Genomic DNA, 56,218 nt, shown 5'->3' on the forward strand with positions numbered 1-56,218 from the left:
TCTAAGCTATCCAGAAGGACCGCCTGGCCCTCCCGGCGTCGGCGCGCCGGAGCCGCCCCGCACGCATTAGTACTTACTCGCTCCGGCGCTAAAGATGCTTCGGCTGCGCGGACGCCAGATGGGCATGACGTTCCTCTCCTCTATGTCAAGCTAACCCTACCGCTTGGCGAAGCCCTGCGTCGTGAGCTTCAATTGGCTCAAATCGAGGCCGAAGCCAGTGCGGAAGTTTTGGGCAACAGTGTTGCGGTAAGCCGGGTAAGCCTTCTGCTTCACGGCCGACTGCCAACCGCCTTGTAAAATGACGGTTTGCAACTTTAGCTCTTCGCCAAATTTGGCCGCGGCGAGCGGGTCGTCGGGCTTAAAGTTGGGGTTTTGGGCCAGAATATTGGCCACCTGCGCGCGGACGCCCCGCGCCAGGGGCGGGCCGATGGCCTTGTCGTCCTGCAGGTTGTGCACAATGGCGTAGCCCATCAGCAGGTAGCATGCCATGGCGTCGGCGGCATCGGTGGCGCGCAGGCCGGTGCCTTTGATGATTTCGGCGTAGGTCTGGTCGTAATCGTACTTGCCAGGGCCGAATACTGACGCCAGCGCACTGGCGCCGGTCGGGTTGGTCGGCTTCAACTGCTCCACGGCCCGCTCCACGGTTTGCTCGCGCATGGCGGGCGAAGGGCGGTAGGAATAGCTGGGCGCCGCCTTGGCCGAAACCGCGTTGCCGCCTTTGGCCGCGGCAGCACGTTTTTCCAGGTCGTATTGCACGGCTGCGCCGCCGGTCCAGCCGGTCATCAGCGTCATGTCGAGGGCCGGGCCAACCTGGCCGTGGCTTCGGAAAAGGGGACCGAGCAGCAGGGCGCCGCTGAGCACAAGCGGGAGGATTTTCATACAGCAAGCAGGCTGATAGCCAGATTGGTGAACACACTGCCTACGATTGATGCGGGGGAGAAGTTGGCAAATGCCCCACGCCAAAGCCTCCGGCCAGCGGCACACTGGCCGCTGACCGGAGGCTTGCTCACGCTGCCAAAGTAGCCGGATTATTTGCCGTAAACCGACTTCAGGTAGGTTTTTAAATCCGTGGGCTTGCGGCCGAGCAACTGCTCGAATGTGGGGCTGGGAGCGTTGAACTCGTTGTCTTTCATGGCCTGGGTCATGCCCACCATCAGGTCGATGAAGGGCTGGGGCACCTGGTGCTGGCGCAGGGTGGCGGCCAGCTCTTCGCCCGTGATGGGCACGTACTCCACGGGTTGGCCGGCGGCTTCGCTCAGGCCGGCGGCAATGTCCTGGATGGAATAGGCCGGGCCGGGCGCAATGTCGTAGGTTTGGTTGTCGTGGCCTTTGGAAGCCAGTACATTGGCTAAAGCCTCGCCGATTTCTTCGCGCAGAGCGTAGCTCACCTTACCGTCGCCCAATGTGGAGTAGAGCTTACCGCTGGGCAGCGTGCCTTCGCCCACCAGCATCGGGATGATGTCGAGGTAGAGCGTGTTGCGGAAAATGGTGTACGTCAGGCCCGAGTCCTTCAGGTATTGTTCGGTGGAAAAGTGACCGGGCGACGCGCCGAAGGCCGATTCCGGCGACGGATTGACCACGCTGGTGTACACGATGTGGCGTACGCCGGCCTGCTGGGCGGCATCAATCACGTTCTTATGCTCACGCAGCCGGGCGTTGTATTCCAGCTCGCTGGTCGAGATGAGCAGCACGGTTTCGACGCCCTGGAAGGCCGCTAGCAGGCTGGCGGGGTCGTTGTAGTCGCCTTGGCGCACGACTATGCCCTGCGGGAGGGTGCTGGCGGCCTTTTGTGGGTCGCGCACCACGGCCACGATTTCGGAAGGAGCAATTTTGGCCGCGAGGGCTTTGGTGGTGGCGAGGCCGAGGTGGCCAGTGGCGCCGGTGATGGCAATCATAGAGTTGGGAGTTAAAGGGCCAATGGTTACTTTTGGTAACTCAAAGGTATTCGGCCCTTTTGCTCCGGCGCAAGAAGGCATTAATTTCTGCCCAAGGCACATGGAAGTAACTGTTGTTGACAATCAGGCCGCTGAAGTTCGGGCTGCCGCCAAAAAAATTATCACCGTGCCGGCCTTCGGCTTCGGCCTCTGCCCCGTGCGCGACATCTTGGACCGCTTCGGCGACAAATGGTCCTTGCTGTCCATTCTGCACCTGGGCAGCACCGACAGCCTGCGCTTCAACGAGTTGCGCAAGCGCATCGACGGCATTTCGCAGCGAATGCTCACCGTCACGCTCCGGGCGCTGGAGGCCGACGGGCTGGTGCAGCGCACGGTGTATGCCGAGGTGCCGCCCCGCGTAGAGTACGCCCTCACGGAGCTGGGCCAAAGCCTACTGGGCGCCGTAATTGAGTTTGGCAACTGGGCCTCTGCCCACGCCCCGGCCATTGCCGAAGCCCGGCAGCGGGGAGCATTAGCCGCCGCGTAAGTGCCCTGAATTAGCCCTGGTATGGGCCGCCGGGCTCACCCCAGCCCCAGCGCGGCATGGGGGCGTCGGTCGCTACGCCTACCTCGCCGGTGGTGTTGGAATTGATGACGGCAATGCGGGTGCCCCACTCCAGGTAGGCCACGAAGGCGGAGCGGAATTCCGGGTCGTCGGGCAGGGCCAGCTCATCGGCCGTTTCCAGCAGCAGGTGCACCCAGCGCCGCCGGTGCTGTTCGGTAAGATGCCGCGAAAAGTGCTTTTGAATCATCTGGAAATGGCTGCCTTCGGTGGCGCTGTACTGAGCCGGGCCGCCGAATACCTCGGCCAGAAAATGCGCGACGTGCATCGAATGGTTGGGCGCCATGTGCCGGAAAATGGGCTCCAGCAGCTCATCCTGAAACACTTTCTGGTAAAACGCGGCCGTGAGGTTTTCGAAAGCGGGCATGCCGCCGGCCCATTCGTAGAGCGTAGGCACCGGTTTAGTATCGGAGGAAGGAAGCATGACGGCCGGACGGTTGGGATTGTTCGCTAAATCTAGGCAGGAAGCGGCCTTTTCCGCTCGCTGCCAAGGCCCTGGCGCGTGACAATAAGGCGCGGGTGTACCTCGCGTGGTGAGCTGTGCCGCTGAAACGCGCGCTTGTGGCTGTCGTACAGCCAAAGCCTTTTGCCTCACTCCATGGAAAACCCTTCGCCCCCAACGCCCAGCACCGGCCAGCCACTCAACCGCGTAGATGGCCGCCAGAAAGTGACCGGCCAGGCCCGCTACGCGGCCGAGTACGCCCTGCCGGACTGCGCGCATGGCGTGCTGGTGTGCAGCGCCATTGCCCGGGGCCGCATCCGGCGGCTTGACGTGGCCGCGGCCGAGCAGGCGCCCGGCGTGCTCCGCATCGTATCGCACCTGAACGCGCCCAAAGCGCCCGGCTACCTGAGCGCCGAAACTGCCAAAAACCCGCGTGTGGAAGGCCAGGAAATCAAGGTTTTCTTCGATGACCAGCTGCATTTCAGCAACCAGCCCGTGGCGCTGGCCGTGGCCGAAACCCTGGAGCAGGCCCAGCACGCCGCCTCGCTCATTCGGGTCGAATACGAAACTGCCCCGCACCAGACGGACCTGGCGAAAAGCCTGGCCCAGAACCTCACCCCGAAAAAAGAGGGCGAGTACCTGCGCGGCCAGCCCGACGCCTACAAAACGGCCCCGGTCCACATCGAGCAGGAATACCGCACACCTTTGCAGGTGCACCACCCCATGGAAATGCACGCCGTGGTGGCGCTTTGGGAAGGCGAGAAGCTGACGGTGTACACCAAAACGCAGGGGCCGAAGCTGGCTCAGCAGGACTTGATGCGGATGTTTCAATTGCCGGCCGAGAGCGTGCGGGTGCATTCGGAGTTTGTGGGCGGGGCGTTCGGGGGCTCGTCGCGCATCTGGCCGCCGGAAGTGGCGGCCATTCTGGCGGCCAAGCTGGTGGGGCGCCCGGTGAATCTCATGAACCGGCGCGAGCACGAGTTCAACCAGGTGGGCTACCGGCCGCAGTCCATCCAGCGCATCGGCCTCGGCGCCCAGGCCGATGGCACGCTGGTGGGCCTCACGCACCGGGCCTATGGGAGCACCTCGCGCCACGAGCAGTTTGTGGAGCGCATCGTGCACCCCACCAAAACGGCTTATGCGGTGCCCAACCTCAACACCCACTACCGCCTCGTGCCCCTCGACCTGAGCACGCCCGCCTGGACGCGCGGCCCCGGCGAAACCAGCGGCTCCTTTGCCCTCGAAAGCGCCATGGACGAACTGGCCGTGGCCCTGCAAATGGACCCGCTGGCTTTGCGCCTGAAAAACTACGCCGACCACGACCCCGACTCCGGCAAGCCCTGGAGCAGCAAGCATCTGCGCCAGTGCTACGAGCGCGGCGCCGCGCTCTTCGGCTGGAGCAAGCGGACGCCCGCGCCGCGCTCCATGCAGGCCGACGGCTACCTGGTGGGTTGGGGCATGAGCACCGGCATCTACAAATCGGAGCGCAACGCCGCCACCGCCCGCGCCCGCCTGCTGCCCGACGGCACCCTGCTGGTTCAAAGCGCCACCGCTGACACTGGCCCCGGTACCGCCACCATCATGACGCAGATTGCGGCCGACGCCAGCGGCATGCCCGCCGCTAGTATCCGCTTCGAGCTGGGCGAATCGGCGCTGCCGGAGGCGCCCTTGCAGGCCGGCTCGCACACGGCCACCTCGGTGGGCACGGCGGTGCACGAAGTGTGCGCCGCCCTGAAAAAGCAGCTGCTGGATTTGGCCGTGCGCGTGCCTGGCAAGGCGCTGGGCAAGGTAAAAGCCGAAGAATTATCGGCCGAAAACGGCTTTGTCATTTCTCTCAAAAAGAACGGCCGGCGCCTGAGCTACGGCGAGGTGCTGAAGCAGCACGGGCTGCCCGCGCTGGACGTGACGCAGAAAGCCGAAGAATCGCCGGAGATGAAAAACTACATCGGTAAGTCGTTCTGCGCCAATTTCGTGGAGGTGCGAGTGCATCCGCTCACGCGCGAGGTGCGGGTGAGCCGCGTGGTGAGCGTGGTGGATGCCGGCCGGGTGCTCAACGCCAAAACCGCCCGCAGCCAAGTGCTGGGCGCCGTGGTGTGGGGCATCGGAATCGCCCTGCTCGAAGAAGCCCGCCTCGACCACCGCTACGGCCGCGTGGTGAACCACGACCTGGCCGACTACCACCTGCCCACAAACGCCGACGTACCCGCCATCGAAGTCGAATTCATCAACGAGCCCGACCCGGTGCTTGACCCCATCGGCGCCAAAGGCCTGGGCGAAATCGGCCTCGTGGGCTTCACCGCCGCCGTGGCCAACGCCGTGTACCACGCCACCGGCCGGCGCGTGCGCGAGTTGCCCATCACGCCGGATAAGCTGACGGGGCCGCTGGCGTGAGGATGAGTAGGGCAATAAATGAGTAGGGAAATAATAGAACGGTCATGCTGAGCGTAGCCGAAGCATCTCTACCACGCAAGTATTCATTTACTAAAGCGGTAGAGATGCTTCGGCTACGCTCAGCATGACGTTCTTTTTCCCCTACTCTACCAATAAACCACAAAAAAGCCCCGGCCAATCGGCCGGGGCTTTTGCTTGACTCAGCCAGATTCACCGGCTTAGTTCTCGGTTTTCATCTTCACTCCGTCGGCTTTGGTTTTCACCTTGTCGCCTTTCACTTTGACTTTTTCGCCGTCGTCGGTTTTGGCTTTCATCTTTTCGATGCTCTCGCCATCAACGGGACGGCCGTCCATTCCGGGGCCACCCATGCCGGGGCCGCGGCCGCCGCGGTTCATGCGGTTGGCCTCCATGGTGGTGTATTTGGTGTACTGGTCGGCGGTCAGCACTTCTTTGAATTGGGCGTCGTACTTGGTGCGGCTGGCTTGCATCTGTTCGCGCATTTTGTCGCGGTCGCCGCCGGCCTGGCCGCGCATGGCCTGCATTTCCTGGCCGCGGGCCATCATGATTTGCTGCACTTTGGCCGACTGGTCGGCGCTGAGGCCGAGCTCCTGGGTCATGCGCTCGGTCTGGCGCTTGGCCATTTCCTCGGGGTTGCCTTGCATGCGGCCGCCGCCTTGCATGCCACCTTGCATACCGCCGGCATCGCCGGAGGTGGTTTGGGCAGCAGCGCTGCCAATGGTGATGGCGCAGGCGGCCAACAGGAGCAACAGGGACTTTTTCATCGTTAAGAGTTGAAATGATTGGGGGTGAGAAACAGGTAACGGAAAGACGTTGTACGAGAAAGCCCCGACGAGAGTAATCAAGTGGGACTTTTCGTGTCAGTTCGGACGGATGCGCGGCTTAGCGGCGGCCGTCGTTGCGGTGGGCGGCTTCCCAGCGGGCGCGTTCTTCGTTGGTCACGCGGTGCTTTTTGTCGAAGCCATAGTTAAAATCCTTGTCGTTGCGGTCGTCGCGCTTGTCGTACTTGCGGTCGTTTTTTTCGTCGCGCTTGTCGTCTTTGCGGTCTTCCTTGCGGTCGCGCTTGTCTTCTTTGCGGTCGTTGCGGTGGGCTTCTTCCCAGCGCTTGCGCTCGTCGGGCGTCACGCGGTGCTTCTTGTCGAAACCGTAGTTGAAATCCTTGTCGTTGCGGTCGTTCAGCCGGTCGTAGGGATTCTGTTGAATGGTGGCAGAAGCGCTGGCCGTAGTCGGCGCGGCCATGGCGGTGCTGGCCATCAGGCTGGCCGCTGCGAGGATGGAAAGGAGGGAGGTTTTCATGGCGTTGATTGGGGGGTGAATGTGAATGGTGAAAACGTGGGTGGTAAGGAGGCAACTCCGGCGTGAATGGCCCCGACACATGAGTGTCGGAGGCTACATCAGCTGAAGATTCTACAGAGGTAACGGCAAACGTGCGGCCGAAAGCGGGCGCTGGGAAATAAGCTGGACCAAGAGGCCCGATTCGTCGCCCAATTCCGGCTTTAGCCCGGGCCGGGCCGATTAGCGGTGGCCGTATTGGCGCTGGCCGCGCTGCTGGGCTTCGCGCTGAGCCCGGATTTGGGCTTCGCGCTGAGCGCGCTGCTGGGCTTCCCAGCGGGCACGTTCCTGGGCCGTTACGCGGTGGTTGCGCTCAAAGCCGTAGTTCTGGTTGCGGTCGAAGTGGTCGTCGTCGCGGTCGTTGCGGCGGTCGTCATCGCGGCGGTTATCGTTGCGGTGGGCGGCTTCCCAGCGGGCTTTTTCGGCATTGCTTACGCGGTGGTTACGGTCGTAGCCATAGTTGAAATCTTTGCTGTTGCGGTCGTCGCGGCCATCGTTGCGGTGGTCGAAAGGCCCCTCGGCGGCGAAAGCGGCGGAGGAAGTGAAGAGGGCAGCGGCGGCGATGATGGAAAACAAGGAAGCTTTCATGGTTTCTAGCTGAAGAGAGGTGAGGAGTGGGGTTGAGAAAGGCCGGGCTCGGCGGCTGCAGGCAGCGGGCCCCGGAGGTGAGAATCGCCTCAGCCTGCCAGGGTATTTGCAAACCATCGGCCGAACTGCGGCCAAAAAAGCCGATGTGGACGGGTAGGCGCCGAGCGCCGACCAACCGGCGCTATTGCCAGACCGAGCCACGGAAAGCATCTCGTGCAATGGCGCGGAAAGCCGGTTTTCAAACCGTTCGGGCCTGCTGCGCGCCGTCGTCCGCGCCCCGTTTTGCTTACCTTAGGCCAATTAAAAACGCCCACTCAAGCCCTTTCCAATGAACAAACTGATGCTCCTGACCCTGGCCGGCACGCTGGCGACGGCGGCGCCCGCCCAGGCCCAAACTGCCGAAAAGCTCGACGCGGCGGCCCTCGCCAAAATCCGTGACGAAGGCATGAACCGCTCCCAGGTGATGCAAACCGCCTTTTACCTTACCGACGTCAACGGCCCGCGCCTCGCCAACTCCGACGGCCTGAAGCGCGCCAACGAGTGGACCAAAGCCCAGCTCGCCAAATACGGCCTTGCCAACGCCAACATCGAAGCCTGGGGCGACTTCGGCCGCGGCTGGGACATTGAGAAGTCGTACGTGGCCATGACGGCGCCTTACTACCACGCCCTGGTAGGCATCCCCAAGGCCTGGACGCCCAGCACGCCCGGCCCCGTGCGCAAGCAAGTGGTGGTGATGAAAGCCGCCACCGAGGCCGACCTGGCCCAGTACAAAGGTCAGCTGCGCGATAAAATTGTGGTGATGAGCGTGGCCGCGCCCCTTAAGCCCGCCACCGAAGGCGCCATCCGCCGCTACTCCGACGAGGACTTGAAAAAGATGGCCGAGCCGGCCGCTGCTTCCACTAGGCCCACCCCCGATGCCACCATGCTGGCCTCGCGCAAGGCCATGGTGGCCATGCGTACCGCCTTGGCCGACATGCTGGTGAGCGAAGGCGCGGCCGGCGTGCTCAGCGCCCGCGGCGGCATCTACGGCACCTTCAACACCAGCAACGGCGCGCCCTACGCGGCCGATGCCAAGCCCGCGCTGCCCGAAATCGAAACCGCGCCCGAAGACCAGCTGCGCATCATCCGGCTGGTAGAAGCCGGCGTGCCGGTGGAGGTGGAAATGGAAACTAAAACCCGCTTCCAGACCCAGGACTTGAAAGGCTACAACGTGGTGGCCGAAATCCCCGGCACCGACAAAAAGCTGAAATCTGAAGTCGTCATGCTCGGCGGCCACCTCGACTCCTGGCACGCCGCCACCGGCGCCACTGATAATGCCGCCGGCTGCGCCGTGATGATGGAGGCCGTCCGCATCCTCAAGGCCAGCGGCCTGAAGCCGCGCCGCACCATCCGCATCGCGCTGTGGGGCGAGGAGGAGGAGGGCCTGCACGGCTCGCGCGGCTACGTGAAAAACCACTTCGCCGACCCCGCCACCATGCAGCTCAAGCCCGAGCACGAGAAGCTGGCCGCCTACTTCAATCTCGACAACGGCGCCGGCAAAATCCGGGGCATCTACGCCCAGGGCAACGAGGCCGCGGCGCCCATCTTCCAGCAGTGGCTCGCGCCCTTCGCCGACCTCGGCGCCAGCACCGTGACGCTGCGCAACACCGGCAGCACCGACCACATCGCCTTTGACGCCGTGGGCCTGCCCGGCTTCCAGTTCATTCAGGACGGCCTCGACTACTTCCCCACCACTCACCACACCAACCAGGATACCTACGACCGCCTCATCGCCGACGACCTGAAACAAGCGTCCGTGGTCGTGGCCAGCTTCGTCTACGACGCCGCCATGCGCGACCAGAAGCTGCCCCGCAAACCGCTGCCCGCACCAGCCGAGCCCCAATAGGGAGCTAACGGGCGCCTCTCCCCCGGCCCCTCTCCTCAGGGAGAGGGGAGCCTGACGATTCCGATAGGAGCATAGCCGGTGCCCCCTCTCCTTTGGGAGAGGGGGTCAGGGGGTGAGGCGCCCGTTCGCACCTAATAGAAATTACTCCACCAGCCCCAGCGTGCGAGTCAGTCCGTTCTTCGGAATGCTCACTTTCAGGCTCTGGTCGCCGGATTCCGAGCGTTTACGGCGGCGGTCCACGATGTCCTGTACCTTGCTTTTACCGTCGGAACTGCGCGAAAATAGTGCCGCAGCTACGTCCGTCACCAGCGACACGGCGCGGGGCACGGCCACCGTCACTTCCTGATAATCAGGGTCGATGGCCGGCGGCCCCTTGGGGGCCGATTGGCTTTGGGCCATGCTGCTGGTGGCTTTGAATGCCAGGGCAGCGAAGAGAAGGGGTAGCTTCTTGCGCGACATGAGTACCGGTCGATACCACAAAGATGCCGCTAAAACCGCTGCGGTTGCCCAACTATCCCAGTTTTTCCTTGAATAGTTTCAGGGTGCGGTCCCAGGCCAGCTTGGCGGCTTCGGCGTTGTAGCGGGCCGGCGAGGTGTCGTTGTTGAAGGCGTGGTTGGCGCCCTCGTACACGTACAGCTCATACTTGGTGCCGGCCGCTTTCAGGGCCGCCTCGTAGGCCGGAATGCCGGCGTTGATGCGCGTGTCGAGCCCGCCGTAGTGTAGCAGCATCGCGGCTTTAATTTTGGGCACGTCCTCGGCCTTGGGTTGGGCGCCGTAGTAGGCCACACCGGCATCGAGTTTGGGGTCGTGCACGGCCAGCTGATTCACCAGGCCGCCGCCCCAGCAGAAGCCCACGGCGCCGGTGCGGCCGTTGCAGTCGGGCCGGCCGCGCAGGTAGGTGAGGGCCGCGAGGTAATTGTTCAGGTTTTTCAGCGGGTCGAGCTGGCCGATGAGCTTCCGGCCTTCGTCCTCGTCAGTCGGCGTGCCGCCCACCACGCTCAGCGCGTCCACGCCCAGCGCCAGGTAGCCGGCCTGCGCCACGCGCCGCGTCACGTCCTTGATGTGCGGCGTCAGGCCCCGGTTTTCGTGGATGACCACCACAGCACCGCGCTTTTTCTTGCCTTTCGGATGCACCAGGTAGCCTTTTACAGTGGCGCCGTCGCCGGGCCAGCTCACTTCTTCGGTTTCCAGGTTGTCGTCCTCCGGCGCCACGGTGGCGGCGGCCGCGTAGCCGGGCTCCAGTATCGAGAGCGCCGAAAAGGCCAGGGCGGTGCCGCCGGCCAGTTTCACCAGCCGCTCCATGAAAACCTTACGGGACAGCGGGGCGTGGGTGTATTCGTCGAAGAGGTCGATGATGCGTTGGTCCATAGCTCGAAAGGTACTGGTTTAGCAGGAAATACGAGGGTTATTCGGCTTCGCGGTTCACCGTGTCCGGGCTGAAGGCCGGCACGCAGATGGACCAGTATTCGCACTCTTCCTCAAACGGGTTGGAGTAGCGCACCCGCGCCCCGCCCTTTATCAGCAAAGCCTGCCCGGCCTGCAATTCCACCACGTCGCCGTCGATTTCAAACCGCTTCCGGCCGCGCACCACAATGGTGATTTCGTCGAAACTGGGCGTCTGGTGCGGCTCGCTCCAGTGCGGTGGGGCCACCATGTGCGCCAGGCTGTAGGCCGAGGTACCGGTGCTGGCACCACCCACATGCTCTTCAATGAGCTTGCCATCGGTGGTGGGCACCACGAAAGGGGAGGGGTTGAGAACGTAGCGTTTTTCGGACATGAATTTGAGAGGAGGAGGAACGAGTAAGTGAATGAACCAAAAGGACGTCATGCTCATCTAGCGTCCGCGCAGCCGAAGCATTTCTACCGCAATACTAATCCAGACGCTAAAAGTTAGTCTGGCGGTAGAGATGCTTCGGCTGCACTCAGCATGACCAATTTTAATACATTACAACTGCTACGGCCGAAGCTTCTCCAGCAGCTCAAAAGCACGAGAATTATACTTCCACACAAAGAAATACGGCGTCTGCACCGCCCCAAACTGCACCCGGATGCGCTCTACAGCTGGCAGCATGCTGCCCTCAAAGTCGAAGCAAGCCAGCCCCAGCACCTCGCTGGCATAGCGAATGGCCTCCCAAATCAGCAGGATGCCCGCGCCGCTGTCGCGCAGAGCCGGGTCGTCGCCAGCCAAGTGGTAATAGGCCGCCTGCTGGTCCCAAATCAGGTAGGAAGCCGAATGCACCCGCCCCTGCGCATCCACGGCGAAAAAAAACTGCCGGGCGTCATGGGTCGCCAGCGCCGCATCGTGCCGCTGGAACTGCGCCCAGGAATAAGGCATGGGCAGGCCCTGCCGGTCGAAGCTCATCTTATTGAGCGCATAAAACCGTTCGGCACCGAGGTTATGCACCACCTGCACCTGCTCGCGCGCCTTCTGCAGGTTGCGCCGGATGTTGCGGTTGATGCCGGCCTCAAGCTGGGCCAGGTTGTGCAGGCCGTTGAGGCGGTAGGTGTAGTAGGTGGTTTGGCGGAATTGCTGCCAATAAAAGGGCAGCCAGTTGGTATTGGTGGGATAGAAATTCTGCTTGAAAGCCGCGAAAGTCGGCAACTGCTTTATCAATTCCTCCAGCAGCAGATGCTCCTTTTTGAGCACGCCCCGAAACTCAGGCAGCACGTACGGCCCCAGCCACTTCACGAACGGCGGCATGGTGGCGTAGCGAAACGGCCCCTTCTGCTTGAAGAAATAAGGCAGCGCCGCCACCACGCGGCCGTTTTCATCAGCCAGCGCCACGTCCCAGGCGCCGCCTCCGCTGCACGCATCCAGGTGCCACGGCTGCGCAAACACCGGCACGTCGGGCGCGGTGCGGCAAAAGTCGCGGTAACGGTCGGAAGCGGTTTGCAACGGGAAAGCGGGGCTTATTTAGGCTGCGTCTCGGGGCAGGGGCCTTTGGTGAAGCTGCGCACGCCCGCGTTGCCGGCCACGCAGGGGTTGGAATAGGTTTTGCCGTCGCAGCCGCACACGGGCTCATACTGCATGGTGCAGATGCCGTCGGGCTTCACCTTCGCGGGGTCGATGCAGTCGGCGCTGGCGGCGGTGGCCGGGGCGTTGCGCTGGCAGGCTGCGGCCAGCAGCAGGGCGGCGTAGAGGAACACGGTCGTTTTCATGATGCCGGGCATAGGGAGGGGCGAATCTACGTCTGTTGGTGCAGAATTGGGCGAGGCGAGCCCGGCAGGGCTCTTTTGACGTGGCCCATTTCGGAAAATTTATTCCTAAGCTCAACCCCTGGCCATGGCCTTCGTATAGGCAGCCAGACCAAACGCGGCGCTAAAACAGAATATTCGATTTTGTGTTCGGGCCGCGCTTCCTCGAAACCTCTTTCACTCATTCACCCTTCATTACCCATTACCATGTCTTACCACGAAGAAGAAAACAACGCCGGTAAAATTCTTTTGGCCGCCCTCGCTGGTGCAGGCGCTGGCATCATCGCCGGCATGCTGCTAGCTCCCGACAAAGGTTCGGCCACGCGCGAAAACTGGAAAGGCGTTGCTTCCAAATACAGCGGCCAGCTCGGCGAGCAGGCTACGAAACTGGGCTCCGACCTCGAAGCTAAATTCAAAGAATATGCCGGCAAGCTCGAAGACCTCGGCGTAACGCTGCCCGGCAGCAGCCTGAAAATTAAAGGCAACTGGGACGAAGTAAAAGGCAAGCTGAAGCAGCAGTACGCTCAGCTGACCGACGAAGACCTGACCTATGCCGACGGCAAAGGCGACGAGCTGGTAGGCAAGCTGCAAGACAAGCTTGGCAAAGGCAAAGCCGAAATCACCAAAATGCTGAATGACCTGTAGGTCTTCCTCAGCCATTAGCTAAAAAGCCCCGCGCCGTAAGACGCGGGGCTTTTTGCTGCCCCCAACAACGCGGCCGGTTTTCGCGTTATGCAATCAATTAAGTATTCCTCTTTTCTTGCAAACCCCATGAAAGACGACAAAGGCAAAGTTATTTTATCGCTCATCGCCGGCGCCACCGCTGGCATTGTGGCTGGCCTGCTGCTGGCCCCCGAAACTGGCGACGAAACCCGTTCCGGCCTCAAGCGCACGGCCTCCAAGTGGAGCGACGACCTCAGCAAGCTTTTCAAAGACACCTTGGCCAAAGCCCAGGGCCAGGCCCCCGGCCACACCAACACCGAAGCCATTGTGCCCGAAGACAAGCAAGCCGCCAATCGCCTCCTCGAAGGCCTCGATGCGCCCGGCAACTACCCGGATGCCGATACCGACTACGACGGCAGCGGTGACGACTTCCGCCACCAGCCGCTGCTGTAGCACCCCAGGCCGAAGAAACATAATTATGGCATTTTCGCCGTCGTTGTAACTTCCCCTAGCTCGTCCCGTAAAACTTCTCACAACCGACTTGAAAGAAGGCCGAAAATATTATCAGTAAAATTGCCGGTCGTAGGAGCTTCTGCTGAAATTGGTCAAACAACTCAGTAGTAAAATCAGACGAATCCATCGCAAGCTTCTGTTAAGAAAAGCGGTTTGAAGGGTAAGAAGGTTGTAAAAAGAAAAGCCCCGCACGACATTTCGTGCGGGGCTTTTCGATTTTCATCGCCTGTCATCCTGAGCGGAGCGAAGGACCTTATCACGGTTGAACGATTGGTTCTGACGTGATAAGGTCCTTCGCTCCGCTCAGGATGACAGGCGACTATTTCTCCTCCTGCTTCTCTTTCTGCACGTTTTCCGGCTTCATCTGCGGGAAAAACAGCACGTCCTGAATAGAGTGCGAGTTGGTCATAATCATGCTCAGGCGGTCGATGCCGATGCCCAGGCCGGCCGTGGGCGGCATGCCATACTCCAAGGCGCGCAGGAAGTCTTCGTCGAGCACCATAGCCTCGGTGTCGCCGCGCTTGCCCAGCTCTAGCTGGTCCTCGAAGCGTTGGCGCTGGTCGATGGGGTCGTTGAGCTCGGAGAAGGCGTTGCAGATTTCCTTGCCGTTGCAGATGGCCTCGAACCGTTCCACCATGCCGGGCCGCTCGCGGTGCTTCTTGGCCAGCGGCGACATCTCCACCGGGTAATCGGTGATGAACGTGGGCTGGATGAGCTTGGGCTCGACATGCTCACCGAAGATTTCGTCGATGATTTTGGCCTTGCCCATGCTGGGGTCGAGGTGCACATTCAGCTCCTGCGCGGTTTCGCGCAGGGCCGCCTCGTCCATCTCACCAATGGCCTTGCCGGTGTACTTCTCAATAGCCTCAAACATGGTGTAGCGCTGCCAGGGCCGCTGGAAGTTGATGACGTTTGCGCCCACCTGCACTTCGGTTTGGCCGTGCAAGGCCATGGCCACGCGCTCCACCATTTCTTCCACCAGGTCCATCATCCAGGCGTAGTCCTTGTAGGCCACGTAGAGCTCCATCTGGGTAAACTCCGGGTTGTGGAAGCGCGACATCCCCTCGTTGCGGAAGTCCTTGCTAAACTCGTACACGCCATCAAACCCGCCCACAATCAGGCGCTTAAGGTACAGCTCGTTGGCAATGCGCAGGTAGAGCGTCATGTCCAGCGTGTTGTGATGGGTGGTGAAGGGCCGGGCCGCCGCGCCGCCGTACAGCGGCTGCAGAATCGGGGTTTCCACCTCCAGGTAGCCCTTGTCGTTCAGGAAATTGCGCATCGACTGCACCAGCTGCGTGCGCTTGATGAAGGTGTCGCGCACGCTGGGATTCACCACCAAATCCACGTAACGCTGGCGGTAGCGCTGCTCGGGGTCGGTGAAGGCGTCGTAGGTGGTCACCTCACCGGTGGTTTCGTCCTTATGGGTTTTCACCACGGGCAACGGGCGTAGCGCTTTCGAGAGCAGCTTCAGCTCCGTCACGTGCACCGAGGTTTCGCCCACCTGCGTTTTGAACACGTGGCCTTTCACCCCAATGAAATCGCCCAAATCGAGCAGCTTCTTGAACACCACGTTGTACAGCGTCTTGTCCTCGCCGGGGCAGATTTCGTCGCGGTTGATATAGAGCTGAATGCGGCCCGACGTGTCCATTAGCTCCGCAAACGAGGCCTTGCCCATCACGCGCGACGACATCAGCCGCCCCGCCAAGGTCACTTCCTGGAAGTTATTCAGTTCCGGGTGGTAGTTGTCATGAATTTCCTTGGCGTAAAACGTCACGTCAAATAATTCCGACGGATACGCTTCGATGCCCAGCTTTTCCAGCTCTTCCAGCTTGTTGCGGCGCAATATTTCTTGTTCGCTCAGGTGTTGCATATAACTTGTCTGGACCACGGATTTACTCGGATTTTTCGGATTCCACGGATTTAGTGGACGACTTTTTCGGCAAATCATGCTGCTTGCGGATTCAAGCAGAAGCGTAGTAATTAAAAGTGAACCGCAAAAGTACGGCACGAAAAAGCCGCCCCGAAACCGGAGCGGCTTTATGATAATATTCACGTCCATAAAATCCGTGGAATCCGAAAAATCCGAGCGAATCCGTGGTTTATGCGGCCATGCGGTACTGCGGGGCCTCGGCATTGATAGCCGGGGCACTCGGCGGCGTGGGTGCCAGCACCGGCTCGACGCGGGTGCGCAAACGCTCTTGCACAAAGCCCGACTGCAGGTGCACTGGCAGCTCGGCCACCAGCTGGCGGTAGCGCTCCAGGCCCAGGGCCTTGGCCACGTAGGTCTCGTGCACGCCGTTGAGGTAGCTCACAATGTTGAGCAGCGAGGCGTGGAACAGGCTGAAATCAATGTCGGCTTCCACGTAGCGCTCAATCTCGCGGGTCGATTCCGAGATGCGCAGGCGGCCCAGCAGGTCGAAGATGGTGGTGTAGCCCAGGCGCCAAGTAATCTGCTGCCAGTGCGCCGCCGTCCACTTATCGAGCGGGCGTCCGGTTTTCTGACTGCGGATGGCCGTGTTGGGGTTGGCCTGCACCTGCGCGCGGGTCCACTGCGCCTTCATCTTGCGCGTGGTGCGCAGGAACTGGCCAATCTGGGCCTGGGCGTCAATCTCCTTGCTGGCAATGTGCAGCCCGGCCTTGTAGCCGGCCAGCGGCAAACGGTGAATGCTAAAGTCGCCGTAAGCACCGGCGGCATAGAACGACACCGGACGCGGGTACGCATTCTTCACCACCAGCCGGCCCACCTCGCGGCGCGTGAGCTGGCTGTTGGTCGAGCGCACGCCCGTGGTGTACAGGAAAGCATGAAGGCCCGACTGAATGGCGTGGTAGGCCTGCGGAAACGTCCAGTGCAGCGCGTTGCGAAGGAAATTCTCGTCGCCCAGCTCGGCCGTGGCGCGCAGCGCGTACTCCGTGCTCCAGCTGGTGTGCAGCAGCTTGGTGAGGGCGGCTACGTCGGCGTCGTTCAGCTCCGCCGTGTGGCTGCGGAAGAACGGCAGGTTCTGCAGTCCGCCGAGCACGTCGTCGTTTTCCTGAATGTGGTAATTGATGGCAAAGAAATAGTTGAGGAAAACCTGCGCCGGAATTGACTTGCGCCAGTTTTCATCAGCCAATTTCTGCTGAAGCTCATCGGCAGGAGCGTCTACCTGCGGGTTGAGCGGAATAATGCGGGTTTCCTCTTGAGTCGTCATGCTAAGTAAACAGCAACAGGCCTGTTTTTAGTTGCCCGATTGCTAATTTTTTTGTCAAATTTACTAATGATTAATAGTGTTGTACAACAGATAATTACATAGATAAGCAAAAAATATTTTCCTGTCGAGCAACTATGGCTATTTGCTAGTGAGGTTGTCATTCTAAAAATGTGCCGAAAAAAGCCCCCGCGCCAGATGGTGCGGGGGCTTTTGTTCAACGAGGTTCTCTTAGCTACTAAGGGACCATTTCCAGCCTTTTGTCAGCCGGTTTCCTATTTCTGCTGGATTTCATCCTGGATTACGGCCACGGCCTCGCCGATGGTAATGTCCTTTTTGAGGCCATTGGTGAGGCGGGCGGCGCGGTTGATGCGAATAGTGTCGCCGCCCAGCGCCCGCAAATCGGCCGCAAGGGGCGAGAAAGCCAGAGCCACGGTCGATTTCTGAGCGGCTTCGTAGCGGTCCGAAATGGCTTTCGACTGCTGCTGCTCGGCCCGGTAGGCGCTGAGCTTGAGCGAAACAGTGGTTTCGTCCTTGCGCTTGCGCATGCTTTTCGCCATCTCATCCATCACCCGAAAGCTGGCGTTGTTGGCCACGCGGGCTTTGCTGGCGGCACGCAGCTTCTCGATGTTGGGCGCATCGCCCCAGGGCTTGTAGCGGGCCGGCTGAATCTCATCCCATTTCAATGGGTAGTCCGATTCCTTTTCGCCATCATCAAGGTAGGAGTAGAGGTCCGGCAGCACGATGTCCGACGCCACCCCTTTGAACTGGGTCGAGCCCCCGTTTATGCGGTAGAACTTCTGCATGGTCAGCTTGAGCGAACCAATGGGCTTCACGCTGTTCAACTCGGGCGGCAGAGCTTCGTCGAGGTCGAATACGCGCTGCACAGTGCCTTTGCCATAAGTGCTGGTCGAGCCCATGATGACGCCGCGGTGGTAGTCCTGCATGGCCGCGGCCAGAATTTCCGACGCCGACGCGCTGTGCTTGTCTACCAGCACCACCAGCGGGCCGCTGTACTGCACGCGGGGGTCGTTGTCGTTCATCACCTTTACTTGGGCGTGAGCTTGGCCGTCGCGCACCTGCACTATCGGCCCAGCGTCCACGAACAGGCCGGCCATCGACACGGCATCGCCGAGTGAACCGCCGCCGTTGAAGCGCAGGTCCAGAATCACGCCTTTCACGCCTTCCGCATTCAGCTTGGCGAGTTCGTTGCGCACATCGTCGGCCGAGTTGCGGCCGCCGTTGTCGCTGAAATCGGCATAGAAGCTGGGCAAGCGCAGGTAGCCAATTTTCTGGCCTTTGTCGGTAATTACCGACGACTGCGCATACTTCTCCTCACTCACCACTACGTCGCGGATGATGGAAATAATTTTGGTGCTGCCGTCAGGCTTCTTCACCGTGAGGCGCACTTCCGACCCTTTCTTGCCCTTAATCAGCGGGATGGCCTTGATGGTGTGCCAGCCCTCAATGCTCACCGGCTCAGCGGCGCCTTGCGCTACTCGCAGCAGGGCGTCGCCCTTTTTTAATTCACCCTGCCGGGCCGCTGGCGAGCCAGGAATGATTTCGTCGACATAAATCAGGGCGTCTTTTTCGCGCAGCGAAGCCCCAATGCCCTCAAAGCGACCAGTCATTTCGTAGTCGAAATCCTCCTTGGCTTTGGGTGCGAAGTACTCCGTGTGCGGGTCGTAAGTATTGGCAATGGCGTTAGCATAGTCAGACAGGCGGTCGTTGGCGTCGGTTTCGCCAAGCTCCTCGAACTGCTCATCGTAGTATTTCAGTACGCGCTTGCGGGCCTCGGCTTCCATTTGGGCGGGCGTCCGCATCGGCTCAGCGGCCGTGGGGGCCGCCGGGGTGGCGGCGCTGGGCGCGGCAGTGGCGCCGGTGGGCTTGGCTTCCTTGGCTTTTTCCTGGGCTTCCATCATTTCCGACACGCGGCTAAGCGTTTCGTACTTCAGCAGCTTGCGCCACAGCTCGCGCTGGGCCGCTTTGTTGGCCGGGAAAGCGGCTTTCTCAAAGTCAGACTGAAAAGATTCGTCGGTGGTGAAGTCGAAGGGCTTGGCCAGCAGCTCGCGGTACAGGCCCTGCATCTCCTTGGTGCGCTGTGCCATGAGCTTGGTGCTCAGGTCCAGAAACTCGTGGCTGCCGCGCTTCACCTGGTCGTCAATTTGGGACTGGTAGCGACGCAAATCTTCCACGTCCGTGGCCAGCAGGAATTGCTTGCGGTAGTCTAGGCGCTTCAGATAGAGATCGAAAACGCGCTTCGAGAAGGCGTCGTCCACTTTTTCGGGTTGGTAGTGCTGCGAGGTGAGGCCACTCATCATGAGGCCAATCAGCACCTGGTCCTTGCTCGGCACCGCCGAGTCGGCCCGGCGGAACAGCCGGTAAGATGCCAGAACAAACACGGCCGTCACCAAAAAGGCATACAGGCCGACCTTCAAGCGGGAGGATGACATTAGCAAAAAATAAAACGGGATGAAATTCAAATATACGGCCGGTGCAATACACCTCCGGGCAGTTTTGCCTGCTTCCGAAACGCCCCGTCCGGGGCAATAAGTGCCCGTTTGGAGAAGCGCCTGAATACTACCTGCTAAGAACTGCCCTCGCCGGCCGAAGGTTGCAACAAAAAAGCCTTTCCCAGACGGGAAAGGCTTTTTTCATGACAAACAGGCCGGAACCTGCGACGAGCTTAATACTTGTAAATCTTATCGCCATTGTGGCGACGGAATTCATCTTCGAAATACTTGGCATCTTCAGCGTTGCGGGGCTTCACACCCATCACAATGCCGCCGTCCTTAATGCCGCTTTCGTACTCAGCAGCGTGCTCCTCGGGAATGCCCGAGCCCACCAGTGCGCCTACCAGGCCACCCGTGAGGCCACCAGCACCGGCACCGGCTAGCGCAGCGGCCAACGGACCAGCGATAATCAGGCCCAAGCCGGGCAGTGCCACCGACGTGCCAATTGCTGCGATAGCGCCAATGATAGCACCAGCCGTGCCACCGATGGCCGAGCCTACGCCGGCACCTTCCATTGCTTTGTCGCCGAGTTCGGTGTGTGCAGTGTCGTCGCCGAAGTGGGTTTTGCGGGTGTCGTCCGACATCAGCACGTTCACGTCGTCTTTGCCGTAGCCACGCGACGAGAGCGACTGGTAAGCCTTCTCAGCGCTACTGCGGTCGCGGAACATGCCGCTCATCGTGCTACCATCGCGGTAAGGCTCGCCGGTTACGGCATGAGCAGCACTATCGGCTGTGTTCTGAACACCATCGATGGCGCGGCCTACCACGGCACCAGCCGTGCCAGCTACCGCAGCACCTTTAGCGGTGGCGCTGAAATCGTCGCCGTCAACCGAGTTGTTTACGTTGCCCAGCGAAGCGCCGGAAGCCGACGAAGTACCCGTGCCGGAAGTAGAGCCGGTGCCAGCGTTGTAGCTGGTGCCTTCGTTGCTCAGACCGGTGCTATTGCCCAGACCGGTGCCGGTGTTTTGGGTGCCGTAGTTAGCGCCTGCGCCAGTACCGGAATTTTGCGGGTTGTTCGAATCGTTGGTATTCATGCTAGGGAAGGAATGAAAATGTGGAAAGGATAACCAACCTCCTGGCTGGTTGAAGCTCTTAACGGGGCTACTGCAACAGAGGTTACATCCCGCTTATTTTCCAACATTTCCTGCCTTCATTCTAAAGCATGTGAACTGCCTAGTATGAAAAGAACGTCATGCGGAGTTTGCCGATGCAGTTCTACCACGCTAGTAAATAATTACTTAGCCAGTAGAGTTGCTTCGGCAAGCTCCGCATGACGTTCTTTTTGCTGGTGTTTATCACCAACTCACACTTTTCTAATCAGGCAAACTTCTGGAAGTTGGCCTCGTCGCGCCAAAACTCGCGGCAGTCGCGGATAAGGTTTTTGAGGAAGTCCTCGTCCTGCTTGAGGCTGCGCCACTCGCCCATGCCCATTTTCTCGCAGAGCTTGTAGAAATTATCGCCTTGGCCTTTAGAGCCTTGCACTTTAACGAGGCAGCTCAGCGGCGGGCGGCCTTCTTCGTGTTCGGTCATGGAGATTTCGGCCAGCATTTCATTCAGCCGCGATTTCTCGTGCGAAATCTCCAGATTCAATCCCAATTCGGCTTCCTGCACCAAGGTGAGGTAGCTAACAGTACCGGTTTGGAGCCGGGCATAACGAATCAAATACGTGCGGATGCGACCAATCATGGCAGGGGTTTAAGTGAACAAAAACCTTTTGGGGGGCTGAAAATTAGCGAATATTAGCTGCCCACACCACGCTCCGTGCCACAATCATTCCAAACTAAAAAAAGCTATTATCGAACTTGATATAACTATTTGATGGTCAATAATTTTTGGCCAGTGAAAAAAAGAATTTTTATTGCCCGCGCCGACGACGGATTTCCTTCAGAATTAACAAAAATTCGCGGCTGCTCTGGCCGGCAATAGCCGTGTTTTCATCGGCCCGGCGCAGCAGATAGGGCATCACGGCGGCTACCGGGCCGTAGGGCAGGTACTTGGCGGTGTTGTAGCCAGCGTTGGCCAGGTTGTAGGTAAGGTTGTCGCTCATGCCGTAGAGCTGAGCGAACCAGACACGGGGGTCGGAGGGGGCGATGCCCGCCTGCTGCATCAGCTGCGTGAGGAGCAAAGAACTGGCCTCGTTGTGGGTGCCGGCGCAAATGCTGATGCGGTCGATGTGCTCCACGCAGTAGCGCAGCGACTCGTCGTAGAGGTCGTCGGTAGCTTGTTTGGTGGGGTTGATGGGGTTTTGCTGGCCGCGCTGCTTGGCCACGCGGGCTTCTTTCTCCATGTAGGCGCCGCGCACCAGCTTCACGCCGAGGTAATAGCCGGCTTCGGCAGCGGCGTCGTGGGCGGCTTTCAGGGCGTCGAGGCGGTCGTGGCGGTAGAGCTGGTAAGTGTTCCAGACAATGGCCTTCTCGCGGTTGTACCGGGCCATCATGTCGTAGGCCAGCAGGTCGATGGTGTGCTGAAACCAGCTTTCCTCGGCATCCACAAACAGGCGCACGCCGTGCTGGTGGGCGCGGGCGCAAATGGCCTCCACGCGGGCCACGGCGCGGGTGTGGGCGGCTTCCTCGTGGGCGGTGAGCAACTGGCCGGCCTGAATTTTCTCCAGAATGGCCACGTCGGCCACGCCGGTTACTTTGAATACCGAAAAGGGAATGTGCTGGGAGCGGTGAGCCTCGTCGATGGTGGCCAGTACTTCGTCGCGGGTGTGGTCGTAGCTGGCGTCGCTGCCTTCGCCCTCCACCGAGTAGTCGAGGATGGTGCCGATGTTGTATTTACCCAGCTCGGCCGTCACGGGGCGGCATTCGGCAATGGTTTCGCCACCGCAAAACTGCTCAAAAATGCTGTGCTTGATGAGGAATTTCGTGCCGGGCAGGCCCCATTTCAGTGCCGTTTTCATGAGGCCGCTGCCGGTTTTTACCAGCGTGCCGTTGTTCATGGCTGCAAACAGCGCGTAGACTTTGCGCAGCTGGGCATCAGACTTGGAGGCGAAGGCCACGCGGGTGTCCTCGAAGGAAATGGGCAGGGCTTGGGTGGGGGCGGCGGGCGACATAGGCGGTGGGGTAGGTGTGGGGATTAGAAGCAGAACCCTAAGGGCGGGCGAAGGTAAACTGTAAACAACGTTCCCTTGAAACGAGTTACGTTTGTCGGGCTTTTCGGCTCCCTGCCGGCAAATCCGCTTCATTTGGCCCCCTTCCGATGCCTGCCGCTCCTAATACGTTCTTCACCCGCATGTTGGCTCAAAAGGGCCAGCCCATCCTCATTGCCGGCCCCTGCTCGGCCGAAACCGAAGAGCAGGTGATGGCCACCGCCCACGGCCTCAAGGCGCTGGGCAAAATTGACATGTTCCGGGCCGGCATCTGGAAGCCGCGCACCCGGCCGGGCTCCTTCGAGGGCATGGGCGCGGTGGCGCTGCCCTGGCTGCAGCGTGTGAAGGCCGAAACCGGCATCCCGACCACCATTGAAGTGGCCACGCCGCGCCACGTGGAAGAAGCCCTGGCCCACGGCATCGACGTGCTCTGGATTGGGGCGCGCACCACCGTGAATCCCTTCGCGGTGCAGGAACTGGCCGATGCGCTGGCCGGCACCGGCGTGCCCGTGATGGTGAAAAACCCCGTGAACCCCGACGTGGCCCTCTGGGCCGGCGCGCTGGAGCGCCTGGAACGGGCCGGGATTCAGGATTTGGCGGCTATCCATAGGGGGTTCAGCACGTTTGCGCCCAGCCGCTACCGCAACGCGCCGACGTGGATTCTGCCCATCGAACTGAAAACGCGCTTCCCGCACATCCCGCTCATCTGCGACCCCAGCCACATCGGCGGGCGGCGCGATTTGCTGCTGCCCATCGCCCAGAAGGCCCTCGACCTTGACTACGACGGCCTCATCATCGAAACCCACCCCGACCCCGACCACGCCCTGAGCGACGCCGAGCAACAGGTGACGCCCCAGCGCCTGGGCGAAATCCTGAACGAGCTGAAGTACCGCTACCGCTCCTCCAACAACGCCGACTACCTCAACAAAGCCGAGGAGCTACGCCAGAAAATGGACGTGGCCGACCGTGAAATAGTGGAAGCACTGGCCCGCCGCATGGCGCTGGTGGAGGAGCTGGCTGAATATAAAAAGGAAAACAACGTAAAAATCCTGCAATTCGACCGCTGGCAGGAGATTTTCAACACCCGCACTGAGTGGGCTGGCAAGCTGAATGTGAACGACAAGTTCGTGGCCGAACTCTACAAACTGATTCACATCGAGAGCATTCGCAAGCAAACCGAGGTGCTCAACGGTCGCCCGCAGGTGGATGGCGTGGCCCACCTCGGACCGGGCCTGTAGCACGGGCGCTACAGGCGCTCGTAGGTATCGACGGGGTAATCGGAGAGGCAGCCGGCGCCGTCGGCTTTGTAGTTGAGCACGAGTGACTTGTTGGTGATGCTGACCACGGCGAGGTGGGAGCTGCCTTGGTTGGCGGTTAGCTGCAGCACGGGCACCCGGTTACTGCTGCCGCATTCCACCGCGCCCGTGGTGTTGGTGTAGGTGCCCGCCTTTGAAAGCTGTCCGTTCTCGTACACCGAAAACTGGGCGGCCGTGAAGGTGATGGTTTCGTCGGGCACCGGCGCTCGCACGCAGTAGCAGTCGCGCTTAACGAGCTTCCAGGTGCCGGTGAGGCCGGTGGCAACAGGCCCGGCGTCGTCTTTCTGGCAGCTAAGCAAGCCTGCGCTGCCGGCCACGACCAGTATTATTAGTTGGCGCAACTCTCTCATAAACAAGGTGCTGAAAAGGTATTAGCGGCGGGTGTAGTAGTAGCCCCGGCCATCGGTGTAGTCTTCTACAATGACCAGCTGATTGGGCGAGAGCCGCTCGATAAACTCCTTTTCTGTGCCGCTCCGGCGGCCGTAGGCCAGGAAAGTTTGGGGGCGCCGGTTGAGGTAGGAGGTGGCCTGGAAAAGCGCATACCGGGCCTTGTGGCTGACGGTGCCGTTCACCAAAAACGTCGCTTGTTTGTTGTCATCGAAGACGATTTCCTGCCGGTGGGCCGGGTCGGCCTGGCTCACCAGGCCCGTGAGGCCGCCGTCGGTTTGGGTGAGCTGCCAGCGGCCCACCAGCAGGTCGGCTTTTTCGTCTTCGGGCGAAAAGGGACCTTTGGCGCATCCGGCGAATCCGCCGGCGGCCAGGAACAGAAAAAAGGAGTAGAAGCGAAAAGTGCGTTTCATAGTTGGAAAGAGAGTATGAGTAGAAGCAGTGGGTGAAGGCGAAGCGCATTCGCCACCGGCCCACTTAGCCCCATGACCAGTGCACCGGCCAAATGGTTGCTCTGGCGGCGGCCGAAGAACTGAAAAATTTATCCTGACTTTTGCCCCATGGACAACTCCGTCATCATTGGTCCCGCCGCGCTGCCCGCGCTGGCCGAATTACTCTATCGGCCGGCCGTGAGCCGGGTGTTTGTGCTGGTCGATTCGCACACGGTGCGCGCCTGCCTGCCGCTCCTCGAACCGCATTTGCCGGCCAATTATTGCCTTATCGAAATACCGGCCGGCGAAGACTACAAGTCATTGGCCAGCTGCGAAGTAGTATGGAACCAACTCACTGCCCAGCACGCCGACCGGCACGCCGTGCTGGTGAACCTGGGCGGCGGCGTGGTCACGGATTTGGGCGGTTTCGCGGCGGCGCTCTACAAGCGGGGCATCCGGTTTGTGCAGGTGCCCACCACGCTGCTGGCGCAGGTAGATGCCAGCGTGGGCGGCAAAACCGGCATCGATTTTCAGGGCTACAAAAACCAGCTGGGCGTGTTTCAGGCGCCGACGGCCGTGTTCATCGACCCCAAATTCCTGCAAACCCTCGACCCGCGCCAGCTGAAATCGGGCTACGCCGAAGTCATCAAGCACTGGCTCATTGCCGATGCCGAGGCCTTCAATACCAACCGCCGCCTGGGCTGGCTCACCGATGACTGGACCCCCATCATCCGCGAGTCGGTGGCCCTCAAGCAGCGCATCGTGGCCCAGGACCCGCTCGAAGCTGGCCCGCGCAAGCTGCTCAACTTCGGCCACACCGTGGGCCACGCCCTCGAGAGCTACCTGCTGCTGCAGCCCGGCCGCGAGGCCCTCCACGGCGAGGCCGTGGCCGCCGGCCTGGTATGCGAAAGCTGGCTCTCGGTGCAGCGCGGCCTGCTGAGCGCCGAGGAACTGGACAAAATCGAAACCTTCGTGTTTTCGGTGTTCGATAAGCTGTCCTTCGTGCTGATGGAGACGACGGCCATTGCCGAATTCGCCCTGCAGGACAAGAAAAACGCGGGTACCATTATCAACTGCACTTTGCTGGAAGGCATCGGCCGCGGCGTGTACGACCAGCCCGTGACGGTGGCCGAAATAGCGGAATCGCTGCGGTATTACCATCGGCTACAGGCCTAGCTGGTTTTCGGTTGTTGGTTGTCAGTTGTTGGGTACAGGCTCGTGCCTGTTTACCAAACTGTCAGTCGACTAACAACGGACAACTAACAACAGATAACTAAACATGCAACTTTCCTGGCCCGGCGGCCCGCTGCGCGGCACCGCCATTCTTCCGGCTTCCAAAAGCGAAGCCAACCGCGCCCTCATTCTGCAAGCCCTGGCCGGCGGCGGCACGGTCGACAACCTGTCCGATGCCAACGACACGCAGCTCATGCAGCGCCTGCTGCTGGAGGCACCCAATACCGATTTACTCGACGCCGAAGACGCCGGCACGGTGATGCGCTTTCTCACGGCCTACCTGGCTGTGACTGGCTGGCGCGGGCGCCTCACGGGCACCGCGCGCGCGCAGGAACGGCCCATTGGAGTGCTGGTTGAGGCGCTGCGACAAGCAGGCGCCCACATTTCGTATTTGAACGCGGAAGGGTACCCACCGCTGGAGTTCGGCGGCTTCTCGGCCGCAGCCGACGCTACGGAACCCACGGCGCTATCGGTGCGCGGCGACATTAGCAGTCAGTACATTTCGGCGCTCCTGATGGTGGGGCCGCAACTGGCTGGCGGGCTGCGTCTCACGCTTACGGGCACCATCGGTTCGCGGCCATACATTACCATGACAGCAGCGTTGATGCAGCTTTTCGGCGCGAATGTCGCGTTCGAAGGCGATGTGCTGACGGTGCAGCCGGGCCAATACCAGCCCACCAACTACACGGTGGAATCGGACTGGTCGGCAGCCAGCTACTGGTATGCGCTAGTCGCTTTGTCGCCGCCCGGAGCGTCGGTTACACTGCCGGGCCTGCGGCTGACACCCGATGTGTTTAGGCCCAACCTTGACCGCCCGCAACCCAATTCCTTGCAGGGCGATAGCGACATTGTAGGCATCATGCAGCACTTCGGCGTCAAAACGGAAATCGTGAACGGCCAGGCCCGCCTGCTGCAAACGCCGGCGCTGCGTCGGCGCCTGCAGCATCCCGAGAAAACGCCCTTGCCTTTCGATTTCCGCACCTGCCCCGACCTGGCCCAGACCGTGGCCGTGGTGGGAGCGGCCTTGGGCGTGCCGTTACGCCTCACCGGCCTGGCCAGCCTTCGTATCAAGGAAACCGACCGCATTCTGGCGCTGCAAACCGAGCTGGCAAAATTCGGGGCCACGCTGGCCGAAACGGCGCCCGGGGTGTTTGACCTAACGAGCGAGAATTTCCAGCTTGACGGGCAGACGGTTGAAACCTACGAAGACCACCGCATGGCCATGGCCTTTGCGCCATTGGCGATGCTTGGCCCGGTTCACATCGAAAACCCGGGCGTGGTCAGGAAATCGTACCCGCAATTCTGGAAAGAGCTGGCGCAGCGCGGCGTAGTTGTTAGCGAAGCTGACTAAAATAGGCCGCCGATTTCCGCAGCCGGCTGCCGTACCAACTGAATAATTCGCCGTCGACAATTTCGATTTTCGCGGCGGGGCAAATAGCCTGAAATTCAGCTATGTGTTTTTCGCCGAACGGGTAGGGCTCAGAAGAAAGCAGAATGCGCGGCGGAGCCGCGGCAGCCAGCTGCTCGGCGGTTATTTCCGGGTAGCGGGCTTGGTTGGCAAAGGCATTGGTGAAGCCGGCGCGGCGCAGCATGTCGTCAATAAAAGTGCCGCTGGCGGCTACCATATATGGTTTGCGCCAGATGAAATAAGCGACGGAATCGGTCGCGGACTCGTTAGCAGCAATAGCCAGCGCGGCAAAAGAAGCGTCAATTTCCGTAGCCAGCGCCTCGGCTTTTTCCTTGGCGCCGGTGATGAAGCCGACGCGCCGAATCATATCCAGCGCTTCCGGCAAGTTGCTGATGTCGCTCAGCCACACCGGGTATTCGGCCGCTAATTGCTCAATTCCGCCCTGGTAATTTTCCTCTTTGTTACCAATGATTAAATCAGGTTTCAGCGCGGCTATTTTTTCAAAGTCGAAGTTTTTCGTGCCGCCAATTACAGTGGTTTTGGTTCGCGCCTCGGCCGGGTGAATGCAAAATTTGGTGACGCCGACAACCTTGTCCGCCAATCCTAAATCAAACAATAATTCCGTTTGGGACGGTACCAGCGACACAATGCGACGCGGCGGAAACAGCACCGCCACGCGCCGCCCCATCTGGTCGGTCACGTTGAGCGGAAGGGAAGGAATTATTGGGAGTTCCAAGACTCTGTAAAAACGTCTGTCATCCTGAGCGGAGCGAAGGACCTTATCACGACTGCGCAAATTGCTTCAACGCGGTAAGGTCCTTCGCTCCGCTCAGGATGACAGGCGGTGTGAAATAAACTGCTAACTCTTACGAGAAATAACGGAAGTCGTGGCCGTCTTCGATGCGCAGCAGCGTTTCGTAAATCAGGCGCGTCACGCTCTCTACATCATCCTTATGCACCGTTTCCACGGTAGTATGCATGTACTTAAGCGGCAATGAAATCAGGGCCGAAGCTACGCCCGAGCCGGAATAGGCGAAGGCATCGGTATCGGTGCCGGTGGCGCGGGTGGCGGCGGCGCGCTGGAAGGGGATGTCGGCCTGTTTGGCCGTGTCGAGAATGAGGTCGCGCAGGTTGTTCTGCACGGCGGGGCCGTAGGTAATCACCGGGCCCTTGCCGCAGCTGATGTCGCCAGCCGTCTTTTTCTCGTACATCGGCGACTGGCTGTCGTGCGTCACGTCGGTGATGATGGCCACGTCGGGATTGATGCGGTGGGCTACCATTTCGGCACCGCGCAAGCCAATTTCTTCCTGCACCGCATTTACGATGTAGAGGCCGAAGGGCAGCTTCTTGTTGTTTTCCTTCAGCATGCGGGCCACCTCGGCAATCATGAAACCGCCCACGCGGTTATCGAGCGCGCGGCCAACGTAAAACTTATCGTTCAGCACCGTGAATTCGTCCTCGAACGTGACGACCGAGCCCACGTGGATGCCCATTTCCTCCACTTCTTCTTTTGAAGAAGCGCCGCAGTCCAGAAATACGGTTTCGATGGTCGGCGCCTTGTCCTGCTCCACCTTGCGCACGTGAATAGCCGGCCAGCCGAAGATGCCCTTCACAATGCCTTTTTCGCCGAAAATATTGACGCGCTTGCTGGGGGCCACCAGCGGGTCGGAGCCACCGTTGCGGCGCAGGTAGAGGTAGCCTTCCTTGGTGATGTAGTTCACGAAGTAGGAAATCTCATCGGCGTGGGCCTCGATGACGACTTTGTATTTCGCCTCGGGGTTAATCACGCCCACCACCGTGCCGTAGGTATCCACGAAATATTCGTCGATGTAGGGCTTGAGGTATTCCAGCCACAGTTTCTGGCCTTCTTTTTCGAAGCCGGTGGGAGAGGGATTGTTGAGGTAGTTTTGGAGAAACTCGAAAGATTCAGGGCGCATAAACGGGAGAGAAAGTAGTTAAATCGACCGGCTGGCCACCGCACGGGCAGCAAAGCCAAGTAATAAGCAGATGCCGCCACCAATTAGCCAATAGTTACTGGCTTTATGCGGGTTGGCGTCAATGTCCGGGTTGCCATCGGCCAAGGCGTGCAAGTCGCCACCCAGCAACGAGCCCAGCGTTAGTATCAGCCAAAGTCCCGCCAGCAGCCACCGCCCTATCTTAAATCGTAGCAGCAGGCCTATCGCCAAGGAGATGACACCCAAGCCCGAGATAATGTTGCCGGTGGCCTGCCAGTCCATAAAGTTGAGCTTAGAGCGGGATGTTGCCGTGCTTCTTGCGCGGCATGGTATCCACTTTGTTTTCCAGCATCTTGAAGGCACGAATCAGCTTCTGGCGCGTCTGCGAGGGCAAAATTACCTCGTCCACGAAGCCGCGGTGGGCGGCACGGTAGGGCGTGGCGAACTTTTCCTGGTACTCGTCCACCTTCTCCTGTAGCTTGGCTTCGGGATTAACAGCCGTGGCAATTTCGCGCTTGAAAATAATTTCAGCCGCGCCTTTGGCCCCCATTACCGCGATTTCGGCAGTGGGCCAGGCGTAGTTCATATCGGCCCCGATGTGCTTGGAATTCATCACATCATACGCCCCGCCATAGGCTTTGCGGGTAATCACGGTGATGCGCGGCACAGTGGCTTCGCAGAAGGCGTAGAGCAGTTTGGCGCCGTTGGTAATGATGCCGCGCCACTCCTGGTCGGTGCCGGGCAGGAAGCCGGGCACGTCCTCCAGCACCAGTAGCGGGATATTGAACGCGTCGCAGAAGCGCACGAAGCGCGCGGCTTTGGTGCTGGCGTTGATGTCGAGCACGCCGGCCAGCACGGCCGGCTGGTTACCCACAATGCCGATGCTGCGGCCCGCCAGCCGCGCAAAACCGACCACAATATTTTCGGCGAAATTCTGGTGCACTTCCAAGAAAGAGCCTTCGTCGATAATGCCCTCAATCACCTCGCGCATGTCATAGGGCTGGTTGGCATTTTCGGGAATTAGCTTGTCGAGTACCGTGCGGCTTTCGTCGCCAGCGGCTTCGTAGGGCTGGTTGGGCGCGGTTTCCTCGCAGTTCTGCGGCATGTAGCTCAGCAGCTGCTTGATGTGGTTGATAGCCACCACCTCGTTGGCGCACGAAAAATGCGTGACGCCGCTCTTGGCCGAGTGCGTGCTGGCGCCGCCCAGCTCCTCGCTGGTCACTTCCTCGTGGGTCACGGTTTTCACCACGTTGGGGCCGGTCACGAACATGTAGCTCGTGTTTTCCACCATCAGAATGAAGTCCGTGATGGCCGGCGAGTATACTGCGCCGCCCGCGCACGGCCCCATAATGGCCGACAACTGCGGCACCACGCCCGAGGCCAGCGTATTCTTATAAAATATGTCGGCATAGCCGCCGAGGCTCACCACGCCCTCCTGAATACGGGCGCCGCCCGAGTCATTGAGGCCGATAACCGGCGCGCCGTTCTTCATGGCAAGGTCCATGATTTTGACGATTTTCTCGGCGTGGGTCTCGCTCAGCGAGCCGCCGAAAACCGTGAAGTCCTGCGAGAAAACGTAAATCAGCCGGCCATTCACGGTGCCGTAGCCCGTCACCACACCATCGCCGAGGTAATGCTCTTTGTCGAGGCCAAAGTCTTTGGCCCGGTGCATCACAAACTTGCCAATTTCTTCAAAGGAACCTTCATCCATCAGCAAATCAATCCGCTCGCGGGCGGTGAGCTTGCCTTTTTTGTGCTGGGCATCGATGCGGGCCTGGCCGCCGCCAAGCAGGGCTTCTTCGTTTTTGCGGGCCAGCAATTCGGTTTTGGAAAGGTGCGCGTGGGCGTGTGGGTCGGGCATAAGTCAGAGTTGGCGCGCGGGTGGGAGGGAAGCGCGCTGATGGGAGGCCAAAGGTAGGTTACGGGTAGATTATGGGACGCTGAGATTTTCAGGATGATGCTGAAATAAACAGTGTGTGCGGACATCGGTGCTAGTCGGCTTACTAAGTGCTAGTCGGCTTACTAGTAGTTAACGCTCTGGAAAGGGCAGGCTGCCAAAAGCAACGCGCTGCCTATTGACAAATCGACTGCTTATTTTATCTTTGTGAATAATATTCTTAGTTGCTAAGTAAAATAATTATGCCTAATCAGGAAGCTGCACAACAAATGAGTACGGTCGGCCAGCTCACCCGGCGCTACTCCGATGCGACTGTGCTGATGCACGCGACCATTGCCAAAAAAGCCGGACTGTCGGGAGCCGACCACAAATACCTGGGCCTGCTCATGCAGCACGGGCCAATGACTGCGGGAAAATGGGCCAGTCTGACCGGGCTCACCACGGGCGCGATAACCGGCCTGATTGACCGCCTCGAAAAAAAAATGCTGGTGAAAAGAACAGCCGACCAAACTGACCGACGCAAGCAGGTCATTGTGCCCAATATGGCCCAGGCGGAGCAGCTGCTTGGTAGTGTCTTCGCTGATTTGCAAAGCAAAACCGCCCAATTCATTGCCACTATGACCGACGCCGAGGTAGCGGCGGTAGAGCGCTACCTGCGGGCCAACGCCGAGATAATGGAGCGCGTCACCCAGGAATTGCAGCAGCAATAACGTCCCATTTCCAATCCCTTCTCCAATGAACACCTTATCCGAAGCCTACGTGTTGCGGGCGGTTGTCTGCCTGGGCATCACCACCCTGGCCTACTTCTTTATGAACGGTGCGCAACTGTTCGAAACAGCCGTCATCGTACCCAAATGGACGGCGGCCCCGCCCGATTCCTTCCAGCTTTTTCGGGGCAAATTCGGCCTCGATTTCAAGGTTTTCTGGATAGCGTTGCACTCCATACACGAAATCACGTTCTTGGTGGCCATTGCCTTCTGCTGGCAATTAGCCGAGATTCGCAATGGACTGCTACTCCTGTTTATCGTGCACTTTGCAGCCCGGGCCTGGACGCTGGCTTATTTCGCTCCCAACATTATTGAATTTCAACAGATTGCCAATAATGCCGGTACGGCCCCCGACTTACTGGCCCGCGCCGCGCAGTGGCGAAACCTTAACTATGTGCGAGTGGGCATTTTCATTACAGTGTCATTGGGCCTGATTCCATTGTTAATAAAGGCCTTGCGCTTGATTGAGAAGCATTAATGCAAAAAGGCCGGCCTCTGCGAAGAGGCCGGCCTTTTTTTGCTTACCGCGGGCTGAAGCCCGCGCTACCTATTTTTTGGTGTCAGCGTCGGGCGCTTCCGGCTTGTCAGCCGGACGCTCATCGCTGGCGAGGTTCTGGGCCTCGCCGCTCTTGCTCACGGCGAAGGTCAGTTCCTCGGCGCCTTCGGCATAGTCGGCGGTGATGACATCGCCGTGTACTACCTGGGCTTTGAGGATTTCCTCGGCAATCGGGTCTTCGATGTACTTCTGGATGGCACGGTTCAGCGGACGGGCACCGTACTTGGGGTCGTAACCTTTATCGGCCACGAAGTCCTTGGCGGCTTCCGTCAGCTCGACACGGTAGCCCAAGGCCTGCACCCGCGAGAGGAGCTTGCTGAGGCTGATGTCGATGATTTTGTGGATGTCCTTTTTCTCCAGCGAGTTGAAGACGATAACATCATCCAAACGGTTGAGGAATTCGGGCGAGAACGTCTTCTTCAGGGCGTTGGTGATGGTGCCCTTGGTCAGCTCGTCCATGTTTTCCTGACGAGCTTTCGTGCCGAAGCCGATGCCGGCGCCGAAGTCCTGCAAGTCACGCGCCCCGATGTTCGAAGTCATGATGATGATGGTGTTTCGGAAATCCACCTTGCGGCCGAGGCCGTCGGTCAGAATGCCGTCATCCAGCACTTGCAGGAGCAGGTTGTACACGTCTGGGTGCGCCTTCTCGATTTCGTCGAGCAGGATAACCGAGTAGGGCTTGCGGCGGATTTTTTCCGTCAGCTGGCCGCCCTCTTCGTAGCCCACATAGCCGGGAGGCGCGCCCACCAGGCGCGACACGCTAAATTTCTCCATGTACTCCGACATGTCGACACGCACCAGCGCGTCTTCTTTGTCGAAGAGGTAGGTAGCCAGCACCTTGGCCAACTCCGTCTTACCCACGCCAGTCGGGCCGAGGAAAACGAATGAGCCAATCGGTTTCTTGGGGTCTTTCAGGCCCACGCGGGTGCGCTGAATGGCTTTCACCAGCTGCTTGATGGCTTTGTCCTGGCCAATTACTTTGCCCTGGAGCTCCTCATTCATGTTGAGGAGTTTCTGGCTTTCGTTCTGGGCCACGCGCGAAACGGGGATGCCGGTCATCATGGCGATAACCTCGGCCACGTTCTCCTCTTTCACCGTGTAGCGCTTCTTCTTGGTTTCCTCTTCCCACGACTTTTTGGCCGTGTCGAGTTGGTCCAGCAGCTTCTTCTCGGTGTCGCGGAGCTTGGCGGCTTCCTCGTATTTCTGCGATTTCACCACACGGTTCTTCTCACCTTTGATGTTCTCAATCTGCTCTTCGAGCGTGAGAATGTCTTCGGGCACCACGATGTTGTTGATGTGAACACGGGCCCCGGCCTCGTCAAGAATGTCGATGGCCTTGTCCGGCAGGAAACGGTCGGACATGTAGCGGTCCGACAGCATCACGCACTGCTCAATGGCCTTGTCGGTGTACACCACGTGGTGGTGGTCCTGATACTTATCCTTGATGTTGTGCAGGATTTCGATGGTTTCCTCGGGCGTAGTAGGGTCCACCATCACCATCTGGAAACGACGGGCCAGGGCACCGTCTTTCTCGATGTACTGGCGGTACTCGTCCAGTGTGGTAGCACCGATGCATTGAATCTCACCGCGGGCGAGAGCCGGCTTGAACATATTCGAAGCATCGAGCGAGCCCGAAGCCCCACCAGCGCCCACAATGGTGTGCAGCTCATCAATGAACAGAATCACGTCGGGCGACTTTTCCAGCTCGTTCATCACGGCCTTCATGCGTTCCTCGAACTGGCCGCGGTACTTGGTGCCGGCCACCAGCGAAGCCAAATCCAGCGTCACCACGCGCTTATTGAAGAGCACGCGGCTTACTTTCTTCTGGATGATGCGCAGGGCGAGGCCTTCGGCGATGGCCGTTTTGCCCACGCCGGGCTCACCGATGAGGATGGGGTTGTTCTTTTTGCGGCGGCTTAGGATTTGGGCTACGCGCTCAATTTCCTTTTCGCGGCCCACAATGGGGTCGAGCTTGTCTTCCTCAGCGAGTTTGGTGAGGTCGCGGCCGAAATTGTCGAGCACCGGGGTGCGCGATTTTTCGCCGGGCTTTTTGGTGGTGCCACCGGCACTGGCGCCGCCGCGGCCACCACCAGGGCCCGAGGCCCCAAAGAGGCGGTCGTTGTCGTCGTCGTCCGTGTCGGGCGTACGGTTTTGCGGAGCAGAACCGGCATTACCGTGGTAATCCAGCGAGTCGCGCACAGTTTCGTAGTTCACGTTGAATTTGCTGAGAATTTGGGAAGAAATGTTGTCTTCGTCCCGCAGGATGGACAACAGAAGGTGTTCGGTGCCAATGATTTCCGATTTGAAAATCTTGGCTTCAAGGTAGGTGATTTTCAACACCTTCTCGGTCTGCTTGGTGAGCGGAATCGAGCCGGTGATGCTGGTGCCCTGCGTGGCGGTGTTGCGCGTGGCTTGTTCGAGCGAGAATTTAAGCTCGTCGATGCTCACGCCCAACTTGCGCAGCAGGCCGAGGGCCGTGCCTTCGGCTTCGCGAATCATGCCAAGCAAAAGGTGCTCGGTGCCGATATAGTCGTGGCCGAGGCGGATGGCTTCCTCCCGGCTGAGGGAAATAACCTCCTTGACGCGGTTTGAGAATTTAGCTTCCATGCCAATAAACGTAGTGAAAAATCAAATAAGCCCCGCGTCGGGCGTGAAACACGGATAACGGGTTGGGCCGGGTTGACTTGAAAACAAGCCGGTTCGGGCGATGGTTCGAACCAAAATACGGTTCACATCGGGTAATTCAAACGCTGGCTGAAATTTGCGGGTTATTGCAAAAACCGGCCGGCCGCCGGGCCCTGCGAAAACAGCAGGTCCAGCACACTCAGGCCGGGCTCAAAACCTGGGCCAAACACCTGCGGATAGGGCCGCACCAGGGCGGAGGCTGCCGGAGTGTCAGGTTTGGGGGATGTGGAGGCGGCTTTGGGTGTCAGCCAGTCGCGGCGGTCGGCTACGGCTGGCGGGCTAGTACTTAGACTATTATTTTCGGCAGAAGGTTGCGCCGGGTAGTGCGCGTGGTATTCGGTGGTAAGTTGCACGGGCAGCGGCAGGCGGAAGCACTTCAGCAGGAGCTGCAGAAACTGCAGGTTCAGGTCGAAAAGCCGGCCGGGCTTTTGGGCGTAGATGTCGTGCAGGTAGTCGGCGTAGTACTCGAAATACGGGCTGTTGCCGTAGGCGGTTTGAAGGGTGCGCCAGTGCCGGTGAATCCAGTTCTGGCGGTAGTCGATTTCGATTTCCGAGACGCTCACTTTTTCGGCCCGGTTGCCGTCGAGCACGGGCACGGTGAGGGGCTGCACGCCTTGAGCGGTGCGGATGAGGCAGCGGTTGCGGTAGGTTTGCTTGCGGTAGTGCTCGTGGGCTTCTATTAATAGGCCGTCGGCGTTTATGAGCGCCGCGAAGAGGGCGGCGGGCGGGTGGTAGTGCAGTTCGGTGAGGAGAGTCATGGGGCGCAAATAACGGGAATCGACCAGACGTTGACCTCACTCCCTGACCCCCTATCCAAAAGAGAGGGGGCACCGGTTCGATGCGGATTTGTGACGTCAGAATTCTGTCTAATAAATTAGGTTTGCCTGGCTTCGGCTTTGAATCAAGAGGTTTAAATGGAGAAAGCTAAGACTGCTAAGTGGGTATTGCAGAGACTGACTTATTGGCCGATTAGCTGGGCGCCCTGAAAACGTTTGAGGTTGCAGTTAGAGGTGAAATTTTGCATTGCTTTACTGGTACAATAATAGATTGCTTCGGCACGCGAGATGCTTCGCGGCGTTCCGCATGACGAACTGTGTTCAATGTCTCACTATCACCCGCTGTACTTTTGCCCCATGCGCTTCCTCTTTTCCCTTTTGCTCGCCCTCATGGCGCTGGCCGCCCAGGCCGGACCGCCGCAGATTCTGCTCGATGTGGCCCGTTTCCGCAACCTGAACCGGGTGGAAAAAGGCGCGGAGGTTGAAATTTATGTGACCGTGCCCACGCAGTCGCTGCTGTACCGGCAGCGGGCGCCCAAGGCCTTTCAGTCGTCGGCCGTGGTCACGCTGGATATACTAAAGGCCGACGGGTCGTCGGCTTATCATGAAGTCATCACGCTGAAACCTCCGGTGCTCAACGACACTACTATTGCTATCAAAAACCCGCAGAGCTTCCTGAAAAGAATCTTGCTGCCCGATGGCAAATACACCCTGCGCGGCACTGTGAAAGACCAGTACCGCAGCACAGGTGGCGAAACCACCGTCGAAAAACCGCTGGTGCTGGAAGGGCCGGCCGGGCCGTTTATTTCGGATGTGGTGCTGCTTTCACGTCCGGCCGCCAAGAGCGGGGGCGACGATAATTTCGCCCGGGGCGGTTACCGCCTCACCCGCGCGGCGGGCGGCACCTACGGCCGTGGGGCCGACAATGTGTTCTTCTACACCGAGCTGCATAACGCGCCCGTGGGCCAGCCCCTGCGCGTGCACTACCACCTTACTACCCCCGACGGTTCGGCCGCCGATGCTGACGCCGACCTCACCCCGCAGTCGGGCCGCCCCACTACCATCGTGGGCCAGATGCCGCTGGGGCCGTTGCCCGATGGGCCTTTTACGCTCTTCATCGAAGTGTATGGCGGGCCGGGCAACAAAAAGCTGCTAGCAGGGCACCGCGCCATTGGCCAGCGTGCCTCGGCAGAGTTTGGGCAGGTAAGTGTCCCCGCCGATAGATAGGCATGGCCACGAAAGGCGCTTCTTCCGGCACCGGCCGGCCCTATGCCTGGTATTTCGAGCCGCTGCGCTGGCTGCTGCTGGGCTTAGCGCATCTGCCGCTGGCGGTGCTGTACCTGTTTGCGGACGTGATTTATTTCCTGCTGGCTTACGTGGTGCGCTACCGTTGGCGCGTCGTCACGGAGAACCTGCGCAACTCATTTCCAGAGAAAACCCCGGCTGAAATCGAGCGCACCGGCCGGGCGTTCTACCGGCATTTTTCGCAGGTAGTAGTCGAGATTTTGAAGCTGGCGGCCATTTCGCCCGACGAGCTGCGGCAACGCATGCGCTTCGTGAACCCCGAGTTGATGACGCGCCATTTCGCCGATAAGCGGCTGGTGCTCTCGCTGGGCTCGCATATGGGCAACTGGGAATGGATTCTGAGCGGCGCAGCGCTGGAGTTTCCGGGGCGGGCGGCGGGGGTGTATAAGCCGCTGAACAACTTGTTTTTCGAAAGCTTCATGCGGCGCCTGCGCACCCGCCTCGGCGCCGATGCCGTGCCCATGCTGGCTACCCTGCGCTATCTGGTGGCCCACCGCGGCCAGGGCCACACCCTCAGCCTGCTTTCCGACCAAGCCGCCGGCCCTGAAGACAAACCCTATTGGACCAACTTCCTGCACCAGGACACCAGCTTCTACACCAGCGCCGACCGCTTGGCTGTGCAGCTCGATTGCGCGGTGCTTTACGTAGGTATCTGCCGTGTGCGGCGCGGTTATTACGAAGTCACCTTCACCGAATTGCCCGATGGCCGGGTGGCGAAAGACGCGCCGGCCGGCACCTTTCCCGTCACCGAAGCTTTTGCCCGGCAGCTGGAATCGGACATGCGCGCCTCGCCCGAGCAGTATCTATGGACGCACCGGCGCTGGAAGCACAAGCGCAATTAGAAGCAAAAAAGAACGTCATGCTGAGCGAAGTCGAAGCATCTCTACCGCGCGAGTTTTCATTGACTCCTGCGGTAGAGATGCTTCGACTTCGCTCAGCATGACGTTCTTGTTAGAAGCGTCAACAGCTAGTTGCAGCCTACAAATACGGCTCGATGTCGCCGGCGCCTTCGCGCACCAGTTCGAAGTCGTCGTTGGTGCAGTCGATGATGGTGCTGGGGGTGTTGCCACCGAAACCGCCGTCAATCACGAGGTCGACCAGCAGGCGGTACTTTTCGTAAATCAGGTCCGGGTCGGTCACGTATTCTTCGAGGGTTTCCTCGCTCTCGCGCACCGAGGTGCTCACGATGGGGTTGCCCAACTCCTTCACCAGCTGACGAATAATCTGGTTGTCGGGCACGCGGATGCCGACGGTTTTGCGCTTGGTGCCGCCGAAGCGGGGGGCGTTGGCGCTGGCCTCGAAGAGGAAGGTGAAGGGGCCGGGTAGGGCCTTCTTGATGACTTTATAAGTCGCGGTGTTGATGCCGTGGGCGTAGTCGGAAATGTGCGACAGGTCGTAGCAGATGAAGCTCAGGTTGGCCTTTTCGGGGTTGATGCCCTTAATGCGGCACACTCTTTCCACGGCCTTGGCATTGGTTACGTCGCAGCCGATGCCGTACACGGTATCGGTGGGATAAATAATGACTCCCCCTTTGCGCAACACGTCAACTGCTTGTTGAATACGGTTTTGTGGCGGATTTTCGGGGTGAATGCGGAGAAGGGTGGCGGGCATAAAAGAGTTTGTTGATTGAATGCGTGAGGGCCAGCCGCAGCCGGCGATGGACAGCTCCCGGCGGCGGCGCGGGGCCGGCCATGCCGAAGAGGCGGGCAAGGTACTACGCCTAGCCGAAACGAAACAACTACGCCAATGGTGCGCGCCCGGGTTCCCGGCCTTCGTACTTTTGGCGCCGCTCCTTTGCTATCCGCTTTATTCCCCATGGCCAAACCCGCCCAAAAGTCCGTCCTCGAACGCCGCGACGATGCCCTTAAACGCCGCAAACGTTGGGGCGCTGTCAGCGTCGTATTCACGCTCGCGCTGGTGTGCTTCTCGTATTATTTCTATCAGGTATTTTTCACCGCCAACATCGAAACCAAGGGCAAGCCCACCTACGTGGTGATTCCGCGCGGCGCGACTTGGAAGACGGCCCTCGCGGCTATCGACAAAACCGGCGCCGTGGTGGATAAGCTCTCGTTGCACTTCGTGGCCCGGCTGATGAAGTACGACAAGCCCGGCGCTGTCAAGCCCGGCAACTATGAGCTCAAGGACGGCTTCACCAACCGCCAACTCATTAACGTGCTTAAGAGCGGGGCCCAGTCGCCGGTGAAGCTCACCTTCAATACCGTACGTCTGCGCAACGAGCTGGTGACCAAGCTTGCCAGCCAGGTCGATGTGCCCGCCGCGCGGCTCGATTCGCTGCTGCGCGACCCGGCTTATACCAAAAGCCTGGGCTTCGACACTACCACGGTGCTCACGATGTTTATTCCGAACACCTACGACGTGTACTGGAACACCTCGGCCAAGCGCCTGATGCAGCGCCTGAAAACGTCCTACGAGCAGTTCTGGACGCCCGCCCGCGACGCCGAGCGTGAGAAGCTGGGCCTCACCCGCGCCCAGGTGAGCACCTTGGCCAGCATCGTGGAAGCCGAGCAGCAGCAGCACGCCGACGAGCGGCCACGTATCGCCGGCGTGTATTTGAATCGGTTGAAGCGCGGCATGAAGCTGCAAGCTGACCCCACCGTGGTGTACGCCAACCACGACTTCACCATCAAGCGCGTGCTGAACGTGCACCTGCAAAAAGACTCGCCCTACAATACCTATAAGTACGCCGGCCTGCCGCCCGGCCCTATCAACCTGCCCAGCATCGCCAGCATCGACGCCGTGCTGAAGCCGGAAAGCAACAACTACCTCTATTTCTGCGCCAAGGAGGATTTCAGCGGCTACCACGCCTTCGCCACGAACGAGACTGAGCACATTGCGAATGCGCGGCGCTACCAGGCGGCGCTGAATCGGAAGGGTATTAAGTAACCCACGGTAAAACGTCATGCAGAGCGCAGCGAAGCATCTCGCCCGCCACTACTAAACCCAATCGTCGGAAAAAGAAATAGCGGCGGCGGGCAAGATGCTTCGCTGCGCTCTGTATGACGTTCTATTACAGCAATAATTATGTACCAATCCGACATCCAAATCCGCGTGCGCTACGCCGAAACCGACCAGATGGGCTACGTCTATCACGGCAACTATGCGGCGTACTTTGAAGTGGCGCGCACCGAGGCGTTTCGCAAGCTCGGCATCAGCTACAAGGAGCTGGAGGCCGACGGCGTGGGCATGCCGGTAGGAGAGCTGCGCACCCGCTTCCGCCGCCCGGCGCGCTACGACGACCTGCTGACCGTGCGCCTGCTGCTGCGCCAGCCGCCCGAAGGCACGCGGGTGCTGTTCGAATACGAGATTTACAACGAGGCCCACGAACTGCTCACCGAGGGCCACACGCTCATGGTGTTCGTGAAAACCACTACCGGCCGGCCGGTGTCCATCCCGCAAAGTATCCAGCAGCAGCTAGCGCCGTATTTTAGTGAAGACGACCTGGAAAGCCCGGTGCTGCCCAAGCCCGGCGCCATCCTGCCCGATGCGCCGGCCCCGGCGGCGTTTCGGAAGTAGATTGATAAAAAAGAACGTCATGTCGAGCGCAGCCGAGACATCTCGCGTGCCGAAGTAATCCATTTGATTGAGTTACTACCCCACGCGAGATGTCTCGGCTGCGCTCGACATGACGTTCTGAAAGCCACAACCTTCGATAGTGAAAGCCCCCGCCGCCATCAGCCGTGCCCGCTTCCCCGATGTGCGCAAGCAGCGCACCTACCGGCGGCTGATTGTGGGCCTGAAGCGGCTGCGGCTGCCCGGCGGCCACGCCTCCCTCTACGACGTGCTCGACCGCATTCTGCACGAGCTGCGGCTGGACTCGCTGGAAAAGCGGGCGGCCTACATGGCCTTCAACCTCACGGTGGCGCTGTTTCCGACCATTATTTTCCTGTTCACGCTCATTCCCTACATCCCCGTCCCGAACCTGAACGTGGACATCCTGCAGTTTCTGGCCGACTTCATGCCCCACGAGCTGTACGCGGCCACGGCCAGCACCATAGAGGACATTGTGAACATCCCACACGGCGGCCTGCTCTCGTTCGGTTTCGTAACGGCGCTGGTACTCAGTTCCAACGGCATTATGGCGCTGCTCGATGCGTTTGAGAAGAAGTATCCATGGTTTAAGCACCGCAGCTATTTGCGCAAGCGTGTGATTGCCACGCTACTCACCTTCGTGTTGTCGCTGATATTGGTGCTGGCCATCGCGGGCATTTTCTTTGGCACCTATCTGATTGACGGGTTGGTTTTTTATGAAATAGTGCCCGAGCGGTTCACCGATTTGGTGCTCACGCTCATTCGCTATGGCTCGCTGGTGGGGCTGTTTTTGAGCACGACCTGCGTGATTTACTACTTTGTGCCACCCGTGCACGACAAGTGGCCGCTGCTCTCGGCCGGGGCGGTGGTGGCCACGCTGCTCATTTTTCTAGTGTCGTTTCTCTTCACGCTCTACGTCCGCATTTTCAACTCCTACAACACGTTCTACGGCTCCATTGGGGCGCTGGTCGGCTTCATGGTGTGGCTCGAATTTGTGTGTATGACGCTGATTATCGGCTTTGAAGTGAACGTGAGCATGGACGCCATTACCGGCCGCCGCCGCCAGATGATGCGCGAGCAACTGGCTGCCCAACGCTTGGCCACGGGTGAAAAATGAGGTGCTGGCACTCAGGAACGTAGCAAAAAGTTTGGTTTTTTTTCGCCGAGCGGGTTTTTCATTCCGCTTTCCTTTTTACTTTTGCACTCCCCAATCACTCGGGGGCCTGTATAGAGAGGTGGCAGAGTGGTCGAATGCGACGGTTTCGAAAACCGTTATACCGGCAACGGTATCGGGGGTTCGAATCCCCCCTTCTCTACAAAAAGGCTTTTTCTGCGCTGGAAAAAGCCTTTTTTGTTACCCAGACGTACCCAGCGCAACAACACAATTGACCCAGAGAGCTGGCAGAGTGGTCGATTGCGGCGGTCTTGAAAACCGTTGAGGGTCAAACCTCCGGGGGTTCGAATCCCTCGCTCTCTACAAGCAGCGGCTCACCCATTGGGTGGGCCGTTTGCGTTTGGCGCCGGGCGATGGGATTGGGGCACAAAACAGAAGGGCGGGGTTTGCCGTTGCAGGAGCCCCGAGGCAGCTCCCAGCGTCGGGCTTACTTATTTTCTGCATGTCCCGCATTTATTTCCTGTTGCTAGCGGTGCTGCTGGCTTTTTCGGCCCGTCCGGCGGCGGGCTACGCCGTGCTGACGCACGAGGCCAACATTGATTCGACCTGGGAGCGCTGCCTGGTGCCGGCCATTCTGAAGCGCTACCCCACCACCACGCCCGAAGAGTTGATTGATGCCAAGGCGTATGCCTACGGCGGGGCCATTATTCAGGACATGGGCTACTATCCGTTTGGCTCGGTGCTGTTTACGAACCTGACGCACTACGTGCGCTCGGGCGATTTTATTCGCAACCTGATTCTGGAAGCGCAGGACCGCAACGACTACGCTTTTGCCTTGGGCGCGCTGGCCCACTATTCGGCCGACCTCAATGGCCACTCCGAAGGCACCAACCGGGCCGTGCCGCTGGTGTACCCCGACCTGAAAGCCAAGTACGGCGACGTAGTGACCTACGAGCAAGGCAAGGTGCAACACGGGCAGTTGGAATTTTCCTTCGATGTGGTGCAGCTGGCCAACGGCAAGTACCACAGCCAGGACTACCACCAGAAAATCGGTTTCAAGGTGAGCAAGGCGCCGCTGGAGCGGGCCTTCCTGAAAACCTATGGCCTGGAGCTGGGCCAGGTGATTGTGAACGTGGACCTGAGCATTGCCAGCTTCCGCTTTGCGGTGAGCCAGCTGATTCCGCAGGCGGCCCGGGCGGCCTGGCACTACAAGCGCAAGGACATCATGAAGCTGAGCCCCGGCGCCCGGCGCCGCGACTACATGGCGCGCAACCACCCCAAAGCTTTCCGCAAGGAGTTTGGCAATGACTACCAGAAACCGGGTTTTGGGGCGCGCATCATCTCGTATTTTATTCGGGTGCTGCCCAAGATTGGGCCGCTCAAGCCGTTCGCCTTCAAGCTGCCCACGCCCGAGGCCGAGCAGATTTTCCGGGCCAGCTTCCGCAAGGTGATGGCCAGCTACTGCGCCAACGTCGCTCGGCAGCCGGCCGATACGGCCGCCGCCCCACTCCCCCTCGTCAATTCCGACTTCGACACCGGCAAGCCCACACACGCCGGCGAGTATGGCCTGGCCGATGAGACGTATGGCGAGTGGGTGCGCAAGCTGGCTAAAAAGAAATTTGAGGCCCTGAGCCCAACCGCTCGGCAAAACATTCTGGCCTTTTACGGCAGTACGCCGAAGCAGCCGAAATCGGAAGATGAGAAGGAAGGCGACAAAGAGAAGGAAACCCAGGAAGCACTGGAGCAGCTGCGGGCGCTGCGCTGAATGCTGCCAGAATGAGGAAAATGTTAACTAATCAAGAGCCGTTTGGGCCTCCTGATTTTTTGCCTACCTTGGCTAGGTGTTTTCAGAAATTAGGTTTGAAGATTAGATACCATGCGCCGATTATCTTGTAGAAAAACACATAGTAGGTCGTACATCTAATGTATTTTCACTTTTCACTCCTTCACTTTTTCGCTTATGTTTCAAACTTACAGGAATGGGCAGCCCTTTCGCTGGGCGCGGCTGCTAACTTTACTGGTGATGCTGCTGCCGCTGGCGGGGCGGGCCCAGGTGGTAATCAGTCAGATATACGCCGGTGGTGGCAGTGGTACCGCCGGCACCACCTACAAGCGCGATTATGTTGAGCTGTTCAACCGCGGAGCGACTTCGGTTGATATCAGCAACTACAGCATTCAGTATGCTTCCGCCACAAGCACGACGGGTAGCTATGCGGTGAATGCGATAACCGCCACACCGGGTACGGCCATCAACCTGCAGCCCGGCCAGTTCTACACCGTGGTGCTGGGCAGCGCCGGCACCGCCGGGGCCGACATTCTGCAGGGAACGGGTGCGGGGCAAGCCGACTATGTGACGGCCACCAGCAGCAGCAGCTTGTCGAACACCGCGGCCAAGTTGGCGCTCACCAGCAACAGCACGGCGCTTGGAATCAACAGCGGGCCCACGCCGCCCACCTCGGCTGCCCTGGTTGATTTTGTCGGGTTCGGCACCACGGCCAACGCCTACGAAGGCACCGGCCGCGCCCCGGCCCCCACCAGCACGGTCACGGCGCTTTTCAGGGCTGGCAGTGGCTGTACGGATTCCAACGATAACGCGGCAGACTTTGCCAACGGCACGCCCGTGCTGCGCAACCGGTCGACCACGCTGGCGCCTTGCAGCGCTCCCGCCACCTGCGCTGCGCCAGGCACGCCCAGCTTCTCGGGCACCACGAGCACGAGCACCGTGGTTAGTTTCACGCCGAACGCGACCAACGTAGGGCCCTACACCGTGACGGCGGTGCCTGCTACCGGTACCACCGTGACGGCTACGGGCAGCGGCTCACCCATCACGCTCTCGGGCCTGGCGCCGAGCACCAGCTATTCCGTGACCGTGACGGGCACCTGCACGGCGGCCACGGGCGGCGGCACCAGCCCCACCTCGACGGCGGCTACGGCCACCACGCCGGCCACGCCCTGCACGGCCCCCACCGGTGTGGCGGCCAATAGCATCGGCACCACCACGGCCAGCATTTCCTTCACTGGCAACGCTACCGCCACGGGCGGCTACACCGTGACTTATACCGCCGCCGGGGGCACTACCCTGACGCAAGCGGGTACGGCTTCGCCCATTGCCCTGAGTGGGCTCACGCCGAACACCACCTACACCGTGACGGTGAGCAGCAACTGCGGCGGCACCACCACGGCCACCTCGACCCCGGCCATCACCTTCGACACGCAGGCACCGGTCCCGACGCTGACCAGCATCAACCCCACCAGCATTCCGGCCGGCCAGACCACGACCGTGACCTTCACGGGCACCGATTTTATCAGTGGGGCCACTGTGAGCTTCAACGGCGCCAACGTGCCGACGAACGTGACCAGCAGCACCACGCTGACGGCGGACCTAGCGGCGCCGGCTTCGACTACCACCACCACTTTCCCGGTGGCTGTGACCACCACGGGCGGCACCAGCGGCACCCAGACGCTGACGGTAACGGGGACGCCCACGGGCTTCTTCGAGCCGTTTGAGATGGGCACCAAGGGCGCTTATACAACAGGCTCGGTGACGCTGGCCACGGGCAGCTACACCTTTGATGAAGCGCTGCTCGGCACGGCGAACAATGACTTGAAGAATGGCGCTAAGAGTGCCCGCATTCGCCAGGGCTCGGTAACCATGAACTTCGACAAGGCCAATGGTGCCGGTACTATCACGTTGCTGGCTGGCAACTACTCCGGCGACAGCAACGGCCAGTTGGTGGTGTCGGTATCGAACGGTGGCACGACGGCTTACACCGCTTATATCAGCCCTACAACAGCCGTTACCAATACCCTTCAACCGTACACTTTTACGGCCAATATTGCCGGGCCGGTGCGCATTCGCATCAGCAACTCAGCCGCCAGCGGCCGGATTTCGGTCGATGACCTGCAGATTTCGGATTACACGGCGCCGGTGGCGTGCAGCGCCCCCGGCACGCCCACGTTCAGCAACATCACCCAGACCTCGGCCGACGTGACCGTGGCGGCCGGACCGAACGGCACGGGCCCCTTCACCGTGACGGCAACGCCGGCGGGCGGCGGCACGGCCATTACGGCCACGGGCGCTTCGCCGGTTGGCCTGACGGGCCTCACGGCCGGTACCAGCTACTCGGTGACGGTGACCTCGAACTGCAACACCGGTTTTGCGAGCCCCAGCCAGCCCTCGACGGCCGTGACGCTGACTACCGCCGCCGCGCCCGCTCCCACGCTGGCCGTGACGCAGGGCGCCACCAGCTACCCCAGCGGCGGCACCGCCTACAGCTTCGGCAGCCAGACGCTGGCCACTACCAGCGCGCCGGTAGCCTTCACGCTGACCAACAGCGGCACCGGCACGCTCACCATCAGCAGCATCGTCACCACCGGCAACTTTGCCGTGAGCGGCACGGCGCCCACCACCATAGGCGCCGGCAGCACGGCCACCGTGAGCGTGACCTTTACGCCTACTGCCACCGGCACCCGCACGGGCACACTGGTAATTAACTCGAATGCCACCACCGGCGCCACCTACACCGTGAACCTGACCGGCAACGGCACGGCGGTGCCCGCGCCGGAAATTGATGTGCTGCAGGGCGCCACGGCTTATGCCAGCGGCAGCACCTACAGCGGCTTCCCCACCACCACGGTGGGCAGTTTCAGCCCGGTTTCCTTCACGGTGCAGAACACGGGCTCGGCTACGCTGACCATTAGCAGCTTGGCTGCTACCGGCGACTTTACCGCCAGTGGCCCCGCCACGCCCTTCACCATTGCGGCCGGCAACTCGGCCACGGTGTCGGCGGTGTTTGGGCCTACAGCGCCGGGCACCCGCACCGGCACGATTACCATCAACAACAACGACAGCGACGAAGGCACCTACATCATCAACCTGAGCGGCAACGGTCAGGCGGCCGCGCTGCCCGACCTAACGGTGAGCAGCGGCACGCCCACGGCCCCCACGCCCATTTCGGGCAACTACAATAACGTGACCATTGCCCCGGGCGGCAATGCCATCGTGAGCGGGGCCCTCACCGTGGCCGGCACCCTCGCGGTGCTGCCCAACGGCCTGCTGATTCAGAACTGCCAGTCCATCTCGGGCGCGGGCAGCTTCGTGCTGCAGGCCGGCGGGGCGCTGGCCATTTGCGACCAGGCCGGTATTTACACTACGGGGGCGCTGGGCGCTATCCGCGTGTCGGGCACCCGGTCTTACAACGCCGGGGCGGCCTACATCTACAACGGTACGTCGGCTCAGGTGACGGGGCCGGGCCTGCCCGCGCAAGTAGCCGCTTTGGGCGTGAACAACGCTACCGGCCTCACCCTGAGCCAGGCCCTCTTCGTGTCCCAGCAGGTGACCCTGCAGGTGGGCAACCTGAACACGGGCGGCCAGACGTTCACGCTGCTCTCGTCGGCCACCGGCACGGCCGTGCTCGACAATGGCACGCAGGGCAGCGTGGTGAACGGCACGGCCACCGTGCAGCGCTACATCAACAGCGCCAATGCCATTGGCTACCGCCACTACTCGGCGCCGGTGAGCAACACCACGGTGGACGACCTGGCCACGGCCAACTTCACGCCGACGTTTAATACGAACTACAATACCTCGGCCACGCCGAGCCTGACCACGCCTTTCCCCACCGTGTTTGGCTACGACCAAGGCCGCGTGACCACCGTGACCTCGAACTACGTAGGCTTCGACAAAGGTTGGTTCGTGCCGGCCTCGGGCAGTGCCATGACGGTGAACCGGGGCTATACCGTGAACGCGCCCAACACCGCGCTGGTGGACTTCGTGGGCTTGCTAAACAACGGCGCCCAGAACTCGGGTACGTTGAACTGGGGTACTAGCCCCGACGGGGGCTGGCAATTTCTGGGCAACCCTTACCCGGCCCCGCTGGACTGGAGCACCGTAACGACCAGCCAGCGCCCCGGCGTGGACGGAGCCATGTACGTATTTCAGAGCAGCGGCCAGTATGGCGGCACCTACCGCACCTACTCTAACGGCATGGGTACTTCGTCTCTCATTCCCACGGCTTCGGGCTACTTCGTGCGCTTGCAGTTGCCGGTCAGCAGTGGCAGTGTGAACCTGACCAATGCCAACCGCGTCACGACTTTCGGCACGCAGCCGGCCTTCGGGCGCGGCGCGGCCGACACCCGCCCGCAACTGCAGCTACTGCTGAGCGGCGCCAACACCGGCCTCGATGAAGCCTACATCTACTTTGAAGCCGGCGCCACCGCCGGCCGCGATGCCGAATACGACGCCGCCAAACTGGCAAACCCCAGCGGCCTGAACCTGGCCTCGCTGGCCAATGGCGAGGAACTGGCCATCAACGGCCTGCCCACGCTGGGCAATGCCGCCGTGCTGGTGCCCCTCACGGTGCGGGTGCCGCAGGCCGGCAGCTACCGCTTCGAGGCAGCCGACTTGGCCAACTTCGCCGGTACGGCCACGCTGATTGACGCCCTCACCGGTACGCGCACGGTGCTGACCACTGGCACCAGCTACGCCTTCGCGCTGGCTGGTACTTCGGCCACGGGGCGTTTCTCGGTTGAGTTCCGGTCGGCCAATGCGCTGGCTACCACAGCTGCCCAGGCCCTGAACGCACAGGTGCAGCTGTTCCCGAACCCGACTTCGGGTTCGTTCCGCCTGCAACTGCCGGTGCTGAGCAACAAAGCCGCCGTGGCGGCCACGCTGCTCAATTCCCTGGGCCAAACCGTGCTGACCCGCTCACTGAGCGCGCCGGCCGGCCAGGCCATCGACACTGCCTTCGACGTGCGCGGCCTGGCTGCCGGCGTCTACACGCTGCGGCTGAATGTGAATGGCACGCCGCTGGTTCGCAAAGTGGTGATAGAATAACTGCCAACCGGCAGTGCAAAAGCCTCTTTTAAAAAGGCCGGCCTCATGGGGCCGGCCTTTTTTTTATGGCAGCTCAGAAAAAGCAGAAATGCGGCGCGCGTAATAGAAGCCGCTACAGGGGCGAAGCAGACCGCAAGCAAAAGGTTGGGGACGCCAAACGTTTCAAACGGCAGTAGAACAAAGCTGATTGAAGCAGAATGAGTGGCCAGAGGTGACAGCTATTGGGATATGCACTGTCGGCGCGGGACTTTCCCCTTTGAAATTCCCGCAAAATCAACTGGCTAGTAGGCCCGAATCGTCCTTCAGCTGCACGCCCGACAGCTGGCGCCGCAGCGCTTGCCGGAGCAGAAAGGCGAGCTTGTCGGCCGCCGGCTTGTAGCCCAGCCCGGCTGGCCGGATGTTCGACACGCAGTTGCGGGCCTCGTCGGTGAGGCCGGGGCGGGGGGCATAGGTGAAGTAGGCGCCCAGGCTGTCGGGCGAGCTCAGGCCCGGCCGCTCGCCGATGAGTACCAGTACCAGCCGCGCCCGCAGCAGGTGGCCGATTTCATCGCCCAGCGCCACGCGGGCCTGCCCGGCCAGCACCAGCGGCCCTATTCGGAAGCCCGCTTCCTGCAGCTGCGGCAGCAACAGTCGCAATAGTGGCATGGCATGGTCGTTGGTGGCCGTGGCCGAAAGCCCGTCGGCCAGCACAATGGCTAGTTCACAATCCCCCAAGGCCATTTCGGCCAACTGCGCCCGCGATGCTGCATCCAGCACCCGGCCGTGGTCGGGACGCTGCAAGTACACCTCGCGGCTGGTGGCCTGGCTGTGAACTGAGCCCAGGGGCAGCTTCAATTCCGCTAAATCGGCCAGCAGCCGGGCTGTATCAAGGGCTGAGTACACGGCATCGCGGGCATGGGCGTGGGCCAGCCGGAATGCCAGCGCTTCCGCCAGAGGCACGCTGGTGCCCGTGCGGCCCAGCGCAATGCGGGCGGCCGTGAAGGCGCGCAAGCCGGTCCAGGGGTCGGGGGAGGGGCTCATTGGCGGAGAAGGGAATGTACAAGAACGGCGCTAGGTAAACTGTTCAATAATCGCCGCCTGATCCGGAAACTCCTGGATGAGCCGGGTGCGGTCGGCCAGCTCAAAATCGTCAAAATCGAAGCCCGGCGCCACCGTGCAGCTCACCAGCGAAAAGCCCACGCCGCCCTTCACCCGAGCGCCAAACCAGGTGTGGGCCGGCACCACAGCCTGCGGCATTTCGCCCCGCCCTACCTCGTGGCCCAGCGTGAATGTGGTGAGGCCGTCTTCCAATAGCAGCACTTCCAGCGGCTGCCCTTGATGAAAAAACCACAGCTCGTCCGACTGGATACGGTGGAAATGTGACCGGTCGTTGTTTTCCAGCAGGTAGTAGATGGCCGTGCTCACGTTGCGCCGCGCGCCACTTTCGGCCGTGGTGTGAAGGCTGGCGCGGTAGGTTTCGCGGTAGTAGCCGCCTTCGGGGTGGGGCTGCAGGTGCAGCTGCTCAATCAGGTCCTGGGCGGTAGTCATGGGGCCGAAAGTAGGTAATAGCGCCAACTTTTAGTTCGCGTCGCAGAACGACAGCCGACAGGCGCGGGGACACGAACTGAAAGTTCGAGCTACGGCGCATTAGGACGGTTTCTGCAACGACCCCAGGCCCAGCAGCGGGTGTTGCGCCGCGGGCCGCAAGTGCCCACCTTCGCCAAAAATTCCCTGCCGCAACAGCCACGCCTCGAACTCCGGCGCCGGGCGCAAACCCAGCACCTGCCGCAGGTACAAGGCATCGTGGAAGGAGGTGGACTGATAGTTGAGCATGATGTCGTCGGCCCCCGGAATGCCCATGATGAAGTTGCAACCCGCCACGCCCAGTAGCGTGAGCAGATTGTCCATGTCGTCCTGGTCGGCCTCGGCGTGGTTGGTATAGCACACGTCCACGCCCATAGGCAGGCCCAGCAGCTTGGCGCAAAAATGGTCTTCCAGCGCCGCCCGCGTGATTTGCTTGCCGTCGTATAAATACTCCGGGCCGATGAAGCCGACCACCGAATTAACCAGCAGCGGCCGAAACCGCCGGGCCACGGCGTAGGCCCGCGCCTCGCAGGTTTGCTGGTCGAGGCCGTGGTGGGCGTTGGCCGAGAGGGCGCTGCCCTGGCCGGTTTCAAAATACATCACATCCTGGCCCAGCGTGCCCCGGTGCAGGGCCAGCGTGGCCTCGTGTGCTTCCTGCAAGAGGCTCAGGCTGATGCCGAAACTGGCGTTGGCCGCCTCGGTGCCGGCGATGGACTGGAACGTCAAATCCACGGGCGCGCCTTGCGCGATGAGCTGCAGCGTGGTCGTGACGTGGCAAAGCACACAGGTCTGGGTCGGAATTTCGTACTGCGCGCGCACGGCATCCAGCATGTGCAGCAGGTTGCCCACGGCCCGTGGGTTGTCGGTGGCCGGGTTGATGCCGATGACGGCGTCGCCGCTGCCATACAGCAGGCCATCGACAAGGCTGGCGGCGATGCCGCGCAGGTCGTCGGTGGGATGGTTGGGCTGCAGGCGCGTGGCCAAGTGCCCGCGCCGCCCCAGCGTGTTGCGAAACCGCGTGACGACTTCGCAGCGCCGGGCCACGCCAATCAGCTCCTGGTTGCGCATCAGCTTGCTCACGGCTGCCACCATTTCGGGCGTGAGGCCCGGCGCCAGCGCCTGTAGGGCCGCCCCCTCGGCCGCCTCCGACAGCAGCCAGTCGCGCAACTGCCCTACCGTGAAATGACTGATGGGCGCAAATGCGGCTTGGTCGTGCGTGTCGATAATCAGCCGCGTCACCTCGTCCTGCTCATACGGCACCAACGCTTCGCTGAGGAAAGCGCGCAGCGGCACGTCAGCCAGGGCATATTGGGCCGCCACCCGCTCCTCGTAAGTAGCAGCTGCTACGCCCGCCAGCACATCGCCCGAGCGCAGGGGCGAGGCCCGCGCCAGCAGCATTTTCAGGTCGTCGAACACGTAGACACGCTGGCCGATGGTGTGGCGGTAAGGCATGACGCTTTGCTTAATGAGGAATGAAGAGTGAGCAAGGAAGAAATGAAACGGGCAAAAGGAACGTCATGTCGAGCTTGCCGAGACATCTCGCGTGTCGAAGTAATCAAAGCCGTTTTCACGATTGAGCTACTACCACACGCGAGATGTCTCGGCAAGCTCGATATGATAGGCTGGTAAATTCTCAAACAGCTAGTTTAAATGTCAAATAGCCAGAAAAAATATAACTTGTTTAAACCCTGTGGCACCGGCTGCGTCTATGGGTTTGTTGTTGACCTTCCACCATTTACCCCCGGAATTACTATGAAAGCACCTTCACTCAAACTCTTCGGGCTTCTGTTGCTCGTGTTTCTATTGGCTAGTGTGGCGGGCGTGGCCCGGGGCGGCCGGCACCCCCACGAAGGCCGGCCCGGCGGCCGAGAAATAAAAGCCTATTACGAGGCCAACGTGCAGCCCGTGCTGCTCCGGCAGCGCCAGAAACTGGAGCTACAGCTTGCTGCCGACGACCGCGCCCAGCTTGCCACCTACCGCACCCAGCTCAAAGCGTTGCGGGAAAAAGGCCAGGCCCTGCACCAGGCCCTGATACCGGCCGCTGCCCCGCAGGGCGAGCGCCCCACCCTCACCGAGGCCCAGCGCGAGCAGTTCTATCAGCTGCACAAGGAAACGCGCGGCATTATGATGAACGTGGCCCAGATGGCCCAGCAATACAGCGCCATCCTTACCAAGCTGTCCGAAGAGTTGCAGCCCCAGAAGGAAAAATGGGCCACCGACATCAAAGCCATTGCCCTGAAAAATGCCACGCCCGAGCAGCAGGAGCACCTAGCCAAATTCGGCGGCCATATGCGCGGATTTGGCGAAATGCAACGCGTTTTCCGGCCCGTCATGTTTTTGCTGATGGAGCCCAAAGCAGAAGACTCCGAGCGCAGCCTCGGTGCCACCAGCTTCTATCCCAACCCGACCGTCGCCACCAGCCAGCTCGACTACGAGGTGAAAAAAGCCGGTCCCATTACCGTCAACCTGCTCGATAAAAACGGCAACCAGCTGCGCGCCCTTGTGAATGAGCCCAACGCCGAAAAAGGCCCGCACACCCAGCAGCTCAACCTGAGCGACCTGCCCGCCGGCACCTATTACTACCAGATTATCACCAGCGGCAGCAAGGAAACCAAGCGCTTCGTGAAGGAATAGTCACTTGCTTTGCCTGTCATTGCGAGGAGGCACGACGAAGCAATCCGTCCTGTCAAAACCAGACACGCCCTTTAACCAGAACGCCCCGGCACTGCGCAGTGCCGGGGCTTTTTGATGTTTGCCAGAGGACAAGCAGCACGCGCCGACGTCTGGGCTAGTCGCCTTGCAGCGCGGGCGCCGGCGCAGCCGTGAGCGTGGCCCCCACGCTGGCCACCACAATGAAACCCACGGCCAGCCATTGGCCCACGGTCAACTGCTCGCCCAGCAGCAGCCAGCCCGACAGCGCCGCCGCCACCGGCTCCAGGCTCATCAAAATGCTGAACGTGCGCGTGGGCAGCGTTTTCATGGCCTGCATTTCGAGCGAGAAAGGCAGCACGCTGGAGAACAGCGCCAGCAGCCCGCCCAGCAGCAACAGGTGCGGCGTGAGGGCCAGCAAGCTGCCGCTGGCCACGCCAAAGGGCAGCACCGGCAGCGCCGCAAACAGCATGCCCACCGTCACGGCCACCGGCCCCGGGAGCACGGCCGCCGTGCGCTGGCCCAGCACAATATAAACCGCCCAGCAGCCGCCCGCGGCCAGCGCCAGGGCCATGCCCGGCAGGTCGAGGCCGGTGCCGCCCCAGGGGGCGATGAGGGCAATGCCGCCCGCCGCCAGCAGGGCCCACAAAGCGTCGGTCCAGCGCCGCGAGCCGGCCAGCGCCAGCCCCAGCGGCCCCACAAATTCCAGCGTGACGGCCAGCCCGAGCGGAATGCGGGCTAGGGCGCAATAAAACAGAAAGTTCATGGCGCCCAGGGCCAGGCCGTAGGGTGCCACCGCCCGCCATTGCGCGGCCCGCAACTGCCCCAGCCGGGGCCGCACCACCGCCAGCAGCACCAGCGCCGACAAGCCAATGCGCAGACTGGTGGTGCCGGCCGCCCCTAGCACCGGAAACAGCCCTTTGGCAATGGCCGCCCCGCCCTGCACGCTCACAATAGAAAGCAGCACGGCCGGCACCGCGGGCACCGAAAAGCGCGAAGTCGTGGGCGCCGCCTGCATTATTGGGCGGCGCGCACCAGGTCGCCACTGAGGCGGCGCAGGGCAATTTCGGCCTGCTTGGCCGAGTAGCGGATGTCGAGCAGGCGGGTTTCGGCGTCGAGCTGGTTGCGCTGGGCTTCGCGCAGGGCCAGGGGCGTGAGCAGGCCCAGGCGGTAGCGCTCCAGGGCAATGTCCACGTTCTGGCGGGCCAGCTGAATATTGGTTTCCTCGAGGTCGAGCAGTTGGATAAAGTTCTGGTACTGCGCAAAAGCGGTGGCCGCGTCGGCGTCGAGCTGCAGGTCAGTTTGGGCCAGGCTGAGCTTGCTTTGCTCTTCCACCACGCGGGCGTTTTGCTCCTGGCGGCGGATATTAAAACCGTTGAAAATCGGTACCGACGCCGTGATGCCGTAGTTCAGGCCCACTGTGTTGTTGACGCTCGTGCTCAGCACCGGGCCGGTGGGCAGCGTGATAAACTGCGCGTTGTTGATGTTGCGGTTGATGCCGTAGCCCGTCACCAGCCCGATTTGGGGGAAGCGCGAGGCCGTCACCAGCCGGCGGTCGTAAGTGGCCACATCCACGCCCAGGCGGGCCTGGGCCAGGCGCGGGTTGTTGGCCTTGATGCCGGTCGTCACCACATCCTCGCGCAGGTCGCGGGTCACGGTCAGGCTGTCGCTGGGCTCAAAATCCTGGCGCGGGGCGCGGCCCAACAAGTTGTTGAGGGTGATTTTGGCAGCTGCCAGGGCCTGTTGTTGCTGCAGGAAAAGGCTGCGGTCGGCGTTGTAGTCCACGCGGGCGGTCAGCACTTCCACTTTGGCGCTCACGCCCACGTCTACCTGGGCCTGGGTGAGGTCGATGCGGGCCTGACCGATTTTCAGGGCCTCTTCCAGCGAGGTGATTTTGCCGGCCTGCCGCACCACGTCGTAGTAGGCGTTGGTCACGGTTTCCACGGTTTCCTCCACCGTGGCGCGGGTGATTTGCTGCTGCTGCTGGCGCAGGGTTTTCAGCCGGTCGTAGGCGATAAACATCCCAAAACCATCGAACAGCGTCCAGCCCAGCGTCACGTTCGAGTTCAGCAGATTCGACGTGCCGCCGTTGATGACACGCGGCGCGTTGTCGCCCACCGTCGAGGTAATGTTGTTGTTGTTGAATGTCCGGGTCAGGTTGGCGTTGATGTTGGGCAGCTGGCCGGCGTTGCCGCGCGTCACGTTGTTTTCCGCAATCTGGGCGTCTTTTCGAGAAAGCAAAATGCCGTAGTTGTGCTGCAGCGCCTCGGCCACGGCCTGCTGCAACGACAGCCCCGGCGCTGGTGCTACCGTGGCCGGCCGCGCCAGCTGGTTGGGGCGCGTGGCGGGCAGCTGCTGCGCCAAGCCGGCGAAGGGGAAAAGAGAAAGAAAAAGAAAGGAAGGGAATTTCATGGAAGGAATAGCTGCCCCGAAAGGTGGTCATGCAGAGCGCAGCGAAGCATCTCGCGTGGGGTAGTAAATCAATCGATACAAGTCATGCACGCGAGATGCTTCGCTGCGCTTTGCATGACGTTCTGTTAAATTAAGCCGTCACCGCTTCCGGCTCAACGGCTGCTTTTTTAGCCGAATGCTTTTTGGCCGTGGCGAAATACGAGTACATCACCGGCACCACAAACAGCGTGAGGCCCGTGGCAAACAGCAGCCCGCCCACCACGCCAATGCCCATGGCCCGGCGGCCCAACGCGCCCGCGCCCTGCGCCATGGCAATGGGCAGAATGCCCAGCACGGCGCACAAGCTCGTCATCAGAATGGGCCGGAAACGGGCGGCCGAGCCTTCAATCAAACCAGTCATGTAATCGGCGCCTTTCTCCACACTCTGGTTGGCGAATTCGACGATGAGAATGCCGTTTTTCGTCACCAGACCCACCAGCATGATGATGCCGATTTGCGAGAACAGGTTCATGGTCTGGTTGAAGTACCAGAGGCTGAACAGCGCGCCCGACAAGGCCAGCGGCACCGTAATCATAATGATGCCCGGGTCGCGGAAGCTCTCGAACTGCGCGGCCAGAATCAGGTAAATCAGCACCAGCGCCAGCCCGAAAGCGAACAGCACCGAGGAGGAGCTTTCGGCAAAGTCGCGCGACTGTCCGGTGAGGGCCGTCGAGAACGAGTCGTCCAACTGCTTGTCGGCGATGGCCTGCATGGCGGCGATGCCTTCGCCCAGCGTCTTGCCCTTGGCCAGCGATGCCGAGAACGTAGCCGCGTTGTAGCGGTTGAAGCGGTAGAGCTGCGGCGGCGTGCTCTTCTCCACCAACGTAATCACGTTGTCGAGCTGCACGAGCTTGCCGCTGCGGTTTTTCACGTTCAGCGTGCGCACATCCAGCGGCTGGTTGCGGTTTTCGCGCGCCACCTGGCCGATAATCTGGTACTGCTTGCCGTTGCGGATGAAGTAGCCGTAGCGCTGCCCGCTGAGGCCGGCCTGTAGCGTCTGCGAGATGTCCTGCACGCTCACCCCCAGC

General features: G+C 60.8%; 50 protein-coding genes and 2 tRNA genes (1 of these 52 cut by a window edge). 20 read left to right on the forward strand and 32 right to left on the reverse strand.

The features are described from left to right. Positions 1-156 precede the first annotated feature (156 nt). The gene (locus tag Q5H92_RS24210; protein WP_305014159.1) at positions 157-879 is read right to left on the reverse strand and encodes a DUF6683 family protein; all 723 of its coding nucleotides are present in this window, start codon (positions 877-879) and stop codon (positions 157-159) included. Between the two features lie 149 nt (positions 880-1,028). Beyond that, positions 1,029-1,895: an SDR family oxidoreductase gene (locus tag Q5H92_RS24215; RefSeq protein ID WP_305014160.1), complete on the reverse strand. Its 867-nt coding sequence runs from the start codon at positions 1,893-1,895 to the stop codon at positions 1,029-1,031. Between the two features lie 100 nt (positions 1,896-1,995). Here Q5H92_RS24215 and Q5H92_RS24220 point away from each other — a divergent pair, with 100 nt between their 5' ends. Further along, on the forward strand, positions 1,996-2,421 hold the full coding sequence (locus Q5H92_RS24220) for a winged helix-turn-helix transcriptional regulator (RefSeq protein WP_305014161.1): 426 nt from the start codon (positions 1,996-1,998) through the stop codon (positions 2,419-2,421). Between the two features lie 10 nt (positions 2,422-2,431). Here the strand turns inward: Q5H92_RS24220 and Q5H92_RS24225 are convergent, their stop codons facing one another. After that, positions 2,432-2,920 carry a group II truncated hemoglobin gene (locus tag Q5H92_RS24225; RefSeq protein WP_305014162.1) on the reverse strand — a complete coding sequence of 163 codons (489 nt, stop codon included), beginning with the start codon at positions 2,918-2,920 and terminating at the stop codon, positions 2,432-2,434. A 174-nt stretch (positions 2,921-3,094) separates the two neighbouring features. On the opposite strand from Q5H92_RS24225, the gene Q5H92_RS24230 reads away from it, so the two are divergent. Continuing rightward, positions 3,095-5,329, forward strand: coding sequence for a xanthine dehydrogenase family protein molybdopterin-binding subunit (locus Q5H92_RS24230; protein ID WP_305014163.1), 2,235 nt, complete (start codon positions 3,095-3,097; stop codon positions 5,327-5,329). Between the two features lie 218 nt (positions 5,330-5,547). Here the strand turns inward: Q5H92_RS24230 and Q5H92_RS24235 are convergent, their stop codons facing one another. The 3 genes from Q5H92_RS24235 to Q5H92_RS24245 form a co-directional block, all read right to left on the reverse strand. Beyond that, positions 5,548-6,111, reverse strand: a complete 564-nt coding sequence (locus tag Q5H92_RS24235) for a DUF4890 domain-containing protein (protein WP_305014164.1) — start codon at positions 6,109-6,111, stop codon at positions 5,548-5,550. 118 nt (positions 6,112-6,229) lie between these two features. Then, positions 6,230-6,643 carry a hypothetical protein gene (locus Q5H92_RS24240; RefSeq protein ID WP_305014165.1) on the reverse strand — a complete coding sequence of 138 codons (414 nt, stop codon included), beginning with the start codon at positions 6,641-6,643 and terminating at the stop codon, positions 6,230-6,232. A gap of 219 nt (positions 6,644-6,862) precedes the next feature. Continuing rightward, entirely contained in the window at positions 6,863-7,267 is a 405-nt protein-coding gene (locus Q5H92_RS24245) for a hypothetical protein (RefSeq protein WP_305014166.1), read from the reverse strand. 328 nt (positions 7,268-7,595) lie between these two features. On the opposite strand from Q5H92_RS24245, the gene Q5H92_RS24250 reads away from it, so the two are divergent. Further along, positions 7,596-9,152 carry a M28 family metallopeptidase gene (locus Q5H92_RS24250; RefSeq protein WP_305014167.1) on the forward strand — a complete coding sequence of 519 codons (1,557 nt, stop codon included), beginning with the start codon at positions 7,596-7,598 and terminating at the stop codon, positions 9,150-9,152. Between the two features lie 141 nt (positions 9,153-9,293). On the opposite strand, the gene Q5H92_RS24255 is transcribed toward Q5H92_RS24250, so the two are convergent. From Q5H92_RS24255 to Q5H92_RS24275, 5 genes are all read right to left on the reverse strand, one after another. Continuing rightward, positions 9,294-9,611 (reverse strand): hypothetical protein, encoded by a 318-nt coding sequence (locus Q5H92_RS24255; protein ID WP_305014168.1) that lies wholly within the window; start codon positions 9,609-9,611, stop codon positions 9,294-9,296. Positions 9,612-9,663: 52 nt separating this feature from the next. Next, positions 9,664-10,521 (reverse strand): dienelactone hydrolase family protein, encoded by an 858-nt coding sequence (locus Q5H92_RS24260; RefSeq protein WP_305014169.1) that lies wholly within the window; start codon positions 10,519-10,521, stop codon positions 9,664-9,666. 37 nt (positions 10,522-10,558) lie between these two features. Next, on the reverse strand, positions 10,559-10,930 hold the full coding sequence (locus Q5H92_RS24265; protein ID WP_305014170.1) for a cupin domain-containing protein: 372 nt from the start codon (positions 10,928-10,930) through the stop codon (positions 10,559-10,561). A 177-nt stretch (positions 10,931-11,107) separates the two neighbouring features. Further along, complete coding sequence (locus Q5H92_RS24270; RefSeq protein WP_305014171.1) at positions 11,108-12,049, reverse strand: GNAT family N-acetyltransferase; 942 nt, start codon at positions 12,047-12,049, stop codon at positions 11,108-11,110. 14 nt (positions 12,050-12,063) lie between these two features. After that, positions 12,064-12,312 (reverse strand): Kazal-type serine protease inhibitor domain-containing protein, encoded by a 249-nt coding sequence (locus tag Q5H92_RS24275; RefSeq protein WP_305014172.1) that lies wholly within the window; start codon positions 12,310-12,312, stop codon positions 12,064-12,066. Positions 12,313-12,555: 243 nt separating this feature from the next. On the opposite strand from Q5H92_RS24275, the gene Q5H92_RS26745 reads away from it, so the two are divergent. Both Q5H92_RS26745 and Q5H92_RS24285 read left to right on the forward strand, forming a co-directional pair. Further along, complete coding sequence (locus tag Q5H92_RS26745; RefSeq protein ID WP_369811175.1) at positions 12,556-12,993, forward strand: CsbD family protein; 438 nt, start codon at positions 12,556-12,558, stop codon at positions 12,991-12,993. 126 nt (positions 12,994-13,119) lie between these two features. Further along, the gene (locus tag Q5H92_RS24285) at positions 13,120-13,464 is read left to right on the forward strand and encodes a YtxH domain-containing protein (protein ID WP_305014173.1); all 345 of its coding nucleotides are present in this window, start codon (positions 13,120-13,122) and stop codon (positions 13,462-13,464) included. A 379-nt stretch (positions 13,465-13,843) separates the two neighbouring features. On the opposite strand, the gene lysS is transcribed toward Q5H92_RS24285, so the two are convergent. The 6 genes from lysS to Q5H92_RS24315 all read right to left on the reverse strand — a co-directional run bounded on the left by lysS (position 13,844) and on the right by Q5H92_RS24315 (position 22,277). Continuing rightward, entirely contained in the window at positions 13,844-15,394 is a 1,551-nt protein-coding gene (gene lysS, locus Q5H92_RS24290) for a lysine--tRNA ligase (RefSeq protein WP_305014174.1), read from the reverse strand. 229 nt (positions 15,395-15,623) lie between these two features. Further along, positions 15,624-16,712, reverse strand: coding sequence for a hypothetical protein (locus Q5H92_RS24295; protein ID WP_305014175.1), 1,089 nt, complete (start codon positions 16,710-16,712; stop codon positions 15,624-15,626). A 272-nt stretch (positions 16,713-16,984) separates the two neighbouring features. Beyond that, on the reverse strand, positions 16,985-19,162 hold the full coding sequence (locus Q5H92_RS24300; protein ID WP_305014176.1) for a carboxy terminal-processing peptidase: 2,178 nt from the start codon (positions 19,160-19,162) through the stop codon (positions 16,985-16,987). A 233-nt stretch (positions 19,163-19,395) separates the two neighbouring features. Then, the gene (locus Q5H92_RS26750) at positions 19,396-20,256 is read right to left on the reverse strand and encodes a hypothetical protein (protein ID WP_369811176.1); all 861 of its coding nucleotides are present in this window, start codon (positions 20,254-20,256) and stop codon (positions 19,396-19,398) included. A gap of 283 nt (positions 20,257-20,539) precedes the next feature. Continuing rightward, a complete protein-coding gene (locus Q5H92_RS24310; RefSeq protein ID WP_305014177.1) occupies positions 20,540-20,908 on the reverse strand; it encodes a hypothetical protein in 369 nt (122 codons plus the stop codon). Positions 20,909-21,077: 169 nt separating this feature from the next. Then, on the reverse strand, positions 21,078-22,277 hold the full coding sequence (locus Q5H92_RS24315) for a proline dehydrogenase family protein (RefSeq protein ID WP_305014178.1): 1,200 nt from the start codon (positions 22,275-22,277) through the stop codon (positions 21,078-21,080). Between the two features lie 146 nt (positions 22,278-22,423). On the opposite strand from Q5H92_RS24315, the gene Q5H92_RS24320 reads away from it, so the two are divergent. Next, a complete protein-coding gene (locus Q5H92_RS24320) occupies positions 22,424-23,551 on the forward strand; it encodes a chorismate mutase (protein ID WP_305014179.1) in 1,128 nt (375 codons plus the stop codon). An 8-nt stretch (positions 23,552-23,559) separates the two neighbouring features. On the opposite strand, the gene Q5H92_RS24325 is transcribed toward Q5H92_RS24320, so the two are convergent. Together Q5H92_RS24325 and Q5H92_RS24330 are read right to left on the reverse strand one after the other, a co-directional pair. After that, complete coding sequence (locus Q5H92_RS24325; RefSeq protein ID WP_305014180.1) at positions 23,560-23,979, reverse strand: hypothetical protein; 420 nt, start codon at positions 23,977-23,979, stop codon at positions 23,560-23,562. A gap of 21 nt (positions 23,980-24,000) precedes the next feature. Further along, complete coding sequence (locus tag Q5H92_RS24330) at positions 24,001-24,429, reverse strand: hypothetical protein (protein WP_305014181.1); 429 nt, start codon at positions 24,427-24,429, stop codon at positions 24,001-24,003. A gap of 147 nt (positions 24,430-24,576) precedes the next feature. Between Q5H92_RS24330 and aroB the strand changes: the two genes are divergently transcribed. Next, positions 24,577-25,623, forward strand: coding sequence for a 3-dehydroquinate synthase (gene aroB, locus Q5H92_RS24335; RefSeq protein ID WP_305014182.1), 1,047 nt, complete (start codon positions 24,577-24,579; stop codon positions 25,621-25,623). A 103-nt stretch (positions 25,624-25,726) separates the two neighbouring features. Then, complete coding sequence (locus Q5H92_RS24340; protein ID WP_305014183.1) at positions 25,727-27,031, forward strand: 3-phosphoshikimate 1-carboxyvinyltransferase; 1,305 nt, start codon at positions 25,727-25,729, stop codon at positions 27,029-27,031. Here the strand turns inward: Q5H92_RS24340 and Q5H92_RS24345 are convergent. The 4 genes from Q5H92_RS24345 to Q5H92_RS24360 all read right to left on the reverse strand — a co-directional run bounded on the left by Q5H92_RS24345 (position 27,015) and on the right by Q5H92_RS24360 (position 30,904). Further along, positions 27,015-27,884 (reverse strand): ABC transporter substrate-binding protein, encoded by an 870-nt coding sequence (locus Q5H92_RS24345; protein ID WP_369811177.1) that lies wholly within the window; start codon positions 27,882-27,884, stop codon positions 27,015-27,017. The two genes, Q5H92_RS24340 and Q5H92_RS24345, sit on opposite strands and share 17 nt — an antisense overlap. A 70-nt stretch (positions 27,885-27,954) precedes the next feature. Beyond that, on the reverse strand, positions 27,955-29,025 hold the full coding sequence (locus Q5H92_RS24350) for a M42 family metallopeptidase (protein WP_305014184.1): 1,071 nt from the start codon (positions 29,023-29,025) through the stop codon (positions 27,955-27,957). A gap of 18 nt (positions 29,026-29,043) precedes the next feature. Beyond that, on the reverse strand, positions 29,044-29,325 hold the full coding sequence (locus tag Q5H92_RS24355; protein WP_305014185.1) for a hypothetical protein: 282 nt from the start codon (positions 29,323-29,325) through the stop codon (positions 29,044-29,046). 10 nt (positions 29,326-29,335) lie between these two features. After that, the gene (locus Q5H92_RS24360) at positions 29,336-30,904 is read right to left on the reverse strand and encodes an acyl-CoA carboxylase subunit beta (RefSeq protein WP_305014187.1); all 1,569 of its coding nucleotides are present in this window, start codon (positions 30,902-30,904) and stop codon (positions 29,336-29,338) included. A 305-nt stretch (positions 30,905-31,209) separates the two neighbouring features. Between Q5H92_RS24360 and Q5H92_RS24365 the strand changes: the two genes are divergently transcribed. Both Q5H92_RS24365 and Q5H92_RS24370 read left to right on the forward strand, forming a co-directional pair. Next, positions 31,210-31,650 (forward strand): MarR family winged helix-turn-helix transcriptional regulator, encoded by a 441-nt coding sequence (locus Q5H92_RS24365; RefSeq protein ID WP_305014188.1) that lies wholly within the window; start codon positions 31,210-31,212, stop codon positions 31,648-31,650. 25 nt (positions 31,651-31,675) lie between these two features. Then, positions 31,676-32,185 carry a transposase gene (locus Q5H92_RS24370; RefSeq protein ID WP_305014189.1) on the forward strand — a complete coding sequence of 170 codons (510 nt, stop codon included), beginning with the start codon at positions 31,676-31,678 and terminating at the stop codon, positions 32,183-32,185. A gap of 69 nt (positions 32,186-32,254) precedes the next feature. On the opposite strand, the gene Q5H92_RS24375 is transcribed toward Q5H92_RS24370, so the two are convergent. Next, complete coding sequence (locus Q5H92_RS24375) at positions 32,255-34,870, reverse strand: ATP-dependent Clp protease ATP-binding subunit (RefSeq protein WP_305014190.1); 2,616 nt, start codon at positions 34,868-34,870, stop codon at positions 32,255-32,257. A gap of 161 nt (positions 34,871-35,031) precedes the next feature. After that, on the reverse strand, positions 35,032-35,706 hold the full coding sequence (locus Q5H92_RS24380; RefSeq protein ID WP_305014191.1) for a WbqC family protein: 675 nt from the start codon (positions 35,704-35,706) through the stop codon (positions 35,032-35,034). 375 nt (positions 35,707-36,081) lie between these two features. Here Q5H92_RS24380 and Q5H92_RS24385 point away from each other — a divergent pair, with 375 nt between their 5' ends. Together Q5H92_RS24385 and Q5H92_RS24390 are read left to right on the forward strand one after the other, a co-directional pair. Beyond that, a complete protein-coding gene (locus Q5H92_RS24385; protein ID WP_305014192.1) occupies positions 36,082-36,951 on the forward strand; it encodes a hypothetical protein in 870 nt (289 codons plus the stop codon). 2 nt (positions 36,952-36,953) lie between these two features. Beyond that, the gene (locus Q5H92_RS24390) at positions 36,954-37,871 is read left to right on the forward strand and encodes a lysophospholipid acyltransferase family protein (RefSeq protein WP_305014193.1); all 918 of its coding nucleotides are present in this window, start codon (positions 36,954-36,956) and stop codon (positions 37,869-37,871) included. Positions 37,872-38,007: 136 nt separating this feature from the next. Here the strand turns inward: Q5H92_RS24390 and Q5H92_RS24395 are convergent, their stop codons facing one another. Beyond that, positions 38,008-38,640 (reverse strand): L-threonylcarbamoyladenylate synthase, encoded by a 633-nt coding sequence (locus Q5H92_RS24395; RefSeq protein WP_201986540.1) that lies wholly within the window; start codon positions 38,638-38,640, stop codon positions 38,008-38,010. Between the two features lie 204 nt (positions 38,641-38,844). On the opposite strand from Q5H92_RS24395, the gene mltG reads away from it, so the two are divergent. From mltG to Q5H92_RS24430, 7 genes are all read left to right on the forward strand, one after another. Continuing rightward, positions 38,845-39,933: an endolytic transglycosylase MltG gene (gene mltG / locus Q5H92_RS24400; protein WP_305014194.1), complete on the forward strand. Its 1,089-nt coding sequence runs from the start codon at positions 38,845-38,847 to the stop codon at positions 39,931-39,933. 138 nt (positions 39,934-40,071) lie between these two features. After that, complete coding sequence (locus Q5H92_RS24405) at positions 40,072-40,563, forward strand: acyl-CoA thioesterase (RefSeq protein WP_369811178.1); 492 nt, start codon at positions 40,072-40,074, stop codon at positions 40,561-40,563. Positions 40,564-40,702: 139 nt separating this feature from the next. Then, on the forward strand, positions 40,703-41,695 hold the full coding sequence (locus tag Q5H92_RS24410; RefSeq protein WP_305014195.1) for a YihY/virulence factor BrkB family protein: 993 nt from the start codon (positions 40,703-40,705) through the stop codon (positions 41,693-41,695). 112 nt (positions 41,696-41,807) lie between these two features. Further along, positions 41,808-41,894: transfer RNA gene (locus tag Q5H92_RS24415), tRNA-Ser, on the forward strand. A gap of 76 nt (positions 41,895-41,970) precedes the next feature. Beyond that, positions 41,971-42,055: transfer RNA gene (locus tag Q5H92_RS24420), tRNA-Ser, on the forward strand. A gap of 139 nt (positions 42,056-42,194) precedes the next feature. Continuing rightward, the gene (locus Q5H92_RS24425; protein WP_305014196.1) at positions 42,195-43,457 is read left to right on the forward strand and encodes a zinc dependent phospholipase C family protein; all 1,263 of its coding nucleotides are present in this window, start codon (positions 42,195-42,197) and stop codon (positions 43,455-43,457) included. Positions 43,458-43,652: 195 nt separating this feature from the next. Continuing rightward, the gene (locus Q5H92_RS24430; protein WP_305014197.1) at positions 43,653-48,527 is read left to right on the forward strand and encodes a beta strand repeat-containing protein; all 4,875 of its coding nucleotides are present in this window, start codon (positions 43,653-43,655) and stop codon (positions 48,525-48,527) included. Between the two features lie 273 nt (positions 48,528-48,800). Here the strand turns inward: Q5H92_RS24430 and eutC are convergent, their stop codons facing one another. The 3 genes from eutC to Q5H92_RS24445 form a co-directional block, all read right to left on the reverse strand. Beyond that, positions 48,801-49,547, reverse strand: coding sequence for an ethanolamine ammonia-lyase subunit EutC (gene eutC, locus Q5H92_RS24435; RefSeq protein ID WP_305014198.1), 747 nt, complete (start codon positions 49,545-49,547; stop codon positions 48,801-48,803). A gap of 30 nt (positions 49,548-49,577) precedes the next feature. After that, complete coding sequence (locus Q5H92_RS24440) at positions 49,578-50,054, reverse strand: cupin domain-containing protein (RefSeq protein WP_305014199.1); 477 nt, start codon at positions 50,052-50,054, stop codon at positions 49,578-49,580. 99 nt (positions 50,055-50,153) lie between these two features. Continuing rightward, positions 50,154-51,542, reverse strand: coding sequence for an ethanolamine ammonia-lyase subunit EutB (locus Q5H92_RS24445; RefSeq protein ID WP_305014200.1), 1,389 nt, complete (start codon positions 51,540-51,542; stop codon positions 50,154-50,156). A 300-nt stretch (positions 51,543-51,842) separates the two neighbouring features. Between Q5H92_RS24445 and Q5H92_RS24450 the strand changes: the two genes are divergently transcribed. Beyond that, positions 51,843-52,724, forward strand: coding sequence for a T9SS type A sorting domain-containing protein (locus Q5H92_RS24450; protein ID WP_305014201.1), 882 nt, complete (start codon positions 51,843-51,845; stop codon positions 52,722-52,724). Positions 52,725-52,878: 154 nt separating this feature from the next. On the opposite strand, the gene Q5H92_RS24455 is transcribed toward Q5H92_RS24450, so the two are convergent. The 3 genes from Q5H92_RS24455 to Q5H92_RS24465 all read right to left on the reverse strand — a co-directional run. Continuing rightward, positions 52,879-53,757 carry an EamA family transporter gene (locus Q5H92_RS24455; protein WP_305014202.1) on the reverse strand — a complete coding sequence of 293 codons (879 nt, stop codon included), beginning with the start codon at positions 53,755-53,757 and terminating at the stop codon, positions 52,879-52,881. After that, positions 53,757-55,151 carry a TolC family protein gene (locus Q5H92_RS24460; protein WP_305014203.1) on the reverse strand — a complete coding sequence of 465 codons (1,395 nt, stop codon included), beginning with the start codon at positions 55,149-55,151 and terminating at the stop codon, positions 53,757-53,759. The genes Q5H92_RS24455 and Q5H92_RS24460 overlap by 1 nt, the downstream gene beginning before the upstream one ends. 130 nt (positions 55,152-55,281) lie before the next feature. Then, positions 55,282-56,218, reverse strand: the 3' end of a protein-coding gene (locus tag Q5H92_RS24465) for an efflux RND transporter permease subunit (RefSeq protein ID WP_305014204.1). It continues 2,171 nt past the right edge of the window; 937 of the gene's 3,108 nt are visible here — the last part of the coding sequence; its start codon lies off the right edge, out of view — the gene reads right to left on this strand; its stop codon occupies positions 55,282-55,284.

It is taken from the genome of Hymenobacter mellowenesis, from assembly GCF_030581005.1.
Lineage (GTDB): Bacteria > Bacteroidota > Bacteroidia > Cytophagales > Hymenobacteraceae > Hymenobacter > Hymenobacter mellowenesis.

What these genes read in the sequence shown, in the direction of transcription:
- Q5H92_RS24210 (WP_305014159.1), bottom strand. Translation starts at nt 879, where the DNA reads ATGAAAATCCTCCCGCTTGTGCTCAGCGGCGCCCTGCTGCTCGGTCCC.
- Q5H92_RS24215 (WP_305014160.1), bottom strand. Translation starts at nt 1,895, where the DNA reads ATGATTGCCATCACCGGCGCCACTGGCCACCTCGGCCTCGCCACCACC.
- Q5H92_RS24220 (WP_305014161.1), top strand. Translation starts at nt 1,996, where the DNA reads ATGGAAGTAACTGTTGTTGACAATCAGGCCGCTGAAGTTCGGGCTGCC.
- Q5H92_RS24225 (WP_305014162.1), bottom strand. Translation starts at nt 2,920, where the DNA reads ATGCTTCCTTCCTCCGATACTAAACCGGTGCCTACGCTCTACGAATGG.
- Q5H92_RS24230 (WP_305014163.1), top strand. Translation starts at nt 3,095, where the DNA reads ATGGAAAACCCTTCGCCCCCAACGCCCAGCACCGGCCAGCCACTCAAC.
- Q5H92_RS24235 (WP_305014164.1), bottom strand. Translation starts at nt 6,111, where the DNA reads ATGAAAAAGTCCCTGTTGCTCCTGTTGGCCGCCTGCGCCATCACCATT.
- Q5H92_RS24240 (WP_305014165.1), bottom strand. Translation starts at nt 6,643, where the DNA reads ATGAAAACCTCCCTCCTTTCCATCCTCGCAGCGGCCAGCCTGATGGCC.
- Q5H92_RS24245 (WP_305014166.1), bottom strand. Translation starts at nt 7,267, where the DNA reads ATGAAAGCTTCCTTGTTTTCCATCATCGCCGCCGCTGCCCTCTTCACT.
- Q5H92_RS24250 (WP_305014167.1), top strand. Translation starts at nt 7,596, where the DNA reads ATGAACAAACTGATGCTCCTGACCCTGGCCGGCACGCTGGCGACGGCG.
- Q5H92_RS24255 (WP_305014168.1), bottom strand. Translation starts at nt 9,611, where the DNA reads ATGTCGCGCAAGAAGCTACCCCTTCTCTTCGCTGCCCTGGCATTCAAA.
- Q5H92_RS24260 (WP_305014169.1), bottom strand. Translation starts at nt 10,521, where the DNA reads ATGGACCAACGCATCATCGACCTCTTCGACGAATACACCCACGCCCCG.
- Q5H92_RS24265 (WP_305014170.1), bottom strand. Translation starts at nt 10,930, where the DNA reads ATGTCCGAAAAACGCTACGTTCTCAACCCCTCCCCTTTCGTGGTGCCC.
- Q5H92_RS24275 (WP_305014172.1), bottom strand. Translation starts at nt 12,312, where the DNA reads ATGAAAACGACCGTGTTCCTCTACGCCGCCCTGCTGCTGGCCGCAGCC.
- Q5H92_RS26745 (WP_369811175.1), top strand. Translation starts at nt 12,556, where the DNA reads ATGTCTTACCACGAAGAAGAAAACAACGCCGGTAAAATTCTTTTGGCC.
- Q5H92_RS24285 (WP_305014173.1), top strand. Translation starts at nt 13,120, where the DNA reads ATGAAAGACGACAAAGGCAAAGTTATTTTATCGCTCATCGCCGGCGCC.
- lysS (WP_305014174.1), bottom strand. Translation starts at nt 15,394, where the DNA reads ATGCAACACCTGAGCGAACAAGAAATATTGCGCCGCAACAAGCTGGAA.
- Q5H92_RS24295 (WP_305014175.1), bottom strand. Translation starts at nt 16,712, where the DNA reads ATGACGACTCAAGAGGAAACCCGCATTATTCCGCTCAACCCGCAGGTA.
- Q5H92_RS24300 (WP_305014176.1), bottom strand. Translation starts at nt 19,162, where the DNA reads ATGTCATCCTCCCGCTTGAAGGTCGGCCTGTATGCCTTTTTGGTGACG.
- Q5H92_RS26750 (WP_369811176.1), bottom strand. Translation starts at nt 20,256, where the DNA reads ATGAATACCAACGATTCGAACAACCCGCAAAATTCCGGTACTGGCGCA.
- Q5H92_RS24310 (WP_305014177.1), bottom strand. Translation starts at nt 20,908, where the DNA reads ATGATTGGTCGCATCCGCACGTATTTGATTCGTTATGCCCGGCTCCAA.
- Q5H92_RS24315 (WP_305014178.1), bottom strand. Translation starts at nt 22,277, where the DNA reads ATGTCGCCCGCCGCCCCCACCCAAGCCCTGCCCATTTCCTTCGAGGAC.
- Q5H92_RS24320 (WP_305014179.1), top strand. Translation starts at nt 22,424, where the DNA reads ATGCCTGCCGCTCCTAATACGTTCTTCACCCGCATGTTGGCTCAAAAG.
- Q5H92_RS24325 (WP_305014180.1), bottom strand. Translation starts at nt 23,979, where the DNA reads ATGAGAGAGTTGCGCCAACTAATAATACTGGTCGTGGCCGGCAGCGCA.
- Q5H92_RS24330 (WP_305014181.1), bottom strand. Translation starts at nt 24,429, where the DNA reads ATGAAACGCACTTTTCGCTTCTACTCCTTTTTTCTGTTCCTGGCCGCC.
- aroB (WP_305014182.1), top strand. Translation starts at nt 24,577, where the DNA reads ATGGACAACTCCGTCATCATTGGTCCCGCCGCGCTGCCCGCGCTGGCC.
- Q5H92_RS24340 (WP_305014183.1), top strand. Translation starts at nt 25,727, where the DNA reads ATGCAACTTTCCTGGCCCGGCGGCCCGCTGCGCGGCACCGCCATTCTT.
- Q5H92_RS24350 (WP_305014184.1), bottom strand. Translation starts at nt 29,025, where the DNA reads ATGCGCCCTGAATCTTTCGAGTTTCTCCAAAACTACCTCAACAATCCC.
- Q5H92_RS24355 (WP_305014185.1), bottom strand. Translation starts at nt 29,325, where the DNA reads ATGGACTGGCAGGCCACCGGCAACATTATCTCGGGCTTGGGTGTCATC.
- Q5H92_RS24360 (WP_305014187.1), bottom strand. Translation starts at nt 30,904, where the DNA reads ATGCCCGACCCACACGCCCACGCGCACCTTTCCAAAACCGAATTGCTG.
- Q5H92_RS24365 (WP_305014188.1), top strand. Translation starts at nt 31,210, where the DNA reads ATGAGTACGGTCGGCCAGCTCACCCGGCGCTACTCCGATGCGACTGTG.
- Q5H92_RS24370 (WP_305014189.1), top strand. Translation starts at nt 31,676, where the DNA reads ATGAACACCTTATCCGAAGCCTACGTGTTGCGGGCGGTTGTCTGCCTG.
- Q5H92_RS24375 (WP_305014190.1), bottom strand. Translation starts at nt 34,870, where the DNA reads ATGGAAGCTAAATTCTCAAACCGCGTCAAGGAGGTTATTTCCCTCAGC.
- Q5H92_RS24380 (WP_305014191.1), bottom strand. Translation starts at nt 35,706, where the DNA reads ATGACTCTCCTCACCGAACTGCACTACCACCCGCCCGCCGCCCTCTTC.
- Q5H92_RS24385 (WP_305014192.1), top strand. Translation starts at nt 36,082, where the DNA reads ATGCGCTTCCTCTTTTCCCTTTTGCTCGCCCTCATGGCGCTGGCCGCC.
- Q5H92_RS24390 (WP_305014193.1), top strand. Translation starts at nt 36,954, where the DNA reads ATGGCCACGAAAGGCGCTTCTTCCGGCACCGGCCGGCCCTATGCCTGG.
- Q5H92_RS24395 (WP_201986540.1), bottom strand. Translation starts at nt 38,640, where the DNA reads ATGCCCGCCACCCTTCTCCGCATTCACCCCGAAAATCCGCCACAAAAC.
- mltG (WP_305014194.1), top strand. Translation starts at nt 38,845, where the DNA reads ATGGCCAAACCCGCCCAAAAGTCCGTCCTCGAACGCCGCGACGATGCC.
- Q5H92_RS24405 (WP_369811178.1), top strand. Translation starts at nt 40,072, where the DNA reads ATGTACCAATCCGACATCCAAATCCGCGTGCGCTACGCCGAAACCGAC.
- Q5H92_RS24425 (WP_305014196.1), top strand. Translation starts at nt 42,195, where the DNA reads ATGTCCCGCATTTATTTCCTGTTGCTAGCGGTGCTGCTGGCTTTTTCG.
- Q5H92_RS24430 (WP_305014197.1), top strand. Translation starts at nt 43,653, where the DNA reads ATGTTTCAAACTTACAGGAATGGGCAGCCCTTTCGCTGGGCGCGGCTG.
- eutC (WP_305014198.1), bottom strand. Translation starts at nt 49,547, where the DNA reads ATGAGCCCCTCCCCCGACCCCTGGACCGGCTTGCGCGCCTTCACGGCC.
- Q5H92_RS24440 (WP_305014199.1), bottom strand. Translation starts at nt 50,054, where the DNA reads ATGACTACCGCCCAGGACCTGATTGAGCAGCTGCACCTGCAGCCCCAC.
- Q5H92_RS24445 (WP_305014200.1), bottom strand. Translation starts at nt 51,542, where the DNA reads ATGCCTTACCGCCACACCATCGGCCAGCGTGTCTACGTGTTCGACGAC.
- Q5H92_RS24450 (WP_305014201.1), top strand. Translation starts at nt 51,843, where the DNA reads ATGAAAGCACCTTCACTCAAACTCTTCGGGCTTCTGTTGCTCGTGTTT.
- Q5H92_RS24455 (WP_305014202.1), bottom strand. Translation starts at nt 53,757, where the DNA reads ATGCAGGCGGCGCCCACGACTTCGCGCTTTTCGGTGCCCGCGGTGCCG.
- Q5H92_RS24460 (WP_305014203.1), bottom strand. Translation starts at nt 55,151, where the DNA reads ATGAAATTCCCTTCCTTTCTTTTTCTTTCTCTTTTCCCCTTCGCCGGC.